Annotated in this window: 48 protein-coding genes and 1 pseudogene (1 of these 49 cut by a window edge); 3 read left to right on the top strand and 46 right to left on the bottom strand. The window is 36.1% G+C overall.

Features of this window, described 5'->3' with window-relative positions:
* The 11 genes from H626_RS0105550 to H626_RS0105605 all read right to left on the bottom strand — a co-directional run.
* On the bottom strand, positions 1-12 hold the 5' portion of the coding sequence (locus H626_RS0105550) for an ABC transporter ATP-binding protein (RefSeq protein ID WP_027108466.1). 1,704 nt of this gene lie to the left of the window's left edge; only the first 12 of its 1,716 coding nucleotides appear in the window; the start codon lies at positions 10-12; its stop codon lies off the left edge, out of view.
* 300 nt (positions 13-312) lie between these two features.
* Positions 313-2,397 (bottom strand): glycine--tRNA ligase subunit beta, encoded by a 2,085-nt coding sequence (gene glyS / locus H626_RS0105560; RefSeq protein ID WP_027108467.1) that lies wholly within the window; start codon positions 2,395-2,397, stop codon positions 313-315.
* Positions 2,398-3,300, bottom strand: coding sequence for a glycine--tRNA ligase subunit alpha (gene glyQ, locus H626_RS0105565; protein ID WP_027108468.1), 903 nt, complete (start codon positions 3,298-3,300; stop codon positions 2,398-2,400).
* A 285-nt stretch (positions 3,301-3,585) separates the two neighbouring features.
* The gene (recO, locus tag H626_RS0105570) at positions 3,586-4,434 is read right to left on the bottom strand and encodes a DNA repair protein RecO (protein WP_211221957.1); all 849 of its coding nucleotides are present in this window, start codon (positions 4,432-4,434) and stop codon (positions 3,586-3,588) included.
* 13 nt (positions 4,435-4,447) lie between these two features.
* A complete protein-coding gene (gene era / locus H626_RS0105575; RefSeq protein WP_027108470.1) occupies positions 4,448-5,350 on the bottom strand; it encodes a GTPase Era in 903 nt (300 codons plus the stop codon).
* A gap of 29 nt (positions 5,351-5,379) precedes the next feature.
* Complete coding sequence (locus tag H626_RS0105580) at positions 5,380-5,790, bottom strand: diacylglycerol kinase family protein (protein ID WP_027108471.1); 411 nt, start codon at positions 5,788-5,790, stop codon at positions 5,380-5,382.
* Positions 5,771-6,250, bottom strand: coding sequence for an rRNA maturation RNase YbeY (ybeY, locus tag H626_RS0105585; protein ID WP_027108472.1), 480 nt, complete (start codon positions 6,248-6,250; stop codon positions 5,771-5,773). The genes H626_RS0105580 and ybeY overlap by 20 nt, the downstream gene beginning before the upstream one ends.
* Positions 6,251-6,271: 21 nt before the next feature.
* On the bottom strand, positions 6,272-7,240 hold the full coding sequence (locus H626_RS0105590) for a PhoH family protein (RefSeq protein WP_027108473.1): 969 nt from the start codon (positions 7,238-7,240) through the stop codon (positions 6,272-6,274).
* 168 nt (positions 7,241-7,408) lie between these two features.
* Positions 7,409-7,855 carry a GatB/YqeY domain-containing protein gene (locus H626_RS0105595; protein ID WP_027108474.1) on the bottom strand — a complete coding sequence of 149 codons (447 nt, stop codon included), beginning with the start codon at positions 7,853-7,855 and terminating at the stop codon, positions 7,409-7,411.
* A gap of 25 nt (positions 7,856-7,880) precedes the next feature.
* The gene (gene rpsU / locus H626_RS0105600) at positions 7,881-8,054 is read right to left on the bottom strand and encodes a 30S ribosomal protein S21 (protein WP_027108475.1); all 174 of its coding nucleotides are present in this window, start codon (positions 8,052-8,054) and stop codon (positions 7,881-7,883) included.
* Positions 8,055-8,183: 129 nt separating this feature from the next.
* Positions 8,184-8,606 carry a Fur family transcriptional regulator gene (locus H626_RS0105605; RefSeq protein ID WP_027108476.1) on the bottom strand — a complete coding sequence of 141 codons (423 nt, stop codon included), beginning with the start codon at positions 8,604-8,606 and terminating at the stop codon, positions 8,184-8,186.
* Positions 8,607-8,853: 247 nt separating this feature from the next.
* Between H626_RS0105605 and H626_RS0105610 the strand changes: the two genes are divergently transcribed.
* Positions 8,854-9,663: a pyruvate, water dikinase regulatory protein gene (locus H626_RS0105610; protein ID WP_027108477.1), complete on the top strand. Its 810-nt coding sequence runs from the start codon at positions 8,854-8,856 to the stop codon at positions 9,661-9,663.
* 223 nt (positions 9,664-9,886) lie between these two features.
* Here H626_RS0105610 and H626_RS0105615 read toward each other — a convergent pair whose 3' ends face one another.
* The 5 genes from H626_RS0105615 to hisS all read right to left on the bottom strand — a co-directional run bounded on the left by H626_RS0105615 (position 9,887) and on the right by hisS (position 15,451).
* Complete coding sequence (locus H626_RS0105615; RefSeq protein WP_027108478.1) at positions 9,887-10,711, bottom strand: TPM domain-containing protein; 825 nt, start codon at positions 10,709-10,711, stop codon at positions 9,887-9,889.
* Between the two features lie 26 nt (positions 10,712-10,737).
* Positions 10,738-11,304: a LemA family protein gene (locus H626_RS0105620; protein ID WP_027108479.1), complete on the bottom strand. Its 567-nt coding sequence runs from the start codon at positions 11,302-11,304 to the stop codon at positions 10,738-10,740.
* 139 nt (positions 11,305-11,443) lie between these two features.
* A complete protein-coding gene (locus tag H626_RS0105625; RefSeq protein WP_027108480.1) occupies positions 11,444-12,349 on the bottom strand; it encodes a deoxyribonuclease IV in 906 nt (301 codons plus the stop codon).
* A gap of 7 nt (positions 12,350-12,356) precedes the next feature.
* Positions 12,357-14,138: an aspartate--tRNA ligase gene (gene aspS / locus H626_RS0105630; protein ID WP_027108481.1), complete on the bottom strand. Its 1,782-nt coding sequence runs from the start codon at positions 14,136-14,138 to the stop codon at positions 12,357-12,359.
* A 20-nt stretch (positions 14,139-14,158) separates the two neighbouring features.
* Positions 14,159-15,451: a histidine--tRNA ligase gene (hisS, locus tag H626_RS0105635; RefSeq protein WP_027108482.1), complete on the bottom strand. Its 1,293-nt coding sequence runs from the start codon at positions 15,449-15,451 to the stop codon at positions 14,159-14,161.
* 473 nt (positions 15,452-15,924) lie between these two features.
* Between hisS and H626_RS0105640 the strand changes: the two genes are divergently transcribed.
* On the top strand, positions 15,925-17,259 hold the full coding sequence (locus tag H626_RS0105640; protein WP_051237861.1) for an N-acetylmuramoyl-L-alanine amidase family protein: 1,335 nt from the start codon (positions 15,925-15,927) through the stop codon (positions 17,257-17,259).
* Between the two features lie 41 nt (positions 17,260-17,300).
* On the opposite strand, the gene dtd is transcribed toward H626_RS0105640, so the two are convergent.
* The 29 genes from dtd to rpsB form a co-directional block, all read right to left on the bottom strand.
* Entirely contained in the window at positions 17,301-17,747 is a 447-nt protein-coding gene (gene dtd, locus H626_RS0105645; RefSeq protein ID WP_027108484.1) for a D-aminoacyl-tRNA deacylase, read from the bottom strand.
* Positions 17,748-17,762: 15 nt separating this feature from the next.
* On the bottom strand, positions 17,763-19,979 hold the full coding sequence (locus tag H626_RS0105650; RefSeq protein WP_027108485.1) for a RelA/SpoT family protein: 2,217 nt from the start codon (positions 19,977-19,979) through the stop codon (positions 17,763-17,765).
* 310 nt (positions 19,980-20,289) lie between these two features.
* The gene (gene deoC, locus H626_RS0105655; protein WP_027108486.1) at positions 20,290-20,931 is read right to left on the bottom strand and encodes a deoxyribose-phosphate aldolase; all 642 of its coding nucleotides are present in this window, start codon (positions 20,929-20,931) and stop codon (positions 20,290-20,292) included.
* A 26-nt stretch (positions 20,932-20,957) separates the two neighbouring features.
* Entirely contained in the window at positions 20,958-21,899 is a 942-nt protein-coding gene (gene prmA / locus H626_RS0105660) for a 50S ribosomal protein L11 methyltransferase (protein ID WP_035618739.1), read from the bottom strand.
* Between the two features lies 1 nt (position 21,900).
* On the bottom strand, positions 21,901-22,431 hold the full coding sequence (locus H626_RS11175; protein ID WP_051237863.1) for a DUF3013 family protein: 531 nt from the start codon (positions 22,429-22,431) through the stop codon (positions 21,901-21,903).
* A gap of 46 nt (positions 22,432-22,477) precedes the next feature.
* Positions 22,478-23,113: a DNA-3-methyladenine glycosylase gene (locus H626_RS0105670; protein ID WP_027108488.1), complete on the bottom strand. Its 636-nt coding sequence runs from the start codon at positions 23,111-23,113 to the stop codon at positions 22,478-22,480.
* Between the two features lie 37 nt (positions 23,114-23,150).
* Complete coding sequence (locus tag H626_RS0105675) at positions 23,151-24,419, bottom strand: HlyC/CorC family transporter (RefSeq protein ID WP_027108489.1); 1,269 nt, start codon at positions 24,417-24,419, stop codon at positions 23,151-23,153.
* A gap of 125 nt (positions 24,420-24,544) precedes the next feature.
* Entirely contained in the window at positions 24,545-26,368 is a 1,824-nt protein-coding gene (lepA, locus tag H626_RS0105680) for a translation elongation factor 4 (protein WP_027108490.1), read from the bottom strand.
* A gap of 145 nt (positions 26,369-26,513) precedes the next feature.
* The gene (dnaJ, locus tag H626_RS0105685) at positions 26,514-27,674 is read right to left on the bottom strand and encodes a molecular chaperone DnaJ (protein ID WP_027108491.1); all 1,161 of its coding nucleotides are present in this window, start codon (positions 27,672-27,674) and stop codon (positions 26,514-26,516) included.
* Positions 27,675-27,803: 129 nt separating this feature from the next.
* The gene (gene dnaK, locus H626_RS0105690) at positions 27,804-29,642 is read right to left on the bottom strand and encodes a molecular chaperone DnaK (protein ID WP_027108492.1); all 1,839 of its coding nucleotides are present in this window, start codon (positions 29,640-29,642) and stop codon (positions 27,804-27,806) included.
* 26 nt (positions 29,643-29,668) lie between these two features.
* Entirely contained in the window at positions 29,669-30,235 is a 567-nt protein-coding gene (gene grpE, locus H626_RS0105695) for a nucleotide exchange factor GrpE (RefSeq protein ID WP_027108493.1), read from the bottom strand.
* 31 nt (positions 30,236-30,266) lie between these two features.
* Positions 30,267-31,304: a heat-inducible transcriptional repressor HrcA gene (gene hrcA, locus H626_RS0105700; RefSeq protein WP_027108494.1), complete on the bottom strand. Its 1,038-nt coding sequence runs from the start codon at positions 31,302-31,304 to the stop codon at positions 30,267-30,269.
* 142 nt (positions 31,305-31,446) lie between these two features.
* Positions 31,447-32,406, bottom strand: coding sequence for a riboflavin biosynthesis protein RibF (gene ribF, locus H626_RS0105705; RefSeq protein ID WP_027108495.1), 960 nt, complete (start codon positions 32,404-32,406; stop codon positions 31,447-31,449).
* Positions 32,407-32,409: 3 nt separating this feature from the next.
* The gene (gene truB, locus H626_RS0105710; RefSeq protein ID WP_027108496.1) at positions 32,410-33,333 is read right to left on the bottom strand and encodes a tRNA pseudouridine(55) synthase TruB; all 924 of its coding nucleotides are present in this window, start codon (positions 33,331-33,333) and stop codon (positions 32,410-32,412) included.
* Positions 33,334-33,479: 146 nt separating this feature from the next.
* A complete protein-coding gene (rbfA, locus tag H626_RS0105715; protein WP_027108497.1) occupies positions 33,480-33,830 on the bottom strand; it encodes a 30S ribosome-binding factor RbfA in 351 nt (116 codons plus the stop codon).
* A 19-nt stretch (positions 33,831-33,849) separates the two neighbouring features.
* Positions 33,850-36,111, bottom strand: a complete 2,262-nt coding sequence (gene infB / locus H626_RS0105720; RefSeq protein WP_027108498.1) for a translation initiation factor IF-2 — start codon at positions 36,109-36,111, stop codon at positions 33,850-33,852.
* A gap of 16 nt (positions 36,112-36,127) precedes the next feature.
* Positions 36,128-36,430 (bottom strand): L7Ae/L30e/S12e/Gadd45 family ribosomal protein, encoded by a 303-nt coding sequence (locus tag H626_RS0105725; protein ID WP_027108499.1) that lies wholly within the window; start codon positions 36,428-36,430, stop codon positions 36,128-36,130.
* The gene (rnpM, locus tag H626_RS0105730; protein ID WP_027108500.1) at positions 36,427-36,711 is read right to left on the bottom strand and encodes an RNase P modulator RnpM; all 285 of its coding nucleotides are present in this window, start codon (positions 36,709-36,711) and stop codon (positions 36,427-36,429) included. The genes H626_RS0105725 and rnpM overlap by 4 nt, the downstream gene beginning before the upstream one ends.
* 15 nt (positions 36,712-36,726) lie before the next feature.
* On the bottom strand, positions 36,727-38,010 hold the full coding sequence (gene nusA, locus H626_RS0105735; RefSeq protein WP_027108501.1) for a transcription termination factor NusA: 1,284 nt from the start codon (positions 38,008-38,010) through the stop codon (positions 36,727-36,729).
* A gap of 51 nt (positions 38,011-38,061) precedes the next feature.
* A complete protein-coding gene (gene rimP / locus H626_RS0105740) occupies positions 38,062-38,535 on the bottom strand; it encodes a ribosome maturation factor RimP (RefSeq protein ID WP_027108502.1) in 474 nt (157 codons plus the stop codon).
* A gap of 152 nt (positions 38,536-38,687) precedes the next feature.
* A complete protein-coding gene (locus H626_RS0105745; protein ID WP_027108503.1) occupies positions 38,688-43,016 on the bottom strand; it encodes a PolC-type DNA polymerase III in 4,329 nt (1,442 codons plus the stop codon).
* Between the two features lie 75 nt (positions 43,017-43,091).
* Positions 43,092-44,801, bottom strand: coding sequence for a proline--tRNA ligase (locus H626_RS0105750; RefSeq protein WP_027108504.1), 1,710 nt, complete (start codon positions 44,799-44,801; stop codon positions 43,092-43,094).
* A gap of 89 nt (positions 44,802-44,890) precedes the next feature.
* Entirely contained in the window at positions 44,891-46,165 is a 1,275-nt protein-coding gene (rseP, locus tag H626_RS0105755) for an RIP metalloprotease RseP (protein WP_027108505.1), read from the bottom strand.
* A 32-nt stretch (positions 46,166-46,197) separates the two neighbouring features.
* The gene (locus H626_RS0105760) at positions 46,198-46,992 is read right to left on the bottom strand and encodes a phosphatidate cytidylyltransferase (RefSeq protein ID WP_027108506.1); all 795 of its coding nucleotides are present in this window, start codon (positions 46,990-46,992) and stop codon (positions 46,198-46,200) included.
* Positions 46,993-47,008: 16 nt separating this feature from the next.
* Positions 47,009-47,749, bottom strand: coding sequence for an undecaprenyl pyrophosphate synthase (locus H626_RS0105765; RefSeq protein ID WP_027108507.1), 741 nt, complete (start codon positions 47,747-47,749; stop codon positions 47,009-47,011).
* Between the two features lie 348 nt (positions 47,750-48,097).
* Complete coding sequence (frr, locus tag H626_RS0105775) at positions 48,098-48,655, bottom strand: ribosome recycling factor (RefSeq protein ID WP_027108508.1); 558 nt, start codon at positions 48,653-48,655, stop codon at positions 48,098-48,100.
* Complete coding sequence (gene pyrH, locus H626_RS0105780) at positions 48,652-49,380, bottom strand: UMP kinase (protein ID WP_027108509.1); 729 nt, start codon at positions 49,378-49,380, stop codon at positions 48,652-48,654. Before pyrH ends, frr begins: the two co-directional genes overlap by 4 nt.
* Positions 49,381-49,546: 166 nt before the next feature.
* Positions 49,547-50,425: a translation elongation factor Ts gene (gene tsf / locus H626_RS0105785; protein WP_027108510.1), complete on the bottom strand. Its 879-nt coding sequence runs from the start codon at positions 50,423-50,425 to the stop codon at positions 49,547-49,549.
* 136 nt (positions 50,426-50,561) lie between these two features.
* Positions 50,562-51,338, bottom strand: a complete 777-nt coding sequence (gene rpsB / locus H626_RS0105790) for a 30S ribosomal protein S2 (protein ID WP_027108511.1) — start codon at positions 51,336-51,338, stop codon at positions 50,562-50,564.
* 300 nt (positions 51,339-51,638) lie between these two features.
* Here rpsB and H626_RS0105795 point away from each other — a divergent pair, with 300 nt between their 5' ends.
* On the top strand, positions 51,639-52,226 hold the full coding sequence (locus tag H626_RS0105795) for a lysophospholipid acyltransferase family protein (RefSeq protein ID WP_027108512.1): 588 nt from the start codon (positions 51,639-51,641) through the stop codon (positions 52,224-52,226).
* Positions 52,227-52,631: 405 nt separating this feature from the next.
* Here H626_RS0105795 and H626_RS11635 read toward each other — a convergent pair.
* Positions 52,632-52,806 (bottom strand): annotated as a pseudogene (locus H626_RS11635) (IS110 family RNA-guided transposase); the annotation flags it as partial.

A 52,806-nucleotide genomic window follows, 5' to 3' on the forward strand; every position in this document is an offset into this window, starting at 1 on the left:
ATTCTTCAACATTCCTGATCCCTCTTCCATTTAAAAAGAAAAGTGCGTCTAAGATAAATCTCACAGCCTCTACCTCTTTTGCGAACATGGTTTTCCAAAATGTGATCCCCAAAAGCAAATCCACCGTTCACTTCCCTATGCTGCAGTTGGTAGTGCCTAGCCTCAGCTGTTCCTTATTTAATAGGCGATAGATAACATCTGCAGGTTTAAACGCGTCTTGTTTCACTCTGGTTTTTACGCTCTTCTATTGTTGGTACTGCTATCAAATAAGCTATTCCCTTACGCGAATCCCTTCACTTTTACCTTACGCTCTTATTTAACAATTAATTTATCAAATTGAGCAAAATGTGTGATCAGGTGTTGAACCTGATGAACTAATTGTAGGCGATTAGATCGGATGGTTTCATCTTTGTCCATGACCATTGTTTCTTCAAAAAATTGATCGATAAGGGGCTGGAGGCTTTTTAACTGATTATAGTATACGGGAACGGCTGTATCGTTCGTTAAAACGGTTGTTAAGTTGATCAGACGTTCGTACAATGCTTTTTCTGAAGTAGTCGTCAGTAGGTCTGGGTTTATTGCACCAGCAGTGTCCATCGTCTCTTCATTTTTGATGCTGATATTGATTACGCGTGTCATTGCTTCAACAAGTGACCTGAAATCTTCGCTTTGACTCTCTTTTTGAAGTAAGTTTGCGGTTTCCAGGATACGGGATAATTTTTCTTGTTTAGAAGCTAGGATGGCTTCAATGATATCGTAAGAGATCGCATTCGCTTGTAACTGTGTCTTCATTCTCCCTTTGATAAATTCGCTTACTTGAGGGTAAATAGTCTCTACTTGTTTTTTGAGATCGGCATCTTCCAATTGAATAGTTGTAGCGATCGTGTGAATCAGCTGATCGATCGGCAAATCAAATTGGTTTGATAAAATGATTTGAACGATACCGTTTGCTTGTCTTCTCAATGCGAATGGGTCATTTGAACCTGTTGGAATCATATCTGCAGCAAAGAAAAGGAGCAAACTATCTAGTTTGTCTGCCAAGGAAAGAATGGTTCCTTCGATGCTCACTGGAATTTCTCCATTGCTCGATAAAGGTAAATAGTGCTCACGAATAGCTTGAGCAACGGGCTCAGGATATCCTTCCAATACGGCATATTTTTCTCCCATGATCCCTTGCAGTTCAGGGAATTCCCCAACCATATGTGTCACTAAATCGAACTTGTAAATTGCGCTCGCTTGATTCACATAGTTTTTGCTTTCGTTTGTGATGGTTATGTTTTCCATCAATATGGTTGCGATTTGATTCACTCGATCCATTTTAGCCTTTAAACTTCCCAGTTTTTCATGATAGGATACACCTTTTAATTTATCGACAAAAGTCTCAATAGAGTGCTTACGGTCTTCATCATAAAAGAATTTTGCATCCGAAAGTCTAGCTTTCAAAACTTTTTCGTTTCCTTTTCTCACTCTATCAATGTGTTCCGCATTTCCATTCCGCACACCAATAAAATAGGGGATCAAGGTATCTGTTTCATTTTTCACAGCAAAATAACGTTGATGGTCTTTCATAGATGAAATCAGAGCTTCAGCAGGCACGGCCAAAAATTCATGGTTAAATTGCCCAAAAAAGGCTGTAGGAAATTCAACCATGTCCGTGACTTCGTTTAACAGCATCGGATCCAGGTCAATTTTCCAGTCATGTTCTTCCCCGAGCTTATTAACTTGAGTCTTGATTTGTTGTTTTCTCTCTTCTCTATCTGCAATGACATATTCTTGTTTCAATTTTCCTTCGTAATCTGATGCATGATCTAAAACTATTTCTTTTCCTAAAAAACGATGTCCGCTTGTTATCCGATCAGCTTTCACTTCGAACAAACTAGTCGGAACGACTAGTTCATCTAAAAGAGAAACGATCCAATGAACAGGACGTATAAATGCAAAAGAATAATTGGCCCATTTCATTTTTACCGGGAATTCTAACGATTTCACTACTTCGATTAATTGCGGTAGTATTTCTGTTACGGGTCGACCCTTCGAGTATTTATCCACAAACACATAGTCATTCCCTTTAACTTCCTTAAAATAGAGAGCGTCTAAATCTACTTTGTTTCCTTTAGAAAATCCTATCGCAGCTTTAGACCATTCACCCGCATCGGTGAGAGCTGCTTTTTTTGACGGACCGCGTAAAGTTTCCGTATAATCCGCTTGTTTTGCTGAAAGTCCTTCAATTTTTACTGCTAAGCGCCGAGGAGTCGAATAAATGAGTACAGTCGTAAAATCTAGACGCTGTTCTTTTAAAAACTGGCTGGTTTTATTTCTGAATTGTTGACTAGCAGAGTCAATCACTTTAGCTGGCATTTCTTCCAGTCCTATTTCCAATAAATAAGTGTGTGTCATTTATTTCTCCTCCTTGCTAATGTCTTTTGATAATGGGAATCCTAGTTTTTCTCGTTCATCAATGTATGTGCGAGCAATTTTCCTCGCCATTTTGCGAATTCTAGCTAAGTAACCAGGACGATCCGTAGCGGAAACTGCCCCGCGTGCATCAAGCAAGTTGAAAACATGACTACACTTCAAGACATAATCATATCCTGGATGAACTAGCCCTTTATCAATTTGGATGGTTGCTTCTTTTTCAAATTTACTGAATAAATCAAATAGCATCTCGGTATCACTCGTTTCAAAAGAATAAACAGAGTGCTCATACTCCGGTTGGAAGAATACTTCACCATACGTAACATCTTCAGACCAACGAATAGCGTAAACATTCTCCACATCTTGAATGTAAGAAGCCAACCGCTCTAATCCATATGTGATTTCACTCGTGACGGAAGCAACCTCTATTCCACCTACTTGTTGGAAATAAGTAAATTGAGTGACTTCCATTCCATCTAGCCAGACTTCCCAACCTAATCCAGCACACCCTAGAGAAGGGTTCTCCCAGTTGTCTTCAACAAACCGGATATCATGTTTTAAAGGATCGATCCCTAACGCTATCAAACTATTTAAGTAGAGTTCTTGTATGTTTTTTGGTGAAGGTTTCATGACTACTTGAAATTGATGGTGCTGATACAAACGATTCGGATTTTCTCCGTATCTTCCATCCGCTGGCCTTCTGGAAGGTTCTACATATGCCGCATTCCACGGCTCGGGACCGTTGGATTTTAAAAATGTATACGGACTCATCGTACCGGCACCTTTTTCTGTATCGTAAGATTGCAACAACATACACCCCTGTTTTGACCAATAATTTTGTAATGTCAAAATTATTTCTTGGAACGTCAGTGTCTTCTCATTCATTTTTTCCACTCCTTAATTAAATTAAACAATCGTATTTTACAAAACAAAAAAACCTATGACGCATAGAAACAGACGTCATAGGGACGATAAAATCGCGGTTCCACCCTACTTCTAGTTCTTTAAACTAGCAGCTTTTTTTAATAAACGCTCCGAAATGCCTTCACCGATGACTGTCTGGCTTTCACCTATCCAAACTCGCTTTCCTTCTCATCAGTTTCTTCTTTCATCTTCGCGTATGCATATTTATTTTTTCTCTACTAATAATAGTCATTTGAAGCTAATTTGTCAATTCTCATTTTCAGTGCCATTTTTTTGTGCGGGTCGTTTTTTTAAAACAGCTTCCCACTTATACATATTATCTATAAACTTTTTGCTTTTTAAATGAAGGCCTACATATTCCTCGTAAATTTGGTCGATCAACCAACGAATTTCTTTCTTGGTTTCTTCTTTCAGTGTTATTTTACCGACACGATCAAAAGATAAAATCGAAAAGAGACGCAGAAAATGCACGGCTCGAGCAGTTGCCTGATATCTACGTTCATCCTCAACCCAATGTCTTTCGCACAAAATACCGTTGTGAACTGAGGAAAAATCAAATTTCCCCTGTGTTTCTCCGCAAAATACGCAACTATTGAGATTGGGCATGACTCCAAAGTGATAAAGAAATCTTACCTCGAAAATATTCATAATGATTTCGGGATCTTCTCCTTCATCAATAGCTGATAGTCCAAGTTTAAGTTGTTCAAACAAACCAGGATTTTTGATTTTATCTTCTAAGGCGGCATCTAATAAACTTAAAATATAAGTTGCGTAGGCATTTTTAAAAATATCTGTTTGCATACTTGTAAAATGATGAATATCTTTTACGTCACGTAAAAAACTTAACCCATCTGAGCGAATATCCGCAATATAGGTTCCATAACTGAAAGGTAAGATAGCACTTCGCAAACTATCTGTAGGTTTTTTTGATCCACGTACAAAAAACATCAATTTACCGTGCGTATTTGTAAAAATCTTGACAAGAAAGTCTCTTTCTTTGTGTTTTCTTACAGATAGAACGATCCCTTCGACTTCTTCTAGATTGCTCACGAGCTTTTCCTTCCTGTATGAAAATTGGGTTGTAGTGCAAATCATTTGTTTGAATTATTTAATAATCATCTTTTTTGTAGCCGTAATCTTGAATATGGTGTAACTTATCCCGCCAGTCTTTTTGAACTTTGATCCATAAATCTAAATAGATTTTATCGCCAAGCAGCCCTTCAATATCCTTACGAGCTCGGATGCCGATTTCTTTGAGCATCTTTCCACCCTTGCCAATAATAATTCCTTTTTGACTCGCACGCTCAACAACTATGGTTGCGTGGATATTTACTTTTTCAGTTTCGCTTCGTGTGATACTTTCCACAACGACCGCAATGGAATGTGGTATCTCTTCTCTGGTCAAATGAAGTACTTTTTCTCTAATTAATTCTGAGATGATAAAGTATTCCGGATGGTCCGTAACTTGATCCTCCGGGTAGAATTGAGGACCTTCTGGAATATATCCACGTATAACTTCCATCAAGGTGTCTATATTCATAGCTTGAGATGCAGACACAGGAATAATCTCAGCAAAATCCATTTGTTTTTGATAGTCTGCAATAATCGGCAATAATTCATCAGGATGGACAGTGTCGATTTTATTGATGACTAAAAATACCGGTGAGCTAACCGTTTTTAATTTTTCAATAATGAAATTATCTCCGGGTCCTCTTTTTTCAGAAGCATTTACTAAAAATAAAATTACATCAACTTCATTGAATGTACTCAAAGCGGATTCCACCATAAAATCCCCTAAGCGATGTTTCGGTTTATGGATCCCTGGAGTATCAATAAAAACAATTTGTTCTGAATCTGTCGTATGGATCCCTTGAATTTTATTCCGTGTTGTTTGTGCTTTGTCGCTCATGATCGCAATTTTTTGACCCACAATTTGGTTCAACAAAGTCGACTTGCCTACATTGGGTCTTCCGATTATAGAGATAAATCCTGATTTATACGGTTCTGCCAAAATATTCTCCTCCTAACAAACGATTGTAATTAATTTATGATATGTTCAAAAAATAAAAGCACCTTAGGCAAGAAAATAATACAGCCAATAACTACTGACAATGACGCACTTAACAGTACGGAAGCGGCAGCCATATCTTTTACTTTCTTTGCCAATGGATGAAACTCATAATTGGTAACTAAATCAACTAAATTTTCAATAACTGTATTTGTAATTTCCATGATCAATACAAAGAAAATAGAAAAAGTGACCCATAACCATTCCATATAGGAAATATCAAATAAAAATCCAAGAATCAAGATGATGAATCCTAAGCTGAGATGTGTACGCATATTTCTTTCTTCTGAAAAAACAGTCTGGACACCTTTAAATGCATAGTGAAATGACTGCAGATACGTATGACTTTTTTGTGTATCTTTCTTATTTTCTTTCAAGACCATACTCCTCTAGCAACTCATTTTGTAACGAAAACATTTCTTTTTCCTCTACTTCAGTTAAATGGTCGTATCCATTCAAATGAAGAAAACCATGAACTGTTAAAAATCCTAATTCTCTTTCAAATGAATGACCATAGTCTACTGCTTGTTCTTTGGTCCGTTCTAAACAGATAAAGATATCGCCTAATGCTCGCGGCAATTCTTCATCAAGCGTGTTCCAATTAAAATCAAATTCATCATCTGCCTCATCTTCCATCGCAAAACTGATGACATCCGTAATAGAGTCCTTTCCTCTATATTCACGGTTGATTTCTTTGATCCGCTGACTACTTACAATTGTAACAGATATTTCTGCATCCTCTTCAATCGCCAACTTTTTGGCTGAAAATTCGATTATTGAATGGATAAGATCGAGGTGCTGTTGTTCTAATTCTTTTGTTTCATCTAAAATTTGTATATCCATTTCTTTATCTTCCTATCTCTTTTAATTATCTTCTGCCTTTTCATAAGCATCAATGACGGTTGAAACTAATGGATGCCTTACTACATCTTGAGCATCAAAATGCACAAAAGAAATACCCTTAACAGAGTGAAGAACTTTCTCTGCATGGATCAATCCACTGTTAACTCTTTTAGGTAAATCGATTTGAGTTATATCGCCATTAATAATTATTTTAGAACCAAACCCTAATCGAGTGAGGAACATTTTCATTTGTGGAACAGTCGTATTTTGAGCTTCGTCTAAAATGATAAAAGCATCGTCTAATGTGCGTCCACGCATATAAGCTAACGGAGCGACCTCGATCGTTCCACGTTCCATTAGTCTGTTAGTATGTTCCACTCCAAAAATCGTATAAAGAGAGTCATAAAGCGGCCGTAAGTATGGATCTACTTTCTCTTTTAAGTCTCCCGGTAAAAATCCCAAACTTTCCCCTGCTTCAACTGCTGGTCTCGTTAAAATAATTCGTTTGACCTCTCCGGCTCGCATAGCTGAAACAGCCATCACAACTGCTAAAAAAGTTTTCCCTGTACCAGCAGGACCGATCCCAAATACAATATCATGGGTTTTAGCGGCTTGAACATAATTTCTCTGTCCAACATTTTTTACGTGAATGGGTTTATCATTTCGATCTCTTCCGATCACTTCTTCAAGCATTTTTTGAAAATATTTTATTTTACCTTGTTGAGCGAGACGAATTGCACTCATTATATCTTTTTTTTCAATTTCTTTATTTGATTCTAAAAACAGTGAAAACTGTTCAAATATTTCTTTTACCACGGTTACTACAGAATTTTCCCCGTTTATTTCAATTTTATTGCCTTTTTGATTAAGTGAAACTGGAAAGTATTCTTCAATTAAGGCCAAATGATTGTTATGAAACCCCACAACATTTATCAAATCCTCGACAGATTCAAACTCAACAGTTTCTTTTGAATTCAAGCTTTTTGTCAAAAAATAGCACTCCCTTATTTCTTCACTATGTACTAAGATGATAGCATAAAAACGATTTAAATAGAAATAATTATGATAGCTTGACCATATTCGCTAACGGTTTCAAACTTGCTTACCGTAAACAACGCAAAAAAAAGAACTGAGAGTTATATCTCAGTTCTCTTAGTTTTATTGACTTAATTCTTCTTTAACAATAGTATTGACGACTTTACCATCAGCTTTCCCTTTTGTTTTAGGAATAACGGAAGCCATAACTTTTCCCATATCTTTCATAGAAGAGGCGCCAGTTTCATTTATGCTCGCTTGAACAAGATTACGAATTTCCTCTTCAGACAGTTGTTCTGGAAGATATTCTTCAACAATTTTGATTTCAATATCTAATTGTTGAACTAAATCATCTCTTCCAGCATTTCCAAACTCTTCTTTAGAATCCACACGTTGTTTCTTTTCACGTGCTACAACAGCTAATTCTTCTTCTTCAGATAGTTCGCTTCCTTTTTTGATTTGTTCATTTTGTAAAGAAGCTTTTATCATCCGCAAGACAGAAAGTTTTTGTTTATCTCTAGCTTTCATGGCTGATTTTAAATCGTCATTAATAATAGTTACTAAACTCACACTTTTCACCTACATTCAAAAAGAATTAATGTTTGCGTTTTCTAGCTTCAATTGATTTCTTTTTGCGGCGCACACTTGGTTTTTCATAAAATTCACGTTTGCGGGCTTCTTTCATAGTCCCAGTTTTAGAAACGGAACGTTTAAAGCGACGAAGAGCATCATCAAGAGATTCATTATCTTTGATAACTGTTTTTGTCATATTTAATTCCCTCCCTCCGTGCTTTTAATGTAACTGTCCTACTTATACTATATTTTTGCATAAACAAAACTGTTCTGTTTCATTATAATCTAATTTCGTGGTCTCGTCAATAATGGAAAAGAATTGTTTTTATTTTTTCGACTGGCATTTATCACAAATTCCAAATAATTCAAATCGATGATCAGTAATTGTACATCCAGGCAGTTGTCCTTCAAAAAAATCGAGTGGGCATATTTCCAGTGCTTTTGTTTCCCCACAGTTCGTACAAATAAAATGATGATGGTGATGAGACGTGTCACATTTGTATCGGAACAGTTTCTCACCTTTTAATTCAGTTTCTTCTAATAAGTTTAATTCAACAAATGTGTGCAAATTACGATAAATAGTATCTTGACTTATATTTGGATAAGCTTTTTTTAATTCTGTTTGTACATCTTTAGCAGAAAGAGATTTACTTTCATTAGAAAATAATTCCAATAACTTTTCTCTCTTTTCAGTTAACTTATACCCATTTTGCTTAAGCCTTTGAATCACATGCTGTTGGACGACCATAAATACCGCTTCCTTCTATGTCTTGAATTGACTCTCATTATAGCTAAGTTTTGTCAATATATCAACCACCCCATAACAGCCGAAAGGTTTCAAGATTGCTTTAAAAATTAAGCTGGATAGTTTTATCTTCTTTCTCATTATAGTGCATTCTTATGTCGGGAGGGAATTTCCTGAATTTAACTGACATTCGTTTCTCTATCCGTTATACTGTGAGTAATAAGAGAAAGTCTAAAAAGGAGTGCTTGAAATGTCTTCTCAGCCTATAATCATTTATGTCATCTCTGATTCAGTCGGAGGTACAGCTTCTAATCTAGCCCAAGCTGCCCTAGTTCAGTTCCCTGAAATCCAAGCCGACATTAGAAATTTTTCGTTTATTCAAACAGACGAAAAGTTGGTTTCAGTATTGAATCAGGCAAGGGAAGTCAACGCAATTGTATTGCATACTTTAGTAACGGATAATTTAAACGATATAACTGAAAAATATTGTATAGAGAATGAATTGACCTGTTATGATTTAATGAATCCACTTGTGAGTGAACTCTCTAGGCGTTCAAACTTAAAACCAACAAAAAAACCAGGCGCTCTCCACAAAATGGACGAAACTTATTTTGAGAGAATCAGTTCAATTGAATTTGCAGTTAAATATGATGATGGAAAAGATCCAAAAGGTTTTCTTGAAGCTGACATAGTTATTTTAGGAGTGTCACGCACATCAAAAACACCTTTGAGCATGTTTTTAGCAAATCAAAATTACAAGGTTGCAAACTTACCTCTTATGCCAGAATCGTCTATTCCGGATGAAATATGGGAGGTAGATAGCAATAAAATTGTTGGATTGATGAATGATAGAGAAAAACTAGCTTCTATTCGTCGAGAAAGGATGGTTTCTTACGGTTTAAATCCTGAAAATACTTATTCTAGCTTAGAAAGAATTGATAGAGAACTGGATTATGCCACTAAGCTGTATAAAAAATTGAATTGTTTAACAATTAATGTTTCAAGCAAATCTATAGAAGAAACGGCTGCCATCATTATTAATAAATTAAAGAAAAGATAATCCACTTAAAAAAAGAAAAACTAGTTCGTTTTGGATTGTGAGAGTAGGGCAAAAAGCAGACCCGACAGCCACTAAAGTGGCTGTCGGGTCTGCTTTTTGGAGCACGTTTTAGAAAGTAACGTTTGGGAAATGATTAGAGGCTGGGACTAAAGTCCCAGCCTCGTTTACTCAAATTGGACTAGTTTTTCTATTTATTTTTGCTGATAAGAGTCACTGAAGTAGGTTAAAAACCTCTACCAGCTCCACCCCCACCAGAGCGACCGCCACCACCAAAACTACCTCCACCGGAGCCACCAAAACCGCCGCCAGATCCAAAACCACCGAATCCGCCACCGCGATGTCCTCCATAGTAGTAAGGGCCTCTTCTTCTTCTAGAACCAGGACCGCCCCCGCCACCTCCAAAGAAACTACTTAACATAAAAATGATCACTATGACGATAAATAAGAATGGAGCAGATGTCCCGTCGTCGGAATCTGATTGTTGCGGTTCAACAGCATATCCCGAAAAAATGGTTTCGTGATCATATCCATATTCATCATTGACTTCAATTGCCACATCCGTAAAGATGTTTTTTAATCCCTCATCATAATTATCTTCAGAAAGAAGATTTAAATGTCGGTCTAAAATCCTTCCAGCACCGGCATCCGTAATAGCACCCTCTAATCCGTACCCTACTTCTATTTTGATTTCTCTTTCAGTTTCAGATAAAAGAATTAAAATGCCGTTATCATAGTCTGTGTTTCCGATTTCCCACTCTTCAAAAAGATTCACTGCATACTCTTCAGGAGTGACTTCCCCGATTGATTCCACTACCGCTACAACTACTTGTGGTTGTTCTTGCGTATCTTCGTAGTGACGATTGACACTTAGAATAAATTCCTCTGTATCTGCGCTTAATACATTCGTTTCATCGTATACATAAAACTCTTCAGTAGACGAAGGATATTCTGGTTCGACTGCCTGAACTGTTTCTAAAGGAAAACCAAAAGTGATCTTTAACAAAAGTAATGAAAAGAAAAGGGCCATTGGTATCTTCTTTTTATGCATATTGTCTTGGCCTCCTCATTTTTTATCTATTCAAAATCAACTTCGGGTGCGATATCTGCTCCTTCAACAGCTTCAAAGAAAGGTTTTTGATCGAATCCAAATAATCCTGCCATGACATTTCCTGGGAAACGTCTCACGCGATTATTGTATTGTTGAACTGTATCATTAAAACGCTGACGTTCAACTGATATCCTGTTTTCTGTGCCCGCTAATTCATCCATTAAAGCAGTCACATTATCATTTGAAGTAAGCTCAGGATAGTTTTCCACAACAACTAGTAAACGTGATAAAGCAGAACCCATTTCGTTGTTCGCTTCGACTTCTTCTTCAAGACTTCCGGCAGAACTTAACTGTGCACGTGCATCAGCAATAGCTCCGAACACTTCTTGCTCTTGGTCCATTGCTCCCTGTACGGAATTGACCAAATTTGGAATCAAGTCGTTTCTTCGTTGCAACACTGTCTCGACTTGAGCCCAAGCAGCTTCAACTTTATTCTCTTCTTCAACTAAGTTGTTATATGAACTGATTAAAGGAATCGCCAGAATAATTACTGCCCCAACAATTCCCAGTAAGATCTTTATGCTTTTGCTCATAATTCTCTTCCTTTCGTTTATGAAATCGGTTTGTATATATTTATTAAGCTTCATTTGTTAAAAAAATGCAAGTCAAAAGACAACGCAATGGAGAATAAATCAAAGAAGCAGCTTAAATCAGAGTTCAACTGCTCTTCTTTTATATAAATGGTTTACCTTCTAAAATGTCTTCAAGTAGAGTAGGATTAAACTCTTGTTTTCTCAGCATTGCGATTTCATGTCCATAGGGAGCTTTTTTATTCTTTTTGTCTTCTCCAACATAAGGCGTTTCTAAAATTTTTGGTAATCTTTCCAATTTTGGATGGTGCACCACATAATTTAGTGCCTCAAAGCCGATATGTCCAAACCCAATATTGGCGTGGCGATCTTTGTGAGCTCCAATTGGATTTTTAGAATCATTTACGTGGATTACCTTCAATTTATCTAACCCAATAATGCGATCAAAATCTTCTAAAATTTTATCAAAGTTATTTTTCACATCATAACCGGCATCATGAATATGGCAAGTATCTAAAGTAACGGATATTTTATCCTGGAACTCAATCTTTTCAATGATTTGGGCTAATTCTTCAAAAGTACGTCCAATTTCAGTTCCTTTACCAGCCATCGTTTCCAATGCTATCTGAACCGTTTGATCTTCTGTAATAGCCTCATTTAACCCTTTAGCAATTTGATCAATAGCTAAATCGGCCCCGGCACTTACATGAGCACCAGGATGTACCGTCATTTGTTTTGCCCTCAAAGCTTCAGCACGCATTATTTCATCGCGCATGAACTGGACAGCAAAAGCATAATTTTCTTTTTTAATCGTGTTGCCTAAATTAATAATGTAAGGCGCATGTACAACAATATCAGACAGATTATTTTCAGTCATGAATTGTGTTCCACTTTCGATTGCCATTTCTGATATATCTTTCCGCCTTGTATTTTGAGGGGCCCCTGAATAAATCATAAATGTAGAAGAATTATAAGTGACTGCTTCTTTAGCAGCACCCAGCAACATCTCTTTTCCTTTCATTGAAACATGCGATCCAATTAAAACCATAATTTAATTACTCCTTATTTTTTTTTGCCAACTGTGTTTGAATATGCAGTTCTGCTAATTGAGCTGCACTAACTGAACTAGGAGCTTCCGTTAAAGGATCGACGGCCTTGCTGTTTTTAGGGAAGGCTATGACTTCACGAATATTTTCTTCTTTAGCAAGTATCATCACTAAACGATCCAACCCAAAAGCGATCCCCCCATGTGGTGGAAAACCGTAGTCTAATGCATCGAGTAGGAATCCAAATTGTTTTTCAGACTCTTCTTTAGTAAAGCCTAAAATAGCAAACATTTTTTCTTGCAGTTCCCGATTATGAATACGTAATGATCCTCCACCGATTTCATAACCATTTAGAACGATATCGTATGCATTTGCATAAACTTCCTCCGGATGATCATCCAACTTTTGTAAATCTTCTTGATTAGGCATGGTAAAAGGATGGTGTGCTGAAGTATATCTGCCTTCTTCTTCACTGTATTCAAGCAGAGGCCAATTCACTATCCAAACAAACGCCAATTCGTCTTCATTGTATAATCTTAATTCTTTTCCTAAACGAACGCGAAGAGCACCTAGAGTAGCGTATGCGACGGTCTCTTTATCCGCAACAAACAATAGTAAATCACCCGGTTCTGCGCCCATTTCAGTGACCATCTTATCTTCTAAATCAGTTCCGCTAAAGAATTTAGCTATAGGGCCAGTTAGCCCCTCTTCAGTCACTTTCATCCACGCTAATCCTTTTGCACCATATATAGAAGCAAATTCAGTCAGTTCATCAATATTTTTACGCGAATACTGATTTGCTGCTCCTTTAACTGTTAACCCTTTTACAACATTGCCAGCTTTAACTGTCGAGCTAAACACTTTAAAATCAGAGGTTTCAACAATGCTACTGACATCTTTTAATTCCATTGCAAAACGAATATCCGGTTTATCACTACCAAATCGTTCCATAGCCTCATCGTAAGTCAGTTGGGGCAACGGCAAGGATACTTTTTTCCCTTTTGTTTCCTCTACTACGTGTAAAATCATTTCTTCCATAATTTCTCTAATTTCATCAGCTTCCATGAAACTTGTTTCAATATCAACTTGAGTAAACTCAGGTTGTCTATCTCCACGTAAATCTTCATCTCTAAAGCAGCGGACAATTTGATAATAACGATCGAATCCAGCACCCATTAGTAATTGTTTGAAGAGCTGAGGAGATTGGGGCAATGCATAGAATTTACCTGCCTGAACTCTAGAAGGTACAAGATAATCGCGCGCCCCTTCGGGAGTTGACTTTGTCAAATAAGGGGTTTCAACATCTAAAAAACCTTTTTCGTCTAGATAATTACGGATAGCTTTTGTTGTCTGATTTCGCAATATTAAGTTTTTCGCCATTTCAGGACGTCTCAAATCTAAATAACGGTGTTTTAAACGCAACTCGTCTGAAACCGTGATATTGTCCTCGATATAAAATGGAGGTAGTTTAGATTTATTCAACACTTCAATGTGCTGTGCGATGACCTCGACTTTCCCTGTAACCATATTTGGATTGATTGCGCCGACCTCGCGAGCTTGAACAATACCTTTTACTTCGATAACATATTCTGAACGGACAGAATCAGCGATTTCTAAAACTTCTTTTGAAAGATCACCGTTTGCTACAACTTGAATGATTCCTTCACGGTCTCTCAAATCCAAAAAAATCATTCCACCTAAATCACGTCTTTTTTGGACCCAACCTTTTAATATAACTTCCTTATCAATATCTGATTCATTTACCAAACCACAATAATTCGATCTTTTCACTTTAATACCCCTTTTTTTGATTAATCGGATGTTAATAGATTAAATATATTTTTAAATGAAGGAGAGTATATTTCATCTAAAGAAATAGACTGTTCTCCACCAGTTTTCATGTTTTTGATACGTGCCTTCTTTTCAGCTAGTTCTGATGACCCAATAGTAATGACTAGTCTCGCGTTTGACTTATCTGCTGTTTTGAATTGTGCTTTCGGTTTTCTGAACAAGAAATCACGTTCGGCATTCAAATCATTTGCTCTTAAAGCCTCAACAATTTTTAGAGTTTCTAAGTTTGTTTCTTCTCCAATCCCCACTACATAAACATCGAGAACTTTCTCACTTGGAATGGTGATTTCTTCTTTTTTCATTATAAGCAGTAATCGTTCAAGACCAAATGCAAATCCAAATCCAGGTGTTTCTGGTCCACCCATTTCTTCTACTAGGCCATCATATCGACCACCCGCGCATATGGTCGTATTGGATCCAAAATTCTTTGAAGTTGTAAGGATCTCAAAAATCGTATCACTATAATAATCTAAACCACGTACCATAGTTGTGTCTATTTCATACGGAATATTGAGTGCTTCTAGCATCTTTTGTACTTCTGAAAAATGTCTTTTTGAATCTTCACTCAAATAATTGAGAATACTTGGCGCGTTTTTCACAATTTCTTTGTCTATTTTATCTTTACTATCTAGCACTCGCAAGGGATTTTTATACAATCGGATTTGGGAGTCTTTACTTAATTCTTCTTTGAATGGTTCAAGATACTCTATTAAAGCCTGCCGATAGACTACTCGAGCTTGACTGTCTCCTAACGAATTTACCAATAGTTTTAATTCTTTGAGCCCCAAAGAATTAAATAGCTTAAATGCCAAAGCAATTGTTTCAACATCAGTTGCTGGGTTTTTACTTCCAAAAACTTCTACACCTAACTGATGAAACTGTCGCATTCTACCACTTTGAGGACGTTCGTAGCGAAACATTGGTCCCTTATAAAATAACTTGACAGGTTTAATTATTTCTGGAGCATATAGCTTGTTTTCTACATAAGCTCGGACAACTGAAGCCGTTCCTTCCGGTCTTAATGCGAGATGACGATTTCCCTTATCTCGAAAATCATACATTTCTTTCGAAACAATATCACTTGATTCTCCTACACCTCTAGAAAACAAATCGAACGATTCAAATAGTGGGGTACGAATTTCTTTAAATCCATATTTAGCCAGTTCTTTTTTTGCAACAGTTTCTATATAGTCCCATCCAGCAATTTCGGAAGGTAAAATATCAGCTGTTCCTTTAGGTTTTTGATAGTTCATTGATCATCGCTCCTTCATTTACTCAAAAAAAATAGCCCTATTCTTGATTGAATAAGGACGTCAGTTCAAAAGTTTACGTGGTACCACCTTTTTTTAGAGAAATAGATTCTCCCTTAAGCATAACGCGCTTGTGCGTGACAAATTGTCAATCCTCCTGAGTGTCTTTCAAGTATAGTCAAGAAATTTCTTTCAGCCAAGGAAATTTTCTCTTTACGTGCCTAATAACTTTACTCTTCTCCATCAATGGATGATATATAGTTTTAATTAAAGATTACAAGAGTTTAGAGGAAATGTCAAACCTTCTTATTTTTAAGAAACAGAGAAATAAAGAGTGAATAGTTAGGTTTTTAAATGATTTAATATTGCTAAATCGTTTGGTCCCTTGGTATAATAAACGAAACGCTTACTATACATATAAAATTGAATAAAAATAAATCTAATTCTTTCGTAAAATAGATTGGAGTGACTTAAAAATGTTGGGAAATAGACAAGCTAAAACAAATCAACCATTAAAGTTTCTTTCTTACCCTATTATATTTTTGCTTATCTTTATTTTCATGTTGGGCGTAACTACATATGCTTTAGCAAATGAGAATGTAGTCAAAGTTGAAGCCAATGTCTTAAACGTCCGTCTGGGTCCTGGTTTATCACATGAAATCATGACTCAAGTCAATGAAGGCCGTGAGTTAGAGGTTATTGCCGAAGAAAATGAATGGTATAAGATCAGATTAGCTGGAGATGAAATCGGATGGGTAGCTAGTTGGCTGGTGGATAATACGGAGATCATGGCGGCAACGAATAAAGTTGGTGTAATAATCAATACAGAAGCAAATATCCGGCAAGAACCGTCGACAGAGGCCTCCATCTTAGGGAAAGCTGGTGTAGGCGACGAGTTGATTGTCCTCTATCAAGAAAGCAATTGGATCCAAGTCCGGTATCTCGGAAAAGTTGCCTGGGTTCATTCAAGTCTCATTGATATACAAAAAGATGGCGCGCTAACTTCAAAAGCCAATGCACAAATTCAAGATGAAACAAGTGAAACTGATTTAAGTGAAGTATTTATAAAAACCAATGGAACAAATATTCGTTCAGAGCCGACTATCGATTCGCCAGTACTTAAGAAAGCTCGTGCACAAGAAGTGTATTCAATTGTTTCTGAAGAAAACAACTGGTTCAAGATCGATATTGGAAATGGTGAAATGGGTTGGATAGCTAGCTGGGTTGTCAATCTTTCCAGTGAGTCGCTCGACACAGAGAAACCGCAAGTGACCTCTCTGGCAGAAGCAACTATAGTTATCGATGCTGGCCACGGAGGGCATGATCCGGGTGCAGTCGCTGAAACGTTTAATGAAAAAGATATAACTTTGAGTACAGCTTTACTGTTAGCAAACAAACTTAAAAGTTTGGGAACTAACGTAATATTAACAAGGGATGCAGATAAGTATATTACTCTGAATGATCGTGTTTATTTAGGTCATTTGAAAAAAGCTGATGCTTTTATAAGCATTCATTACGATGCTCTTGAAACTGAAAACTTGATGAGTGGGACAACATCTTATTATTATTCTGAACAAGAAGAAGTATTAGCTCAAACTATCAATTCAGAACTCGAAAAAGGGCTTTTGCCGAACAATGGGGTCCGTAAAGGCAATTATTTTGTTCTGAGAGAAAATCAACAACCGTCAGTTCTAGTTGAATTAGGTTATCTAAATAATGATTATGACCTAACCGTCGTAAATACACTATCCTATCAACAAAACGCTGCAAACAATATTTATCAAGGATTATATAACTATTTTTCACAATAATAAAAAACCACCATGCTCAAAATTTGAGCTGGTGGTTTTTATTATTTATTCTTACTATCGATTAAAATGGTAACAGGTCCATCGTTTGTTAAAGATACTTTCATATCTGCCCCAAATTCACCGGATTCGACTTTAAATCCTTCATTTTCCAAAGATTCATTAAAAGCTTCATATAATTCTTTTGCAAAAGTAGGTTTTGCAGCACCAGTAAAACTAGGTCGATTCCCTTTTTTTGTATTTGCATGTAGAGTAAATTGTGAAATTGATAATATTTCACCATTTACATCTTTTAAAGAAAGATTCATTTTTTCATTTTCATCCTCAAAAATACGTAAATTAGCAGTTTTCCTCACTAAATACTCAACATCCTCTTTTGAGTCATCTGGTTCTACCCCCACCAATAATAAAAAGCCTCTTTGAATTGAACCCTTTTCTTCGTTTGAAACAATCACTTTTGCTTGCGATACTCGCTGTATAAGAACGCGCACATTTTCACTCCTCTACTACATTGAGATTCTCTTAACAGTATATACATCCGGGATATTTTTTATTTTATCCATGATTTTTTCCAAATCACTCAAATTTTGAATCGCAATAGTAACTCGAATGGTAGCCATTTTGTTATTGTCTACTTTGCCATTAACATTGCTTAGTTTTTTTGTTTGTGAATTGATAACTTGCAATATTTCATTGAGTAATCCAGCCCGATCATAACCTTCAATTTGAATATCAGCATCGTATTCGATCCCTGCTTGGCTTTTTGTATCTTCCCATTCAACTTCGATCAATCTATTTGAATTTTCATCATCAAGATTCACATTGGGACAATCTTTTCTATGAATGGAAATTCCGCGTCCTCTGGTAATATAACCAACGATTTCATCCCCAGGAACAGGATTACAACAACGACTTAGTCGAACGAGTAAGTTATCCCCTCCTTGAATAACTACTCCTCCTTCGTGCCGGATTTTCATTTTTTCTGATTCTTTTGGTGGGTTCTTCAACTCGATTGTTTGATCATTCTGTTGGTTTGCTTGTTTTTCTTTTTCTTGTCTCTCTTTTTCCGTTAAACGATTCGCAACTGTCAAAACTTTGGCTTCACCATAACTGATAGCTGCATACAAGTCCTCTTCATTATGGAAATTAAAGCGGCTAGAAACATCTTTTAATTTTTCTTTAGTGAGTACTTTTTTGGGTGAGTACCCCATACTTTCTAATTGTTTCTCAAGCATTTCGCGTCCTTTAATAACATATTCATCTTTATCTTGGGTTTTAAAGAACCGTTTGATTTTATTGCGTGCTTTGCTTGTGGATACGAAATTTAACCAATCACGACTGGGTCCAAATGAATTATTTGAAGTCAGCATTTCAACAATGTCACCTGTTTTTAATTTGTAATTTAGTGGAACAATTTTCCCATTAACTTTTGCCCCGGTTGACTTGTCCCCAATTTCTGTATGGACATGATACGCGAAATCTAATGTACTCGATCCCGAGGGCAATTCCATTACATCTCCTTTGGGACTAAACACATAAACTTTATCTTTAAATATATCTTCCTTAATGCTATCCATGAAGTCACTTGCATCATTAGATTCACTTTGAAGCTCTAAAATGTCATGAAACCAGGATAAATGGTCTCCTAAGGTATCATTTTCTATCTTTTCAGTAATTCCTTCTTTATATGCCCAATGAGCTGCTACACCATATTCAGCCACTTCATGCATCTCTTTTGTACGTATCTGTATTTCTAAAGGAGTAGCGTCAGGTCCAAGTACTGTTGTATGCAAAGACTGATATAAATTTGCTTTTGGCATTGCAATGTAATCTTTGAAGCGTCCAGGCATTGGTTTCCAAATCGTATGAATGGCTCCGAGAACAGCGTAACAATCTTTTATTGAGTCAACAATAATGCGTATTGCCAGTAAGTCATAGATTTCACTAAATTGTTTCTTTTGATTTTTCATCTTTTTATAAATGGAATATATATGTTTTGGTCTACCTGTAATATTCGCTTTGATATCCATCTCACTAACTGAGTTTTCGATGATTTCTATTGCATCAGTAATGAAATTTTCTCGTTCTTCTCTTCGTGAATTCATAAGATGAACAATACGATAATATTGTTGGGGATTGATATATCTCAATGAGATATCTTCTAATTCCCATTTAATTTTATTGATTCCCAATCTGTCCGCCAAAGGAGCATAAATTTCTAAGGTTTCAGTGGCTATTTCACGTTGCTTTTCAGGACGGTGAAATTTGAGTGTGCGCATATTGTGCAATCGGTCGGCTAGTTTAACCAATACTACTCGAATATCTTGAGCCATTGCCAATAACATTTTACGATGATTTTCAGCTTGTTGTTCTTTTTTTGATTTAAATTTGATTTTACCTAATTTCGTTACGCCATCAACTAGTTCAGCTACTTCCGAAGTGAAATTCTCTGCAATATCTGCAAAAGTATATTCGGTGTCCTCAACAACATCATGCAAAAAGCCAGTTGCCACTGTAACTGGATCCATTTTTAACTCTGCTAATATGCCAGCAACTTGAATAGGGTGCATAATATAAGCTTCACCAGATTTGCGAAATTGATCTTTATGAGCATCTTCCGCAAAATCATAAGCTCTCTTGACAAAGGCAACATGCGAACTATTCATATAAGTTAAGCAAAGAGCTATCACCTCTTGAGCTGTAAAATCTTTTTGTCTCGGCACATTTGCCACCTTCTTTTCCTGAAAAATCCTTGAATATTTCTTGAATACTTAATGAAACTATTTTTCAATTATTTAAAATAGGCTGGGACTATAGTCCTAGCCTCGAACAACTGTTTAATCCCACGGGTAATGTTGACTTAATTATAATGATTATTTACCTTAATTTCAATATGTTATTATTTTTTTCGTTATTCACTACTGATTAGAGCGATTAACTACATGGTTTATATACAGAAAAGAGGCTTTCAGAAGTAAATGAAACCGACTTTCTGAAATCCTCTTTAAGTATGCTACTAGTTAATTTTTTAAATTACAATAAAGCCATTCCATTTGAAGCGCCAATTCTGGTTGCGCCAGCTTTGATCATATCCAAAGCTTGTTCTCTTGTCCGAACGCCACCACTTGCTTTGACGCCCATTTCCGGTCCAACTACTCCACGCATCAATCGAATATCTTCTACTGTAGCTCCTCCAGTTGAAAAACCAGTCGACGTTTTAACAAAATCTGCTCCAGCCTTCTTAGCTAGTTCACAGGCCTTTATTTTTTCGTCTTTTGTTAATAAAGCTGTTTCTATTATCACTTTTACTAAAGCTTTACCTTTTGCAGCATCTACAACAGCTTGAATATCTTTTTCAACTACAGCATATTCTTCGCCCTTTAGAGCTCCAATATTGATGACCATGTCTACTTCAGTTGCTCCATTTTCAATAGCATCTTTAACCTCTGCAGCTTTAATAGCAGAAGTGTTGGCTCCTAGAGGAAATCCAATTACAGTACAAACTTCTACTGGACTTTCTTGAAGTAAAGCGGAAGCAGTTTTTACCCATGTCGGATTAACACAAACGGACATAAATTGATGTTCTGCAGCATCTGCGCATAATTTTTCGATTTGTACCTTTGTTCCTTCAGGTTTTAGTAATGTATGATCGATCATTCTTTCCATTTTTTCCATGTATTTCTCTCCTCTAAAATAATTTTTTATTTTTTTGCCACTATAGTAAACCAGTCTTTCATCTGCAGAATTTGCAAGATTTCAAACCCTTCTTGTTTTAATTGTAGCAAAATCCGTTCTTTTTTATCCTCTATAATTCCAGAAGTAATAAATAAGCCAGTTGATTTTAAATTGACGTACGCATCAGGAATTAATTTTTCAATAACCTCAGCTAGAATATTGGCTACGATCAAATCAACTTTTTCATTCACACCGTTTAAAAGATTGTTCGTCTTTATGGTGATGCTCCCTTTAATGGAATTCAATTGAACATTGTCTGAAGCAGATTTCACAGCCACTTCATCTAAGTCATAAGCCTTGACGGTTTTCGCTCCTAGAAGATCACTGACAATCGATAATACACCTGATCCTGTTCCTATATCCATTACAACTTCTCCGCCTCTAAGATAGGTTTCTAAAGCTTGTATAGATAGTTGAGTAGTCGGGTGTGTCCCTGTTCCGAATGCAAGGCCGGGGTCTAAGCGAACGATTCGTTCGTCTTTTGTTTCGGGCTGATATTCTTTCCATTGGGGAACAATAGTGATATAGTGGGTAACTCTAACAGGATTATAATATTTTTTCCATGATTCAGCCCAATTTTTCTCATCGACTTTTTGACTTGAAAAAGAATAGAATTCAACAGGGACGTCAAGTACTTTTAAATTTTCTATTTTCTTGCTCAACTCTTCAATTATTTTTTCCAAATCTATATTCTGTATAAAATAACCTTTGATCAAGATTCCCTCTGCTGGAAAATCGTCTTCATTTAAATCCCATAGAGTATCTGGTGAATCCCAATCTGAATGGTTCAAAAAATCATTCCGATCTTGAATGACAATTCCATTTGAACCCGCCTCAATCATCCATTCTTGAGCAACTTCCGCTGCTTCTTCACTAATAAGTAAATTTAACTCGTTCCAAGCAGTCATCTTATTCATCCTCTTTTAATTTATCAAAAAAAGAATCAGTTTCTTTTTTCGATAAATGCAAATGTAACTTTTCGTAACGATTAGTAGCTTTCATAGTTTCTAGAGTTGTTTTAAAATCAGTTTCGTTCCATTTGAATTCAAAAGAAGTAACTGCTGGGTTGTAAACAAATTCATTAAACTGACCGAGTCCCTCAGTTAAAACAATATTCAAATATTTAATAGCACTGTCTACAAAACCTTTTTCAATACCAGTTTCAAAATTCATGCGGATAGTCTTTAAGTAGTTTTCGGGAGCTATGTGCGAAACTGCCGGATCATAAAAACATAGCTGATCTTCAAATTGAATTCTGCCTGATTCATTCGTCGTATTTGTTTCATCTTGGACTTTTAAATCAGGAGGTACGTTCTCAGAAAAAACGACATGCATGTCGATTACTTTATCTGCGGTGTTAAACTCTATTTTCCATTGGAATTGGGGAATGTTTTTTTTAACCGCTTCTTTTAAATAATTAGTAAGTTGAATAGACTCCATAGTGCCCCCCCTTTCTTTGAATATACCCATGCTGTTTATAACTTTATCACATTCTCCACGAATGGGCTACAGAAGACTTTTTCATGCTCGAGACGTAAGCATTATTAGCTACGAAATAACGAAGTAATTTATCCGTCCATTCTCCCTTATTAGGAATGCCAACTCTTTTTGTTGCCTCAATACTTTTGGGTTCTCGTTTAACTGAAAAATCTACGTAAAGAGGTGGCACAAAGATGGAACCTCCGTCGTAAGCTTTAGTTATACCAAATGCTTTAGTCAACTTACCTGGTCCGTTAGTTAATTCTATTCCATTTTTTAGTCGATTGCTTTCCATTAGTTCTATACCTTGATCAGGCTCAACCGCTCGAATTAATATTGCTTGAGGGTTTTCTGCTTCCTTTGTCACGATATTTAGCATATTGTGCGTATGCATTTGATAAATATATATTGTACCACTTGGTTTGTACATGGAAGATACTCGAGGCGTACGTCTTAGCTGGTAACTATGAGCAGCAGCATCGACCTGTCCTAAATAAGCTTCCGTCTCAACTATCCATCCACTTAGCACTCCGCTATCTGTTTCGTGAATAAGTTTGTGTCCTAATAATTGTTTTGCTATTTCTTCCGTAGACTTCTCTGTAGCAAGAGGATCGACTAACCATTCTTTTACTGGGAATTCGATGAATGATCCCTCCCTTCATGGCGTTTGATAAAATTTCTTAAAGTTCACTATTTTCAATCCTTTTTAACATAACTTCAAGTACTCTTCTGCTTCGTACAGAAGTGACTTCAACAACCATATTCTTATAGGTGAAGGAGTCTCCTTTTTCAGGAACTCTTCCTAATTTTTCAATTGTAAATCCACTAATGGTATTAGAGACAAAGAGTTCTTCGTCAGATAAATGAAATAAGTTGAATACTTTTTCTAAGCTTGCACGGCCTAATACTCGATACTCCAGAGATGACAGTTGAACAATTTCTTCTTCAACAACATCACTTTCATCCCAAATTTCTCCAACCAATTCTTCCAGTACGTCTTCTAAAGTAACTATGCCTATTGTTCCACCATATTCATCCGATACGACTGCCATATGCATTTTATTTTGTTGCATCATTTTTAATAATTTTGATAATTTCATAACAGGGGGAACCGTAAGGACTTCTTTGATCACGTTTAATATCGTGATTTCGGAATTGATATTCGTTTTATGTTTAAGATAACGATTAAAATCTTTTTCGTGAAGTACGCCGTAAACATTGTCAATTGAATCATCATACATAAGAATACGTGAATAGGAATGCTCCATAAATTCTTCCTCAATTTCACGATCGGAATCATCAATATCGCAAGCAACAACATCTACTCGGGGTGTGAGAATACTACTAACTTCCAAATCGTTAAATTCAATTGCAGATCGAATCAATTCGTGTTCGTGCCCACCCAGGGATCCTCCACTTTCTGCTTCATCTACGATTGACAATAATTCTTCTTCGCTGATACCTATATCTTGATCAAACTTAAAAAGTTTATCAAGGATAACTTTCCATTTTTCAAATAACCAATTGACTGGTGTTAATAAAACCATCAAAAAATATAATAATGGTGCAGAAAATTTTGTATAAGCCTCAGCATTTTCTTTAGCTATTGTTTTAGGTGATATTTCACCAAAAATCAAAACAACTACAGTCATGACGATTGTTGCGATCGTAGGTCCATAAGTAGGATAATAAGAAACAAACAACAAAGTGGCTATAGCTGAAGAGGCTATATTTACTATATTATTTCCTACCAGGATAGTTGATAAAACATTATCATATTTATCCATTAAATACATTGCCCTTTTTGCTTTTTTGTCTCCTTTTTCTGCTTCGTTCTTTAATCGTATACGATTTGCAGAAGTAAAAGCCGTCTCAGAAGAAGAGAAAAAAGCTGAAGCGATCATTAGCAATATAAGTAAGCCAACCGACGTAAAACTATCACTATCCATTAAAAAGTAATTCCCCCTTTATTATTTTCAATTTATATAAAATCAATATAAATCCGAGGATCCTCACAATTTTTTTCTAATTTAATTGAAAAGAAATCATGAGGCCTCGAGTTTACTGCAATTATTTAGTCATCATCTAAGTTTAGGACAGCCATAAACGCTTCTTGAGGAATTTCTACATTTCCTACATTTTTCATGCGTTTTTTACCTTCTTTTTGTTTCTTCAACAATTTTTGTCTACGCGTAACGTCTCCACCGTACAATTTAGCGGTAACGTCTTTTCTATAAGCTTTAATATTCGTACGTGCAACAATTTTATTACCAATGGCTGCTTGAATTGGAATTTCAAATTGTTGGCGCGGAATAGTTTTCTTCAGTTGTTCTACGATAGAACGACCGCGTGACTGAGCAAAGTCTTTATGCACGATAAAACTTAATGCATCAACGTTTTCTCCATGAATCAGTATATCCAGTTTCACCAATTCACTATGACGATAGGCACTGATTTCATAATCTAAGGATGCATAACCTTTCGTGCTCGATTTCAAGCGATCAAAAAAATCAAAAACTATTTCTGAAAGGGGTATATAATACAAGACATTGACTCGATTGTCGTCTAAATAATCCATTGTAATGAATTCTCCACGTTTAGTTTGTGAAATCTCCATTATCGATCCAACATAATCATTTGGAACCGTGATAGTTGCCTTTACATAAGGTTCTTCCACATATTCGATTTCAGTTGGTTCAGGCATTTCAGATGGGTTAGATACTTTGATCATTGTTTCATCAGTTTTATAAACATGATAAATAACTGATGGTGCAGTAGTAATCAATTCCAAATCGAATTCACGTTCTAATCTTTCTTGAACAACATCCATATGCAACATGCCCAAAAATCCACATCTGAAACCGAACCCGAGTGCTTGAGAGGTTTCCGGTTCATATTGAAGAGCAGCATCATTTAATTGCAATCTTTCCAGCGCTTCTCTTAAATCTTCATATTTAGATGAATCTGTGGGATACATACCACAGTAAACCATTGGGTTCATTTTACGATATCCAGGTAACGCTTTATCCGTTGGATTATTTGCTAAAGTTATCGTATCCCCTACTCGAGTATCCCGAACAGTTTTAATGTTTGCAGTCACATAACCGACATCCCCGACCATTAAATAATCACGTGCAATAGGTTTGGGTGAGAAGATCCCCACTTCGGTAACATCAAAGGTTTTTCCGTTATTCATTAATTGTATTTTGTCCCCAGCTTTTAAGATACCATCCATCACACGGATATTTAAAACTACACCACGATAAGAATCATACGCTGAATCAAATATCAGTGCCTTAAGAGGATTATCAATGTCCCCTTCTGGAGCAGGAACAAGGTGAACAATCTGTTCTAAGATTTCTTCAATACCTATACCAGATTTGGCACTAGCTAAAACAGCTTCGCTGGCATCTATTCCTATAATATCTTCTATTTCTTTACGTACGCGTTCAGGATCTGCGGAGGGCAAATCGATTTTATTTATTACTGGAATAATTTCTAGCTCATTATCTATTGCTAAATATACATTAGCTAAAGTTTGTGCTTCTACTCCTTGGGCAGCATCAACAACTAATACCGCTCCCTCACAAGCTGCTAAACTTCTGGATACTTCATAAGTGAAATCAACATGTCCTGGAGTATCAATTAAATGAAGAGTGTATACTTCCCCATTTTTTGCCTCATACTTTAGCTCCACCGTATTTAGTTTGATTGTAATTCCACGTTCTCTTTCTAAATCCATTGAATCGAGCAGTTGTTCTTGCATTTCTCGGTCTGCAACAGTATGTGTTAACTGCAGAATTCGATCTGCCAATGTTGACTTTCCGTGATCTATATGAGCTATTATCGAAAAATTACGTATATTTTTTTGTCTTTTTCGAGCTTCTTCTTTATCCATGTTTTTCCTACTTTCATTCATTAGCTGAAAACCTCTTTTAAAGTATAACAAGAGTTTATTGTTTTGACAATCAACTGTGAGAACTAAACAGCTTTTCATAAACAAAACGGAGCTGGAATAATCCTCCAGCTCCTTGGTTCAACTCTTATTTTTTCCCTTTATCTCTAAAGACATCTTTTACTTTATCAAAAAAAGAATCGTCTCCTTGTTCTGTCACATTCATACCACTTTCATCAGCGTAGGCTCTGAGTAAATCAGCTTGTTCTGGTGTAAGCTTTTTAGGGATTATCACTTTGACTTTTATGTGTTGATCCCCATTACCTGCTCCTCTTAAACGTGGAGCACCTTTACCTTTAAGTCGGAAAGAAGTATCTGTTTGAGTACCTGCTGGTACTTTAAGATTAACCTTTCCATGCACTGTTGGGACTTGGATTTCATCCCCTAGAGTTGCTTGAATAAAATTCAAAGGCAATTCATAATATATTTCAGAACCATTTCTTTCAAATATTTCAGAAGGTTTTACACGGAATATGACATATAGATCCCCATAAGGTCCACCATTTTTGCCCGCATCTCCTTGCCCTTGCAGACGCATCTGATTACCCTCTTCAACACCCGCAGGGACAGTAACCTTAACTGAATTACTTTTTTTCTGATGACCCGAACCATGACAAGTTGGGCATTTTTCTTTAATTTCCTGCCCAGTTCCTCCACAGACATCACAACGTTGACGTGTCATTACTCGACCAAGTGGAGTTTGTCTTTCTACTTGAACCGCACCAGATCCATGACATTTTGAACACGTTTGGGGTTGTGTTCCTGGTTTAGCACCAGACCCATCACATGTTTCACATGTTTCTTCGCGATTATAGCGAATAGTTGCCTCTTTGCCGAAGATAGCCTCTTCAAATTCAAGATCCATGACATATTGTAAATCCTCCCCTTGGCGAGGAGCATTAGGATTGTTGAATCCCCTTCCGCCTCCACCGCCGAAGAATTGTTCGAAAATGTCATCAAATCCACCGAAACCTCCGCCACCGAAACCGCCATGACCAGCTCCACCACCGGCACCAAAATTTGGATCGGTAGATGCATGTCCGTACTGATCATAAGCAGCACGTTTGTTAGAATCACTTAAAACTTCATATGCTTCTGAAATCTGCTTAAAAGTATCCTCTGCACCAGAATCTTGATTAATATCCGGATGATATTTTTTTGATAGTTTACGGTAAGCTTTTTTTATTTCATCACTAGATGCATCTTTTGAAACACCTAATATATCATAATAATCCTCTTTAGTAGCCATTATTTCCCTCCATGCTTTCAAATCAATCGAAATTTTTGCTATCCATTAATAGAAGTGTCAAGTACATAATTAGTAGAAAAAGCCAAAAGCACATCGCTTTGGCTTTTTCTACTTATATATTATCTTGAATTACTCTTCATCGTCAACTTCTTCAAATTCTGCATCAACTACAGATTCATCAGATTGACTTGATGCTGTTGGGTCTGCTTCTGGAATATCACTTTCTCCTTGTGCTTGAGCAGCTTGTTCATAAAGCTTAACAGATAATTCTTGAACGACTTCATTCAAAGTATCTCGTTTTGTTTTGATTTCTTCAGAGTCATCATTTTCTAAAGCAGTTTTTAATTCATCGCGTGCATCTTCTGCTTTTTTGACTTCAGCCTCATCAACTTTTCCGTCTAAATCTTTCAGAGTTTTATCTACTTGGAAAATTAATTGGTCAGCTTCATTACGCAACTCAACTTCTTCTTTGCGTTTTTTATCTGCTTCAGCATTCTCTTCAGCCTCTGTTATCATACGTTCAATTTCTTCATCTGATAAACCAGAAGATGATTTGATTGTGATTTTTTGTTCTTTTCCAGTTCCTAAATCTTTTGCACGAACATTTACAATACCATTTTTATCGATATCAAATGATACTTCGATTTGTGGAACACCACGTGGTGCTGGTGGAATGTCGGTCAATTGGAAACGTCCTAATGTTTTGTTATCTTTAGCCATTGGGCGTTCTCCTTGTAAAACATGAACATCTACAGCTGGTTGACTGTCTGCTGCAGTAGAGAAAACTTGTGATTTACTTGTTGGGATCGTCGTATTTCTTTCAATTAATTTTGTAAATACTCCGCCCATCGTTTCAATACCAAGTGACAGAGGTGTTACATCAAGTAAAACAATATCTTTAACGTCTCCACTGATTACTCCACCTTGAATCGCTGCACCCATAGCTACGACTTCATCAGGGTTTACAGAACGGTTAGGGTCTTTTTTCGTTTCCTGTTTGACAGTTTCAACTACTGCAGGAATACGAGTAGAGCCTCCAACTAAAATAACTTCGTCTATCTCTGATGTGGATAATCCGGCATCGCGTAATGCACGACGAACTGGTTCTTTTGTTCTTTCGACTAAATCAGTAGTTAATTCATCAAATTTAGCACGAGTTAATGTCAATTCTAAGTGTAATGGACCAGCTTCTCCAGCTGTAATAAACGGTAAACTGATTTGTGTTGAAGTTACACCTGACAAATCTTTTTTAGCTTTCTCAGCTGCATCTTTTAACCGTTGCGTTGCCATTTTATCTTTAGATAAGTCAATCCCATTCTCTTTTTTAAATTCTGAAACTAAATGATCGACTATTTTTTTATCAAAATCGTCTCCACCTAAATTGTTGTCTCCAGCAGTAGATAATACTTCAAATACGCCATCACCCAATTCTAAAATAGAAACATCAAAAGTTCCTCCACCTAAGTCGAAAACAAGAATTTTTTCTTCTTTATCTTCTTTATTGAGACCATAAGCTAGAGCAGCAGCAGTCGGTTCATTTACTATACGATCAACTTCAAGACCAGCAATTTTCCCTGCATCTTTTGTTGCTTGACGTTGTGAATCGTTGAAGTATGCTGGTACTGTAATTACAGCATTTGTAACTTCTTCTCCTAAATAACTTTCAGCATATCCTTTTAAATATTGTAAAATAATTGCTGAGATTTGTTGTGGTGTATAGTCTTTATCTCCTACTGTTTCTTTGTAATCTTGACCCATATGTCTTTTGATCGAACTAATCGTATTTGGATTAGTAATCGCTTGACGTTTTGCAACTTCTCCTACTTGAGTCTCTCCATTTTTAAATGACACAACGGAAGGAGTCGTGCGGTTACCTTCTGGATTCGGAATGATTTTTGCTTCTCCGCCTTCTAAAATAGCTACCGCAGAATTTGTAGTTCCTAAGTCAATACCAATAATTTTTCCCATAATGCACTCACCTTTACTTTGATTTTTTATTGTGTTACTACAACTTTTGCAGCTCGTAAAACTCGACCATTAAGAGCATATCCTTTTTCAAAAACTTGTGCAACTATTCCGCTCTCTTGTCCATCATTTGCTGGAACAGTTGTATACGCCTCGTGGTATTGAGGATCGAATTTTTCATTAACAGGGTTGATTTCAACTATTCCTTCTTGTTGGAAGGCTTGTTCAAAACTTGAGAGAACCATTTCGATTCCCTTTTTCAAATTTAATCCTTGCTCACTCTCTACAGGTATAGTTAAGGCTCTCTCTAGATTATCCTTTACTGGAAGCATATTAGTAGCTAAAGATTGTGCCTTGTAGCGAGCTGCCTCTTCTCTATCCTTTTGATTTCTTTTTCTCATGTTGGCCATTTCAGCTTGAATTCTCAAGTAACGATCTTCTAATTCATTTATTTCCATTTTTAGATTTTCGATTTCTTGATCAACTTCTACTTCTTCTTGCTCAATAGGAGTTGTATCCTCAGTTTCTCTAGATTCAGTGTTTATAACTTCTTCTGTTGAGTCTTCTGGGATAATTTTTCCATCTGTATTATCCATTTCGTCCCTCTTTTCTCTTTGAGCATTAAAATTACTCAGTCAAATAATATTTCAAGAGTAATTCAGGTAATTCATGCCTAAATGTATTTAATAAATGAATGGTCTTATCATAAGGCATCGATGTTGGCCCTACTACTGCTAGTATTCCTTCTCCATGATCAGATAAAGAGTATCGTGCAGTTACTAAACTGAGATTTGCAAATAATTCATTATCCAGTTCTTCACCAATACGCACACTAATAGATTCTTTTGAACCAGACAACAAAGATGTCAATGACATTTGGTTTTCCATCAAATCTAACAAAGACTTAACTTTCTGAATATCCATATTGCTAGTTAAGTCTAGTAAATTAGACTTTCCACTAATATGAAACCGATTGTTTTGTGTCTGCAGAAAAACTTGTTCAAATTGACCAAGTATCTGATCAGTTGTAGTAGCGTATTGTTTTATTAATAGTGGCATTTCATTTTGTAATTTATAAACCACTTCAAATAGCGTAAAACCAACTAATTGATCGTTAAATAATTTAACCATTTTCTCTAAATCCGTTGAACTAACGGATCGAGGAATAGAAAAAATCATATTCTCGACTGAGCCTTGATCAGTAATAAGTATTACCATGACTTGCCCATCATTTAAAGGGACAAGTCTAAGTCCAGTTAACCGACTTTGACTAGTTTCAGGACCCAATACTATCGCAGTAAAATTAGTCAACTTTGATAGTACAACTGCTGATTGTTGAATCAACTCATCCATTACTTCAAAATTTTGTCCTATTTCTCTCTCTAAACTTCTTGATTGAAATTGATCTTTTTTCAGTTCATTTGGATGCAAAATGTGATCAATATAAAACCGATATCCTTTAAGAGACGGAACGCGACCTGATGATAAGTGAGTTTTTTCTATTAATCCTAATTCTTCAAGCAAACTCATTTCATTACGAACGGTGGCTGAACTTGACTGAATTTCAGGTTCCTCAACTAATCTTTTTGAGCCAACTGGTTGACCATGACTTGTGTACAAGTTAATAATTTTTTCTAATATACATAATTGTCTTTCTGTCAGCATTTTATTCTCTCCTTAATTCTTTAGAGACGCCAACACCACTTTTAGCACTCGCTACCCTTGAGTGCCAACACAATATAATTTATCAGATTGGTCAAAAAATGTCAACAGTTAAAAGGCATTTTTTTGACTTTCTCTGATAAATTCACATCAACATAGTTGATTTTCTTTTCCAGAGAATATCTCTTGCTTTAATTTCATCGAGTCCAAGCTGTTCAACAAGGGATTCTGCAGAATCAAATTTTATTTCATCTCTCAAGAATTCTACCCACTTGACACGAACATTTTCGCCGTATATGACTTCATTAAAATCAAAAAGATGTACTTCTACAGAATAATTCCTTCTCTTTTCAAAGGTGATATTATAACCAATTGATGCCATTCCTCTATACCATTTGTCATTGACAAAAAGTTCTACTGCATAGACACCTCTTTTTGGAAGCAATAAATAGGGATCAGGATAAATGTTTGCGGTAGGATACCCCAAAGTTCGGCCCCTCGCATCTCCATGAATGACAAAACCCTCCGTCTCAAAATAATACCCAAGTAAATCGGCCGCCAAACCTACTTTTCCCTCTTTTATAGCTTTACGGATACGAGTAGAACTGATTTTTCCATTTTTATCAATTTTAGGGGATACCGTTATTACTTCAAACCGATTTTGAGCATACTGATTCAAGTGTTCCATTGAAGCTACTTCTGGCTTTCCATAAGTATAATCAAATCCAGCAACCGCTACCTTAGCATTTAAACCGACAATGTAATCATCTACAAAATCTTGAGGCGATAAGCTTCCAAATTTAGCAGTAAAATCTACTTCATAAAGGATATCTACTCCAATCTTTTCCATAATTGTTTCTTTTCTTTGTAAAGTAGTCAAATAATAATGCTGGTCAGGGTTGAAACGAGTGTAAACAATCGCTGGATGCCTGTTAAATGTCATTACAGCTAATTTCAAGTCTTTTTCTTTAGCAATTTTCTTACCTTCGTTTATTACAGCTTGATGGCCACGATGCACTCCATCGAAAAAACCTAATACTAACACGGTATCCTGCTGGGGTATTTCTTTTTTATTATAAGGATGGTGTAACTTAATTATCTCCATGATTTACTCCTCATTCAGTGAATTTCTAATCATTTTTAAAGGTTTTATTTTCCCACTCTTCGAAGGATGGTCAGCATAAATGCTCACTACTTGATTTTTATAAAAAAAAGCACAAGGAAAGTTAGTTCCATCAGGTACAACAGATTTTTCCATTACACTACCATCCTTAACTTTAATCCATAGTTCATCAGTCAAATTAACCTGTGGAAAATCTCTTACTCCCCATTCCAAAGGATATAACACAGTATTTAACTGTTCAAAATCCATATTTTTCAATTGATCCAGACTCAGGCATTGTTCACTTGAAAAGCCGCCGCTACTAGTCCGAATTAAATTTGACATATGAGCAGGATATCCTAGTTTTTTGCCTGTATCTACTGCGAGTGTTCTGACGTAGGTGCCTTTGCCACAACTAACTTCAAAGTCCCACGATAGAGTCTTGTCCAAATCGTTGTAACGTAGCGATGAAGTCCGTTTGTATTCATATATAGCAGCTTTTCGAGTAGGCCGTTCTACCTGTTCACCAGCTCTTGCATATTGATATAGTCTTTTGCCATTGACCTTAACAGCAGAGTACATCGGAGGAGTTTGTATAATCTCCCCGACAAACCCTTCCATAACTTTGTCAATTTCTGATTCTTTAAGAAGGTTTGGTACTTCTTTTTGTTCAATAATATCTCCATCAGAATCCTCGGTAGTCGTAGAAAAACCCAAGGTGATTTCTCCTTCATAAATTTTTCCAGACTCCATTAAATATTCAATTAGTTTGGTAGCTTTCCCTATACATACTGGCAGTACGCCTTCTACGTTCGGATCCAAAGTTCCTGAGTGGCCGACTTTCTTTGTTTTAAGTATTTTACGTAATTTATAAACACAATCATGACTAGTCATACCTTTTTCTTTCCATAAAGGAAGTATTCCCTCCACTATTACCCCTCCATCCAATGAATTTCAGCCTCTCAAGTATAACATAAAGTATACTCTGCTTCATTTGAGTTTTTCTTTTTAAGATAGTTAACATTTTTTCAAAAAAAAAAAGTTGGGAAACTCTCCCAACTTTTCAACATTTCGTTTTACTCTGTTTCATTCAATTTTTTTAATAGTTCATCAATATGACTACCATAGGCAATCGATTGATCACGTTCAAAAAACAATTCGGGTGTTTTGTAAAGGCTTAAACGACTTCCAACTTCTTTGCGAATTAGTCCTTTAGCTTTTTCAAGCCCTGCTTGTGTTGTTTCTTGATCTTCTTCTGTTTTTGCAAGTGTACTATAAAAAATTTTAGCTTGTTGCAAATCTCCAGTAACTTCTACATCAGTAATGGTAATCCCCTCAACTCGAGGATCACGAATTTTCTTTTGTAAAATATCATTAACTTCTTTTTGTATTTCCTGAGCTACTCGTCCTGCTCTAAATTTTGGCATTTTATATCACCCTATTTTTTTATTTCGGTTTAATCTCTACCATTTCATATGCTTCTATTACATCGTCTACTTGGATATCATTGAAATCTTTTATTGTTAAACCACATTCGAATCCGTTTCGTACTTCTTTGACATCATCTTTGTATCTCTTCAAACTTGATAGCTCGCCTTCAAAAATAACTACACCATTACGGATAAGACGAATCGAACTGCTACGTTTAATTACTCCATCGCTAACAAAACATCCAGCAATTGTTCCTACTTTAGAGACTTCATATGTCTCTCTAACAGTAACCTGGCCTGTAACTTTTTCTTCATACTCAGGATCCAGCATACCTTTCATAGCAGCTTCAATTTCATCAATTGCATTGTAGATTATTCGATGCGGACGAATATTTACTTCTTCACGATCAGCAAGTTCTTTTGCTTGAGTTGTTGGACGCACATTAAATCCAATGATGATTGCTGAACTAGCAGAAGCTAAGGAGACATCACTTTCATTAATTGCACCCACACCGGTGTGGATGATATTTACACGTACACCTTCAACATCAATTTTTTTCAAGCTTGCTGCTAAAGCTTCAACAGATCCTTGAACATCAGCCTTAACAATTAAGTTGACCGCTTTAATGTTTCCTTCTTGTAGACTTTCAAAGAGGTTATCTATCGTGATTTTTTGTGTAGAAGAACGTTGCTCTATTGCAGCTTTTTCTGCTCTTTCTTCTCCTACTTGGCGTGCTGTTTTTTCATCTTCAAAGACTACAAATTTATCTCCAGCTTGTGGAGTTTCATTTAGACCGGTAATTTCGACAGGAGTTGATGGCTTAGCAGTTTTTACTCTTCTGCCTTTGTCGCTGACCATCGCTCTAACGCGACCAAATGTATTTCCAACTACTATTGGGTCACCGATATTTAATGTTCCTTCTTGTACTAACAGAGTTGCAATAGGTCCTTTTGCTTTATCTAAACGTGCTTCAATTACTGTACCTAAAGCATTTTTATTTGGATTAGCTTTCAATTCTTCTACTTCTGCAACAAGTAAAATCATTTCTAATAATTCATCTAGATTTTCACCAGTTAATGCAGAAATTTTCACAAAGATCGTATCCCCACCCCAGTCCTCTGGAATCAACTCATATTCAGTTAATTCCTGCATGACGCGATCTGGATTTGCTGTAGGTTTATCGATTTTATTAACTGCAACAATGATAGGAACCCCTGCAGCTTTAGCATGACTGATTGCTTCTACTGTTTGAGGCATTACACCATCATCGGCGGCAACAACAATAATCGCAATGTCAGTTACGTCAGCTCCACGTGCTCTCATAGTTGTAAAAGCAGCATGTCCTGGAGTGTCTAAGAAAGTAATTAACTTCCCTTTTTCTTCGACTTGATAGGCTCCTATATGTTGCGTTATTCCACCAGCTTCTCCCTCACTAACCTTTGTATTACGCAAAGAGTCTAGCAAAGTAGTTTTACCATGGTCAACATGGCCCATAATAGTTACAGATGGAGGACGTGTTTCCAATTGATCTTCTTCATCTGTAACTTCAAATAATGTTGAAAAGTCAGTTAAATCTACTGCAACTTTTTCTTCTGTTTCAATACCATATTCAGTCGCTAGCAATTCAATTGTTTCTTTATCTAAGCTTTGATTTTGAGTTGCCATAATACCCATCATAAACAATTTTTTTATGATTTCTGCTGGTTCTCTGTGTAATTTTTTAGATAATTCTGCAATGGTCATGCCGTCTGAATAGACTAATAACTCAGGTAGCTCTTTATGCTTACGTGGCGTGACTGGAACAACTGGTTTAGAAGCACCACGTTTTCCTTTTCTACGTTTGTTTGGTCCGCCGTGTGTCCCACGATTTCTAGGATTCACATAAGGACGCTTATTGCTTGAACGAGAAGTTGTTTTGCTGCTAGAATCATTAGCTGAAGATGGCGTTGTACTAGCTTGCGACACTTTCTTGGCAGTGCTGCCTGTGCTTTTTGATTTATTGCTAGTCTCTTTTTTAGTTGGAGTATTCGTTTTCTTTTTTTCTTCGTTTGTTTTTTTGGAAGATATTTCTGATTTTATTACTTTATCAGTCTGAGTTTTTGAAGTACTCGAATCGTTCTTTTCTGTCAAAGCATCGTTTAACTTAGAAACATCAGAATCATTCATCGATGACATGTGACTGTTATAGTCAATTCCTAGTTTTTTAGCTTTTTCTAAAACATCTTTACTCGATATATTCTTCTCTTTTGCAAATTCATATACTCTTTTTTTCACCATAAAATCATCCTCCGGTTTATTTTAATAATTCTTTTATACGATCACCAAACCCAGAGTCTGCTATCGAACAAATAGTTCTCTGTCGTCCTATAGCGTTGCTCATTTCAAATTTAGTAAATTTAACAAAAATAGGTACTGAATAATACGAACATTTATCAGTAAATTTTTTCTTTGTGTTTTCACTTGCATCTTCTGCAACTAAAACTATTTTTGCTTGATTAGACTGAACTGATTTTAACACAAGCGATTCACCTGTAGTAAGTTTACCAGCTTTCATAGCTAATCCTAACAAATTGAGAACTTTCAATTCAGGGCTCATAGATTTTGCCTAGCTTTCTTATGTTCTACATATTCTAATAACTCTTGATAAAATTCTTCAGTTATCATTGTATTGAAAACACGCTCAAGAATTTTCTGTTCTTTTGCTTTTCTAACTAAATCAGGTTCTATAGAAAGATAAGCTCCACGACCATTTTTTTTCCCAGAAGGATCAAGCGAAATTTCTCCTTCTTTGTTTTTCACAATTCGAATCATTTCTTTCTTTGATTTCATCTCGTTTGATACGACACATTTTCGCATAGGGATTTTCTTGCTAAGCATCTCACTCACCCCTTTTTATTCTTCTTCATAGTTTTTTCTCTCTTCAGCTGATTCAATTAGGTCTTCGGCATCTTCTGAAGCGAGCTCACCTTTTTCATAATCTGTATCGAATACTTGTTCACCAGGTTGTTTATCTTCTAAATCTTCAATCATCTCATTGATTTCAGCGTGTTCTTCGCTAGCAGCAACTGTTTCGATTGTTTCCGCGAAGTCATTCGATTGTTCGACAGGGAGATTTTTATCAACTTGATCTTTTAACCGCAATTTTTCCATTTCACTTTCAGACTTGATATCGATTTTATAGCCTGTTAATTTAGCAGCTAAACGAACGTTCTGACCTTTTTTACCTATAGCTAAAGATAATTGGTAATCAGGTACGACTACCAGACAACTATTACTGTCCTTATTGAAATTAACTTCGACAACCTGAGCTGGATTGAGAGCATTCGCGATATAAACTGCTGGATCTTCATGCCATTCAACTATATCCATGTTTTCTCCACGTAATTCATTTACGATGGTTTGAACACGTTGTCCTCTTGGTCCTACACAAGTTCCGACAGGATCCACATTTTCATTAGTAGATTTCACTGCTATTTTTGCTCTGTCGCCTGCTTCACGAGCAATTGAGATTATCTCGACAACTCCATCATAGATTTCCGGAACTTCTTGCTCAAATAACCGTTTAATCAGATTAGGGTGACTCCTACTTACAAAGACTTGTGGTCCTTTTGCCGTATTGTCAACTTTATTCACATACACTTTGATACGGTCATGCGCATTAAATACTTCACCAGGAATTTGTTCCTGTTTTGATAATACTGCTTCGATTTTACCAAGGTTAACGTAAATATAGCGATTATCCTGTCTCTCAACAATTCCTTGCATCAAGTCATCTTCGTATTGAATATATTCATTATATATGTTTGTACGCTCTGCTTCCCTGACTCGTTGCAAAATAACCTGTTTTGCTGTTTGAGCAGCAATTCTCCCGAAATTTTTTGGAGTAACTTCAAAGCGAATAGTGTCACCTAACTCATAAGCCTTGTTGATCTCCAAAGCATCCTCTAAGCTGATTTCAAGTGTAGAATCATATACATCTTCTACTACTTCTTTAACCGAGTATACATGAATATCACCCTTTTTATCATCAAACTCAACTTGAACATTTTGTGCTTGACCATAATTTTTTTTATAGGCAGAAACTAGAGCCGCCTCTAAGGCTTCCTTGACGATTTCTTTAGAAATTCCTTTTTCACTTTCTAAAACGTCCAGAGCAGCTAATAATTCTTTGCTCATTTTTTCCTCTCCCATTCCTTTTTCTTGATTGTTTATAAAAGTCAGTTTACATTAAAATTTTATAGCTAACCTTGCTTTGGCTATGTTTTTTCTAGGTATGATCACTGTTTTTATCCTCGTTTTATCTTTAACATCTAAAACAGCTTCATTTGAATTCACATCTTTAAGAGTACCTTCGTACACTTTTTCGCCTGCAAGAGGTTCATATAAAGAAAAATGCACATAATCTCCAATAGCACTGGTCAATGCTTCCTCTGTTTTTAGAGGTTTTTCAGCACCAGGTGATGAAACTTCTAAATAATACGCGTGCGGAATTGGATCAGGAGTTTCGCTATCCAGTTTTTCACTGACTTTTTCACTGAATAATGCGCAATCATCTAAATCGATACCTGTTGCTTTGTCGATGAATAATCTTAAAAACCAATTTTTTCCTTCTTTAACGTATTCAATATCAACTAACTCGAAACCATTTTCTTGGGCAACGGGATCAGCTATACTTTTCACTTTGTCTACTGTAGAACTCATTTCGTATCCTCCTTACCTAAAAACGTTCTTTATCGTTTAAAAAGAGTGAGCGCAATCGCTCACTCTCCTCAAAAACGTCTCATCCATTCCATTACATAGTACCATAATCACAAGGCTTTAGCAAACTATATAGTCCTCAGTAAAAAAACCTTTTAAGCGTCAAATAACGAGAGTTGATTCTCGTCTGGCAATTCAGCTAAAACCCCGTTAACGGTTAAATACTCAATGACAGTTTTGGAAACTTTTCCTCTTTTGGATAAATCTTCTTTTGACAAGAAAGGTTGGTCTTCTCTAGCTAAGACTATCTGATTTGCAACGTTCTCCCCAAGTGAGGGAACCGCTCTGAATGGTGCAATCAAAGTATCATTTTCAATCACAAATTTTTCAGCATCAGATTTATAAATATCTACCATCTTGAAATGGAATCCTCTTTCCACCATTTCATTAGCTATTTCTAAGACTGTCAATAAGTTTTTCTCCTTGACAGACACATCCATTCCCTTGTCCATTATTTCTTTCATTCGTGCTTTAATCGCCTGTTTTCCTTTGGACATGACAACTAAGTCAAAATCACTCGCACGGACTGAAAAATAGGCTGCATAGTAAAACATTGGGAAATGAACTTTAAAGTAGGCTACTCTTAAAGCCATTAAAATATAGGCCGCGGCATGAGCTTTTGGGAACATATATTTTATCTTTAGGCAAGAGCCAATATACCATTCGGGAACTTCATTTTTACGCATTTCGCTTTGCCAATCATCTGGTATTCCTTTGCCTTTCCTGACATGCTCCATAATATTAAAAGCTAGACCATCTTCTATCCCTTTATGCTGCAGATAAAGCATGATGTCATCCCTACATCCAATAACTTGAGATAAAGGAATGCCTTTTTTGCTCATTAATTCCTCAGCATTCCCTAAATAAACATCTGTTCCATGAGACAAACCAGAAATTTGTAATAGTTCAGAAAAAGTTGTTGGTTTTGTCTGCTCCAACATCCCTCGAACAAAACGGGTTCCAAATTCAGGTATACCCAGTGTTCCTGTCTTTGAATAAATTTGTTCAGGAGTTACCCCTAAAATTTCAGTGCCACTAAATAATTTCATGACACCAGGATCATCAGTAGGTATTTCCTTTGGATCCATACCAGATAAGTCTTGTAACATTCGAATCATAGTTGGGTCATCATGACCTAGTATATCAAGTTTAAGAACATTATCATGGATTGAATGAAAATCAAAATGAGTTGTTTTCCATTCAGAGTTTTTATCATCCGCAGGAAATTGTATAGGGCTAAAGTCATAGACATCCATATAATCTGGAATAACGATAATCCCACCTGGATGTTGCCCTGTAGTTCTTTTGACACCCGTCAATCCTTTTGATAAGCGGTCAACTTCGGCAGAACGAAACTGAAGTTCATTATCTCGTTCATAGCCTTTTACATAACCAAAGGCTGTGCGATCGGCAATCGTCCCGATTGTTCCCGCTCTAAAAACATTATCTTCACCGAATAAAACTTTAGTATAATTATGGGCTTTTGATTGATACTCTCCCGAAAAGTTTAAATCTATATCCGGTACTTTATCACCGTTAAATCCAAGAAAAGTCTCAAAGGGAATATCTTGTCCGTCTTTTACCAATTGACTTTCACATGTTGGACATTTTTTTTCGGGTAAATCAAATCCTGAGCCAACCGACCCATCAGTATAGAATTCTGAATATTTACAAGTTGGACAACGATAGTGTGGCGGCATGGGATTAACTTCTGTTATTCCAGTCATTGTAGCTACAAAACTAGATCCGACTGATCCCCTTGAGCCAACTAAATAGCCATCTTCAAGACTCTTGTGCACTAATTTTTGGGAAATAAGATAGATCACTGAAAACCCATTTCCAATAATACTACTTAATTCTTTTTCGAGTCGTTTTTCAATAATATCCGGTAACGTATCCCCATATAGGCGGTGTGCTTCATTATAGCTTAGTGAACGGATTTCCTCATTTGAACCCTCAATTTTGGGAGTGTATAATGCCGTTTTAACTGGCGTTATATCGGAGTCTATCATATCAGACAATAGATTGGGGTTTTTCACTACGATATCTTGTGCTAATTCCTTACTCAGAAAATCAAATTCTTTTAACATATCATCAGTAGTTCTAAAATGAACTTCTGGATTCCTACCAACTGAATTCCTCATAGAATTTTGAGTTTCAAGTAATATCGACCGATAGACGGCATCCTCTGGATTAATATAATGAACATTTCCAGAAGCAATAACTGGTTTATTTAAATCTTTTCCTATATGGATCAAATTCGTTAATATATCCTCTAAATCTTTCTCACTCTTTACTAATTCATTATCAAGCAAAGGATAATAAACGGGCTTGGGCATAACTTCTATAAAATCATAAAACTTTGCTCTTTCTTTTGCTACTTCATACCCTTTTTGCATGATAGCTTCAAAAACTTCCCCTTGGTTACAGGCTGTCCCTATCAACAAACCTTCTCTCAATTTAACAAGTTCAGACCTTGGGATTCGAGGTACTCGATAAAAATAATCTATCATAGAAAGTGAAATGAGTTTAAACAGATTTTTTAGACCTGCTTGTGTTTGAGCATATATAGTAGCGTGGAAAGGTCTCGCTCTCTTGTAAGCATCTCCTTCACCCATATAGTTGTTCAATTCATCGTGCGAAACGATCCCATGTTGTTCATTTGCTTCTTTCAGAAATATCCAGCAAAGCTGCGCAGTAGTCTGAGAGTCATAGATTGCGCGATGGTGCTGTTCTAATGCAACACCATATTTTTTTGCTAAACGATTGAGTTTATGCGATTTTATAGTAGGGTGTAAAAACCTTGATAATTCAAGTGTGTCGATCACAGCAAGCTTATTCTTCTCAAGACCATGTCTCACGTAACTCGTATCCAAAAAGCCGATATCAAAGCTAGCATTATGGGCCACTAAAATTGAATTGTCAGCAAACTTTCTAAATAATTCGAGCACCTCTTTTTCCGTTTTTGAACCATGGACCATATCGTCTGTGATGCCAGTTAAACGAGTGGTTGTTTCTGAGAGGGGATGTCCTGGATCGATAAATTCCTCAAATTCTTCAACAATGTTCCCATTTCGCATTTTCACAGCAGAAAGCTCAATGATTTTATCATAAATTGCAGATAATCCAGTCGTTTCCACATCAAAAACTACGTAAGTTGCATCTTTTAATTCAATGGGTTTATCATTATATGCAATCGGTACGCCATCATCAACGATATTAGCTTCAATGCCATAAATGATTTTTATGTCATTTGCCTTCCCTGCTTGGTGAGCGTCTGGGAAGGATTGGGCACCTGCATGATCCGTAATCGCTATAGCCTTATGTCCCCATTTGGCTGCTTGCTCAACAATATCAGTGGTAGAGTTTGTCGCATCCATTTGACTCATATTTGTATGTGTGTGAAACTCAATTCTTTTTTCTCCGTTAATACCTGTGTCTTTTCTCGATTCATGAGCCCATTCCATTATGTCTTGAGCATTCATTACGAGATCACGCATGAAGGTGTCTTCTTGAACACTCCCTCGAGCACGGATCCACATACCTTTTTTAATTGCTTCAAATATTTTTTCATCATCTTCATTATTCGAGAATTTTTTAATAGAAAAAGAAGATGTATAATCCGTCATCTTAACAATTAACAATTTCCTCTTTGATCGTAATTCACGTACTTCTACATCAAAAACATACCCTTCGATCGTAACTCGTCTTTCTTCTTCTACAATTTCATTCATCGGTTTTATTTCTTCTTTTGCAATATTTCTACCAAGTCTTACAGGACCATTTAAACTGGAAGCATCTTTTTTATTGGCTTGAATTTCGGCTTTTTTCATTGATTCATGTGCACGTTCAGCCATTAGGGCTTGTTCTTTTTCTTTTTTTTCATTAAACATCTCAATATTTTTATTGCTTGCTTCTTCATCCACTACCGGAATGATTTTAAAGGTTGGAAAGCCCATCCGCTGATAGGCTCTTTCGATAGCTGGTAAAAATTGATCTAAGAATGGTTGCTTCATTACATCATTCTCAACAGTAATCGTTACCTTTCTATTTTTTAACACTGGGTACTGGTTAAGCAAAGTACCGTTGCATAGAGGGGAAGATACTTTACTCAAATCAATTGCTTTTTTCCAATAATTTGATAATAATTCATCAGTAAATACAGGACTCTCTGAACTCACTTCAATGCTTATGTCAGCTAGAGTGACAAAAGCATTATTTAAATGATCCATCAATTGAATAAATTTTGAGTAAGGAAGAATTGTAGGAAAAGTAAAGTGAAATTCCCATTCTCTTTTAACCTTATCCACGACTACTGCTTTAAGCACACCGCCATTAAAGTCTTGTGGAATTTTCCCGTCATCCTCGATTAAACCTATCTGCTCTAATAACTTCGCAAATAGTTCTTCTTTTTCCAAAGACATCAACAAGCTCCTTTCATACTTTAAAAAATAATAAAAGACTGGTTTTTTTTACCAGCCTCTCACCACGAAAACGAATTATTTATTATTATCTAATAAAATATTTATTGTTTCAAATAGTTCGTCTTTTCTTACTTCAATCATTTCTCCGGTTTTTCTGATTTTCACTTCCACTATTTGTTCTGCTGCCTTTTTTCCGACAGTAATACGTATAGGAATACCTATCAAATCTGCATCGGCAAATTTAACACCAGCTCTTTCTTTTCTATCATCCAATAAAACAGCTGTTCCTTTGGCATTAAAAGCATCGTATAAATCCAAAGCTAGTTTTCGTTGATCATCATTTTTAATTTGTATTGGAACGATGTGAACATCATATGGTGCAATGGATAGTGGCCAAGATAAACCATCCTCATCAGCATTTTGTTCTGAAACTGCCGAAAGCAACCGGCTAACTCCGATACCATAGCTACCCATAATTATAGGAATTGAACGGCCGTTATCGTTAAGTACTGTTGCATCCATAGATTCGCTATATCTTGTTCCTAACTTGAAAATATGACCAATTTCAATTCCACGTGCAAATTTTAATTTACCATTTCCGTCAGGAGAGAGGTCTCCTTCTTCCACCAAGCGAATATCAGTAACTTCACTGATGGTGAAATCTCTATTTAAATTAGCATTCATGTAATGATAATTTTCTTCGTTAGCTCCAATAACCATATTGGTCAATTGTTCAATATATTTATCAGCCACCACTCTGATTTCTTCGTTTATATTCATCGGCCCAATAAAACCTGGGTTCGTATTTAACCAATCATTTGTTTCTTCTTCGGAAGCCATTTCCATTGAAGTTGCTTGTAGATAATTCTTCAGTTTCACTTCATTGACTTGATGATCTCCACGTAAAAGTACAAGTACGGGTTCTTCATCAGCTATAAATAATAAACTCTTTACTATACGCGAACTATCTTTTTGTAATAATTCTGCTACTTCATCAATTGTTTTTGTATCGGGAGTACTAATTTTTTCTAATTCTTTATCTACTTCTTTCCAATCTTCATCAAGTGTTAAACTAGAAGCCATTTCCAGATTTGCAGCATAGTCACTCGAATCTGAGTAAACGACTGTATCTTCTCCAGATTCAGAAAGAGCCATAAACTCTTTAGAGTCTTGACCACCCATTGCTCCTGCATCTCCAATTATTGCGCGAAAATCAAGTCCACAGCGTTTGAAAATATTCGTATAGGCTTGTTCAAATAGACGATACGATTCGTCTAAGCTTTCATTGCTATCATGAAAAGAGTAAGCATCTTTCATCAAAAACTCTCGTCCCCTCATTAAGCCAAAGCGAGGTCTTTTTTCGTCTCTAAATTTATTTTGAAATTGGAACAGCATAAGCGGCAATTTTTTATATGATTTGATATCATTGCGAATCAAATCAGTGAAAGCTTCTTCATGAGTAGGACCTAATATAAAATCTCTACCATGTCGATCGTGTAACTTTATTAAGTCTTCTCCATATGTTTCAAACCGTCCAGACTCTCTCCATAAGTCCGTTGGCAGTAAAGCTGGCATAAGCATCTCTGCAGCTTCAATTTTTTCGAATTCTTCACGAATAATATTTTTTATTTTTTCAATAACACGGTTAGCTAGAGGAAGGTATGTGTAAATCCCACTAGATACTTGTCTAATATATCCCGCACGCAGAAGCATCTGATGGCTGATTATGTCGGCATCATTTGGAGTTTCTCGAAGTGTGGGTACAAATAATTTGGATTGTTTCATGAGGTAATAATCTCCTTTATTATTGCTGCCATGGAATTAGAGTGCGATTCTATGACAGAATCTCTACTGTATCATTTATTTAAATATACTTAGTTAAAAAAGAAACGTTGGATATCATTCCATGTAACTGCGATCATTAAAAATACAAGTAAGCCTACTCCAATAAGTGTAATAATTCCTTCTTTTTCTTCACTTATCGGTTTCCCCCTGATAGCTTCAATTAAATTCAATAATAGTTTTCCACCATCTAATGCCGGAATAGGCAATAAATTTATGATCCCTAAATTAATGCTCAGCAATCCTAACCAGTTAATAATACCAATGGTCCCCGTTTCAACAACGGTTTCCGTGGTAGCATAAATAGCTACTGGACCACCAAACATATTAACTGAAAAACCTTTCGTGAAAATAGAACCTAACGTAGTAAATATACTTGTGATAACAAAATATGTTTGGGTAAACCCGTAGGAAATTTTTGCTTGAAAGGACCGATCGATTTGAGCTTGTATTCCAATTCTTCCAATATTTTCTCCTGACTCAAGCGTTTGTGCATCAGGAACAATTTCAACTTCTTCAGAAGTACCATCCTCTTTTTCTACAGAAAAAACAAGACTATCTTCAGGATGTGCCTGGATTTTTTGAACCATCGCGTTCCAACTGGTTATTTCTTCATCGTCTATGCTGCGAACAATATCACCCGACACTAGACCGGCATTATCCGCTGGGCTATTGTCGACAATTTCACCTACAACAGGATCATTCACCAACACGCCGCCCTGCATAAAGGCAACAAGGATAAATGCTGCTATAGCTAAAAGTATATTATTCATTGGACCGGCAAAATTTGTAAGCATGCGTTGAAAAAGTGGAGCTGACTGAAATTGGCGGTCTATTGGAGCTATTTGTACTTCAGTACCGTCTTGTTCAATCACAGTTGCTTTCCTATTGATGGAGTACTGAACAAGCTTGTCAGGATCGCCACCTATTCGTCCCTTTATAAATAACTCTTTATCTAAGTCCGTCTCAGTGACTTCCAAAGGAACACTATCTGTAAGTATTTTTTTGCTGTTCGTGTTAATTTTTGTTACTTCATTTTCATCATTTAACAGGATCGTGATAGGCATACCTGGACGAATATCGGCCTGTTCATCGTATCCAGCCATGCGTACGTAACCACCCAAGGGAAGAATTCTAACTGTGTATGTTGTTTCATCTTTGTGATGAGAAAATATTTTTGGTCCGAATCCAATTGAAAATTCTCGAACGAGAATTCCAGCTCGTTTGGCAAAATAATAATGTCCAAACTCGTGTATAATTACTAGAATACCGAAAACTATAACAAAAGTAAGCATCGTATTGAACATAACGTCTTCCTTTCTTGCTAAATACTATTTTTCTAACTGATATTAATGATTTGCGCCAAAGTCATAACGAAGATAAGACTATCGAAGCGATCCAACATTCCACCATGACCGGGTAATAATTTCCCGGAATCTTTTACATTGAAATGACGTTTTAAAGCAGATTCAATTAAATCACCTAGTTGGCCTGCAATAGATAAAAGACCCATGAAAAGCAGCATAATAACAGGTGATGTGTTAAATGAATAAAAAGACGTATATAAAAGAGCGACAATCAAAGCAGACGCTGTCCCACCGATTGAACCCTCAATACTTTTATTCGGACTAATAGTTGGAGCTAATTTTCTTTTGCCAAATTTACTTCCTATCAGATACGCACCTGAATCAGTAGACCATACAACCAATAATATGAGCATTAATAAATGAATATCAATTGATCTAACTTCAACAAAAGATAAAAATCCTACACCTATATAAATCATTCCAAGTACAGATACCGCAGCATCATCAAAATTGTATTCGTTTTTAGAAAAAACAGTTGCAATAAGCAACACTAATATGACTCCAAATATAATATCGATATTTTGAATGTTTGTGAAGTGTTTCTCCAATATAGGATTCACTCGATTTGAGAAAACAATTAATCCCGTGCCTAAATAGGCAAATATAGATTCACTTGAAAACAATCCGATACCTTTCATTTTATGCAGTTCACTTAAAGCTATAATTGCAATAGCAGCTAATACCAATTCTAATATCCAAGATCCGGCTAAAACTACAGGGATAAAGAACATTAAAGCTACTATAGTAGTTATTATTCTCTTACTCATCTTTCCCCTCCTTAGTTCATTGTACTGATCCAAATCTTCTTTGCCTTTTTTGGAATTCTAGCAAAGCTTCATCTAGTGAATCACCATCATAATCAGGCCATTTAGTAACTGAAAAATAAAATTCACTATAAGCATTCTGCCATAATAAAAAGTTGCTTAATCGTTGCTCACCAGAACTCCGGATGAGTAGGTCAACGTTTTGGTATTCTCCAAGCATACTCGTTTGCAAAGATGATTCAATTAATTCTTCGGTAATATCATCAGTTTTAATTGTGCCGTCAATGACAGCTTGAGCTATTTTTTTTGTAGCAAAAACAATTTCAGCTCTTCCGCCATAATTTAACGCAAAATTCAAAATCATGCCATCGTTGTCTTGAGTTTCTTTAACTGCTCGATTAACCGCTCTTCGAGTAGTTATGGGCAATTTTTGAGTAAACCCAGTAACTTGAACTTGAATGTTATTCTTTTGAATTTCTGGCATAAAAGTATTGAAAAATTGAGAGGGTAATTGCATTAAGAAACGTACTTCTTCTATTGGTCGTTTCCAATTCTCAGTTGAAAAAGCATATAATGTAAGAACTCTAATGCCCCGTTTGCTAGCACGTATGGCAACTCTTCGGACAGCATCCATGCCCTCTTGATGCCCTTTGGTTCGTGGTAAATTTTTATTTTTTGCCCATCTTCCATTTCCATCCATGATTATTGCAACATGGTTAGGAATATTTTCCAGGGTCAATTCTTTAGTTGAGTTATCCAATTTCAACCCTCCATTGTCGTTTACACTTTCATAATTGTAGCAAAAAAAACAGGGAAATTATATAGAAAATCAAATTTCGTCCTTGTTCCTAACCAGCATTTTAATGACAAAGTATATTGTTCAAGCATTTTGCGAGCCTATGTTATAATAAAATTACACTAAAAGTTTTCAATTAGGAGGTCATAGTTGGATGAAACAAATGATAAAACGGTATGTAGTAGGAATGATTATTACTGCTATCGTCTCTAAGCTTATGTCTATGTTATTTAAATCGAGCAATTAACGATCGTTTAAAAAACATCTTTTAAAAAAAGAAGCAAACATAGCGTTTGCTTCTTTTTGATATTCTTAAACATCCATTATTTCTTTTTCTTTTTCTGCAGCCATTTCATCAATATGAGAAACGCTTGTGTTTGTCAGTTTTTGAATTTCTTCTTCATAATCTCGCAAATCATCTTTAGTAATTTCGCTATTTTTTTCTGCTTTTTTCAATTCATCCATCGCATCTCTACGAATATTTCTGATGGCAACTTTTGCATTTTCTGATTCTTTACCAACTTGTTTTGCAATATCTTTTCTGCGTTCTTCTGTCAATGCGGGAACTACTAATCGAATCACATTTCCATCGTTAGCAGGACTGATCCCGATGTCACTTTGTTGAATTGCCCGGTCAATGTCACTCAATGATGTTTTGTCGTATGGTGTGATAAGTAAAATGCGTGCTTCTGGAACCGATATTTGTGCAATTTGGCTCAACGGTGTACTTATTCCATAATATTCTACATTGATTCTATTTAACAAACTAGGGTTCGCCCGTCCAGCCCGTATTCCACCTAATTCCCGTTGAAATGATTCTTCTGCTTTTAGCATTCGCTCTTTCGTTTCTTTCAATAATTTATCACTCATAATTTTTTCCCCCTTACTGTAGTTCCAATTGTTTCTCCTAAGATTACTCTTTTAATATTTCCAGTTTCGTTTAAATTAAATACTACTAAAGGAATATTGTTATCCATACTCAATGAACTGGCAGTGGTATCCATAACTTGCAGACCTTTGTTAATTATATCTAAATGAGTTAGTTCATCAAATTTAATTGCCTTGCTATCTAATTTCGGATCTGCTGAATAGACGCCATCAACATTATTTTTTGCCATCATTATTACATCTGCATCAATTTCTGCTGCTCTTAATGCAGCCGTTGTGTCGGTAGAAAAATAAGGATTACCTGTTCCTCCGGCAAATATGACCACTCTGTTTTTTTCTAAATGACGAATGGCTTTTCTTCTAATATATGGTTCTGCGATTTGGCGCATTTCAATTGAAGTTTGTACGCGTGTAGGCACATCTTCATTTTCTAAAGAGTCTTGCAACGCGAGAGCATTCATAACAGTTGCTAACATGCCCATATAATCAGCTTGTGAACGTTCCATACCCATTTCGGAGCCAATAGCACCTCTCCAGATATTTCCTCCACCGACAACTATTGCCAGCTCAACACCTAAATCATAAACTTCTTTAATTTCTTTACAAATTTTTTGAATAGTTAAGGGTTGAATCCCAAAACCAGTATTCCCAGCAAGGGCCTCGCCACTAAGCTTCAATACAACGCGTTTATACTTTGGTTGAACCATCATCTCTACTCCTTCATTTTATACTTATTCTATTCTATCACATCAATCTATGAAGGACCTAAAAAGTTGTTCATTTTCGATGTAATTAAACTAGCTCCCAGCTCACTATTTAGAAAAAGGAACGCATCTTTTTAAGTGCGTTCCTTTAGTCCGTTATTCGCGGAACTTATTTTTTTAATTGGTTTTGGACTTCTTCCGCAAAGTTTTCTTGGCGTCTCTGAATTCCTTCTCCTACTTCATAACGAACAAAGTTAGTAATAGTAGCACCTTGTTCTTTCAAGTATTGGCCAACTGTTACATCAGGATTCTTAACATACGGTTGGTCTACTAAACTAATTTCAGCTAACCATTTGCTCAAACGTCCTTGTACCATTTTTTCAACGATATTGGCTGGTTTTCCTTCATTTTTTGCCTGTTCTGTTAAAACAGCTAATTCGTGGTCACGTTCATCTTGAGAAACTTCTTCACGCGTAACATATTTAGGGTTGATTGCTGCAATATGCATAGCAATATTACGTGCAACTTCTTCATCGGTTCCTTCTAATAAAGTTAAAACAGCGATGCGACCACCCATGTGCTCATAATCACCAAATACTTGATTATCATTTTTTTCTACACGAGCAAAGCGACGAAAAGTGATTTTTTCCCCAATTTTTGTTGTAGCATTAAGAATTTCAGAAGAGATATCTCCTTCGCCCATTTTAAGACTATGAGCTTCTTCGATATCTTTAGGGTTTTCAGATGCAATAATATCTGTAATGTCTGTAACTAATTTTTGGAATTGTTCATTCTTAGCAACAAAATCAGTTTCGGAATTGATTTCAGCAATAGCTGCTACATTTCCGTCAATACTTACATGTGCAAGACCTTCTGCAGCAATTCTATCCGCTTTTTTAGCTGCTTTTGAAACACCTTTTTCTCTTAAATAATCGACGGCAGCATCCATGTCTCCGTTTGTTTCAACTAAAGCTTTTTTAGCATCCATCATGCCAACGCCAGTCTTATCCCTTAATTCTTTTACTTGTGCAGCTGCAATTTTAGTCATTTAAAAATTCCTCCTATATGTCATTGTTTAAATTCTTCATAAAAAAAGAGACCGCCTCAATGAAAGGAGGCACCTCCAAGAATTTTCTCAGGGGGTTAATTGTCCACCATATTAAGACAGTCTTTTTTCTTACGCTTTACTCAGCGTTATCTCCTTCAACAACTTCTACAATTTCTTCTAAAGATTCAGCTTGTGTTTCTTGACTTTGTGAGTTTGATGTAGCTTCGTCTGAACCTTGATTTCCTTCAATGAAAGCATCTGCCATTTTTGAAGAAAGTAATTTAACAGCACGAATTGCGTCATCGTTTGAAGGGATAATAACATCGATCTCATCTGGATCACAGTTAGTATCTACCATAGCAACGATTGGAATATTTAATTTTTGTGCTTCTTTAACGGCAATACGTTCCTTGCGAGGGTCAACAATGAACATAACATCTGGAAGGCGCGGCATATCTTTGATTCCGCCTAAGAATTTTTCAAGACGTTCTTGTTCCTTTTTAAGAAGTCCTACTTCTTTCTTAGGAAGAACATCAAAAGTTCCATCTTCGCTCATTTTTTCAATAGATTTCAAACGTTTGATACGACTTTGAATTGTATCCCAGTTTGTTAGTGTTCCACCTAACCAACGGTGGTTGATGTAATATTGTCCAGCACGTTCTGCTTCTTCTTTTACTGCATCTTGTGCTTGTTTTTTTGTTCCTACATATAATACGATTCCGCCATTTTGTGCAACTTCACGCATATACTTGTAAGCAGAATCAATCATACGAACTGTTTTTTGCAAGTCGATGATATAGATCCCGTTTCTTTCTGTAAAGATGTAAGGTTTCATTTTCGGATTCCAACGACGTGTTTGATGTCCAAAATGAACACCAGATTCTAGTAATTGTTTCATTGTTACTACTGCCATAATAATTCTCCTCCATTTAGGTTATATTTTTCCTCCTCTAATTTCAACTGCACGAAAACTTATCGGCAAAAATAAGCACCTTCCGTACTATCCATTAGAGTGTGAAATTAGTGTTTTTAACACCGTTTACTATTATATACATAATTTGACTAAATTGCAACAGTCATAATGCTTTAAATTTTTCAATTGAAATAAAGTTACTTCTGTTATCGTGCTTTTCAACACAAAAAGAACTTGCCAATTCAAAGAATATACCTCATACTTTATAAAGTATAATCGTTTTAAGAAAGGATGACGCAATTGTTTTATACATTTCTAAAAGAATTAGTCCGATTTATATTATTGATTATCAATGGAAAACCTGAGGTGAAAAACAAAGCTATTTTACCTCAAGATGACAACTACATTTTGGCGGCTCCTCATAAATCGTGGTTAGATCCCATCTACATTGCTATAGCAGCTAGTCCTAAAAAATTTAGTTTTATGGCCAAAGAAGAACTATTTAAAAACCCTATCATGAAATGGATTCTCACCCACATGAATGCTTTTAGTGTGAGTAGAAAGAATCCGGGACCTAGTGCTATCAAAATACCTGTAAAAATTTTAAAAGAAACAAATCTCGGCTTAATTATCTTTCCATCAGGAAGTCGTCATTCAGAAGACTTAAAAGGCGGAACATTGACGATAGCTAAGTTAAGCGGAAAACCAATTATTCCTGTAGTTTATTCTGGCCCACTAACTTTCAAGGATTTGTTTACACGAAAAAAAACGTACGTCGTTTTCGGGGAACCTATTCACGTTGAACGAAAAATCAAACTGAATAAAGAAACCATCAGTGAGTACAGCGAACAGTTGCAAAATGCTTTCGATAGTTTAAATAAAGAATAACCCTTACTACAATGCTGATTGACAAAACAAAAAAAGCAGACCTGAATAGAGCTTCTTCACATACGTTAATTGTAATATACTGAAGGAGCTACAGCTAATTCAAAGTGTAAACAATTATAGCAATTGGAGAGTATACACGAAAGATAGTCACAGACAATCAAAGAGTATTGCATGGCATTCTGTATTTGTTAAGTGAATGTTGGTTCTACTTTTCGGAGTACATTGCAGAAAGTGAAGTTCATAAAATAAGAAGAGGCTAGGACTTTTGTCCTAGCCTCTTCCTACGTTTAGTCAAGGCAAAAGATTAACTAACAATCCTATTTTCAAAAGAGTGATTGTTAATTCAGACAAAAATGCATACCAAATAAGCCTCAGCCTTTTTATATTTTTCTGAGAAGGTTCATGCTATACTACAGGTATATTATGGGTCTTAGAGACCGTGTGCGTGTAAGCGTACGAGGTATGGTTCCTTACCATGGAATGCATACATTTCAGGAGCTTGTTCATACAGGCAACTGTGGCAACCTTATCCTTCTTGGGGGTGGGTTGCCTTTTTAGTTTATAATAATAATCAACGATG

The sequence above is a fragment of the Lacticigenium naphthae DSM 19658 genome, assembly GCF_000425865.1.
Taxonomy (GTDB): domain Bacteria; phylum Bacillota; class Bacilli; order Lactobacillales; family Carnobacteriaceae_A; genus Lacticigenium; species Lacticigenium naphthae.

Bases quoted from the DNA above. Each gene is read 5' to 3' on its own strand.
- glyS (WP_027108467.1), bottom strand. From the start codon at position 2,397: ATGACACACACTTATTTATTGGAAATAGGACTGGAAGAAATGCCAGCT.
- glyQ (WP_027108468.1), bottom strand. From the start codon at position 3,300: ATGAATGAGAAGACACTGACGTTCCAAGAAATAATTTTGACATTACAA.
- recO (WP_211221957.1), bottom strand. From the start codon at position 4,434: ATGATTTGCACTACAACCCAATTTTCATACAGGAAGGAAAAGCTCGTG.
- H626_RS0105580 (WP_027108471.1), bottom strand. From the start codon at position 5,790: ATGGTCTTGAAAGAAAATAAGAAAGATACACAAAAAAGTCATACGTAT.
- ybeY (WP_027108472.1), bottom strand. From the start codon at position 6,250: ATGGATATACAAATTTTAGATGAAACAAAAGAATTAGAACAACAGCAC.
- rpsU (WP_027108475.1), bottom strand. From the start codon at position 8,054: ATGACAAAAACAGTTATCAAAGATAATGAATCTCTTGATGATGCTCTT.
- H626_RS0105605 (WP_027108476.1), bottom strand. From the start codon at position 8,606: ATGGTCGTCCAACAGCATGTGATTCAAAGGCTTAAGCAAAATGGGTAT.
- H626_RS0105610 (WP_027108477.1), top strand. From the start codon at position 8,854: ATGTCTTCTCAGCCTATAATCATTTATGTCATCTCTGATTCAGTCGGA.
- H626_RS0105615 (WP_027108478.1), bottom strand. From the start codon at position 10,711: ATGCATAAAAAGAAGATACCAATGGCCCTTTTCTTTTCATTACTTTTG.
- H626_RS0105620 (WP_027108479.1), bottom strand. From the start codon at position 11,304: ATGAGCAAAAGCATAAAGATCTTACTGGGAATTGTTGGGGCAGTAATT.
- H626_RS0105625 (WP_027108480.1), bottom strand. From the start codon at position 12,349: ATGGTTTTAATTGGATCGCATGTTTCAATGAAAGGAAAAGAGATGTTG.
- hisS (WP_027108482.1), bottom strand. From the start codon at position 15,451: ATGAACTATCAAAAACCTAAAGGAACAGCTGATATTTTACCTTCCGAA.
- H626_RS0105640 (WP_051237861.1), top strand. From the start codon at position 15,925: ATGTTGGGAAATAGACAAGCTAAAACAAATCAACCATTAAAGTTTCTT.
- deoC (WP_027108486.1), bottom strand. From the start codon at position 20,931: ATGGAAAAAATGGAAAGAATGATCGATCATACATTACTAAAACCTGAA.
- prmA (WP_035618739.1), bottom strand. From the start codon at position 21,899: ATGACTGCTTGGAACGAGTTAAATTTACTTATTAGTGAAGAAGCAGCG.
- H626_RS11175 (WP_051237863.1), bottom strand. From the start codon at position 22,431: ATGGAGTCTATTCAACTTACTAATTATTTAAAAGAAGCGGTTAAAAAA.
- H626_RS0105675 (WP_027108489.1), bottom strand. From the start codon at position 24,419: ATGGATAGTGATAGTTTTACGTCGGTTGGCTTACTTATATTGCTAATG.
- lepA (WP_027108490.1), bottom strand. From the start codon at position 26,368: ATGGATAAAGAAGAAGCTCGAAAAAGACAAAAAAATATACGTAATTTT.
- dnaJ (WP_027108491.1), bottom strand. From the start codon at position 27,674: ATGGCTACTAAAGAGGATTATTATGATATATTAGGTGTTTCAAAAGAT.
- dnaK (WP_027108492.1), bottom strand. From the start codon at position 29,642: ATGGGAAAAATTATTGGTATTGACTTAGGAACTACAAATTCTGCGGTA.
- grpE (WP_027108493.1), bottom strand. From the start codon at position 30,235: ATGGATAATACAGATGGAAAAATTATCCCAGAAGACTCAACAGAAGAA.
- hrcA (WP_027108494.1), bottom strand. From the start codon at position 31,304: ATGCTGACAGAAAGACAATTATGTATATTAGAAAAAATTATTAACTTG.
- ribF (WP_027108495.1), bottom strand. From the start codon at position 32,406: ATGGAGATAATTAAGTTACACCATCCTTATAATAAAAAAGAAATACCC.
- rbfA (WP_027108497.1), bottom strand. From the start codon at position 33,830: ATGCCAAAATTTAGAGCAGGACGAGTAGCTCAGGAAATACAAAAAGAA.
- infB (WP_027108498.1), bottom strand. From the start codon at position 36,111: ATGGTGAAAAAAAGAGTATATGAATTTGCAAAAGAGAAGAATATATCG.
- H626_RS0105725 (WP_027108499.1), bottom strand. From the start codon at position 36,430: ATGAGCCCTGAATTGAAAGTTCTCAATTTGTTAGGATTAGCTATGAAA.
- rnpM (WP_027108500.1), bottom strand. From the start codon at position 36,711: ATGCTTAGCAAGAAAATCCCTATGCGAAAATGTGTCGTATCAAACGAG.
- nusA (WP_027108501.1), bottom strand. From the start codon at position 38,010: ATGAGCAAAGAATTATTAGCTGCTCTGGACGTTTTAGAAAGTGAAAAA.
- rimP (WP_027108502.1), bottom strand. From the start codon at position 38,535: ATGAGTTCTACAGTAGACAAAGTGAAAAGTATAGCTGATCCCGTTGCC.
- H626_RS0105745 (WP_027108503.1), bottom strand. From the start codon at position 43,016: ATGTCTTTGGAAAAAGAAGAACTATTTGCGAAGTTATTAGAGCAGATA.
- H626_RS0105750 (WP_027108504.1), bottom strand. From the start codon at position 44,801: ATGAAACAATCCAAATTATTTGTACCCACACTTCGAGAAACTCCAAAT.
- rseP (WP_027108505.1), bottom strand. From the start codon at position 46,165: ATGTTCAATACGATGCTTACTTTTGTTATAGTTTTCGGTATTCTAGTA.
- H626_RS0105760 (WP_027108506.1), bottom strand. From the start codon at position 46,992: ATGAGTAAGAGAATAATAACTACTATAGTAGCTTTAATGTTCTTTATC.
- frr (WP_027108508.1), bottom strand. From the start codon at position 48,655: ATGAGTGATAAATTATTGAAAGAAACGAAAGAGCGAATGCTAAAAGCA.
- pyrH (WP_027108509.1), bottom strand. From the start codon at position 49,380: ATGGTTCAACCAAAGTATAAACGCGTTGTATTGAAGCTTAGTGGCGAG.
- tsf (WP_027108510.1), bottom strand. From the start codon at position 50,425: ATGACTAAAATTGCAGCTGCACAAGTAAAAGAATTAAGGGATAAGACT.
- rpsB (WP_027108511.1), bottom strand. From the start codon at position 51,338: ATGGCAGTAGTAACAATGAAACAATTACTAGAATCTGGTGTTCATTTT.